General features: G+C 66.3%; 52 protein-coding genes, 5 tRNA genes and 2 pseudogenes (2 of these 59 only partly in view). 24 read left to right on the top strand and 35 right to left on the bottom strand.

The features are described 5' to 3' along the window. A protein-coding gene (locus ACZ6YI_RS05685) for a hypothetical protein (protein WP_465777804.1) crosses the window boundary here: on the bottom strand, positions 1-24 show its start. The gene continues 207 nt to the left of window position 1, outside the view; 24 of the gene's 231 nt are visible here — the first part of the coding sequence; it begins with the start codon at positions 22-24; its stop codon lies beyond the left edge, outside the window. Positions 25-99: 75 nt separating this feature from the next. Between ACZ6YI_RS05685 and ACZ6YI_RS05690 the strand changes: the two genes are divergently transcribed. Both ACZ6YI_RS05690 and ACZ6YI_RS05695 read left to right on the top strand, forming a co-directional pair. Beyond that, positions 100-312, top strand: a complete 213-nt coding sequence (locus ACZ6YI_RS05690) for a hypothetical protein (RefSeq protein ID WP_465777805.1) — start codon at positions 100-102, stop codon at positions 310-312. Continuing rightward, a complete protein-coding gene (locus ACZ6YI_RS05695; RefSeq protein WP_465777806.1) occupies positions 313-1,452 on the top strand; it encodes a site-specific integrase in 1,140 nt (379 codons plus the stop codon). It begins immediately after the preceding gene. A 68-nt stretch (positions 1,453-1,520) separates the two neighbouring features. On the opposite strand, the gene ACZ6YI_RS05700 is transcribed toward ACZ6YI_RS05695, so the two are convergent. From ACZ6YI_RS05700 to ACZ6YI_RS05750, 11 genes are all read right to left on the bottom strand, one after another. Continuing rightward, positions 1,521-1,607, bottom strand: a tRNA-Leu gene (locus ACZ6YI_RS05700). 50 nt (positions 1,608-1,657) lie between these two features. Then, a tRNA-Cys gene (locus ACZ6YI_RS05705) sits at positions 1,658-1,731 on the bottom strand. A gap of 77 nt (positions 1,732-1,808) precedes the next feature. Further along, a tRNA-Gly gene (locus ACZ6YI_RS05710) sits at positions 1,809-1,884 on the bottom strand. 38 nt (positions 1,885-1,922) lie between these two features. Then, positions 1,923-2,537: a CDP-diacylglycerol--glycerol-3-phosphate 3-phosphatidyltransferase gene (gene pgsA, locus ACZ6YI_RS05715; RefSeq protein WP_465777807.1), complete on the bottom strand. Its 615-nt coding sequence runs from the start codon at positions 2,535-2,537 to the stop codon at positions 1,923-1,925. Positions 2,538-2,587: 50 nt separating this feature from the next. Beyond that, on the bottom strand, positions 2,588-4,411 hold the full coding sequence (gene uvrC / locus ACZ6YI_RS05720; protein WP_465777808.1) for an excinuclease ABC subunit UvrC: 1,824 nt from the start codon (positions 4,409-4,411) through the stop codon (positions 2,588-2,590). 214 nt (positions 4,412-4,625) lie between these two features. Continuing rightward, positions 4,626-5,414, bottom strand: a complete 789-nt coding sequence (gene kdsB / locus ACZ6YI_RS05725; RefSeq protein ID WP_465777809.1) for a 3-deoxy-manno-octulosonate cytidylyltransferase — start codon at positions 5,412-5,414, stop codon at positions 4,626-4,628. 178 nt (positions 5,415-5,592) lie between these two features. Continuing rightward, on the bottom strand, positions 5,593-6,900 hold the full coding sequence (aroA, locus tag ACZ6YI_RS05730; protein WP_465777810.1) for a 3-phosphoshikimate 1-carboxyvinyltransferase: 1,308 nt from the start codon (positions 6,898-6,900) through the stop codon (positions 5,593-5,595). Next, on the bottom strand, positions 6,897-8,009 hold the full coding sequence (gene hisC / locus ACZ6YI_RS05735) for a histidinol-phosphate transaminase (protein WP_465777811.1): 1,113 nt from the start codon (positions 8,007-8,009) through the stop codon (positions 6,897-6,899). The genes aroA and hisC (ACZ6YI_RS05735) overlap by 4 nt, the downstream gene beginning before the upstream one ends. After that, positions 8,006-9,109 carry a prephenate dehydratase gene (gene pheA / locus ACZ6YI_RS05740; RefSeq protein ID WP_440326056.1) on the bottom strand — a complete coding sequence of 368 codons (1,104 nt, stop codon included), beginning with the start codon at positions 9,107-9,109 and terminating at the stop codon, positions 8,006-8,008. Before pheA ends, hisC (ACZ6YI_RS05735) begins: the two co-directional genes overlap by 4 nt. 80 nt (positions 9,110-9,189) lie before the next feature. After that, the gene (gene serC, locus ACZ6YI_RS05745; RefSeq protein WP_440326058.1) at positions 9,190-10,275 is read right to left on the bottom strand and encodes a 3-phosphoserine/phosphohydroxythreonine transaminase; all 1,086 of its coding nucleotides are present in this window, start codon (positions 10,273-10,275) and stop codon (positions 9,190-9,192) included. A 61-nt stretch (positions 10,276-10,336) separates the two neighbouring features. Further along, entirely contained in the window at positions 10,337-11,104 is a 768-nt protein-coding gene (locus ACZ6YI_RS05750) for an FHA domain-containing protein (RefSeq protein WP_465777812.1), read from the bottom strand. Positions 11,105-11,232: 128 nt separating this feature from the next. On the opposite strand from ACZ6YI_RS05750, the gene ACZ6YI_RS05755 reads away from it, so the two are divergent. Further along, positions 11,233-11,508, top strand: a complete 276-nt coding sequence (locus ACZ6YI_RS05755; RefSeq protein ID WP_440326061.1) for a polyhydroxyalkanoic acid system family protein — start codon at positions 11,233-11,235, stop codon at positions 11,506-11,508. A gap of 103 nt (positions 11,509-11,611) precedes the next feature. Next, a complete protein-coding gene (gene infA / locus ACZ6YI_RS05760) occupies positions 11,612-11,830 on the top strand; it encodes a translation initiation factor IF-1 (protein WP_019466733.1) in 219 nt (72 codons plus the stop codon). Between the two features lie 206 nt (positions 11,831-12,036). Here the strand turns inward: infA and clpA are convergent, their stop codons facing one another. Both clpA and clpS read right to left on the bottom strand, forming a co-directional pair. Beyond that, positions 12,037-14,304, bottom strand: coding sequence for an ATP-dependent Clp protease ATP-binding subunit ClpA (clpA, locus tag ACZ6YI_RS05765; protein WP_465777813.1), 2,268 nt, complete (start codon positions 14,302-14,304; stop codon positions 12,037-12,039). 78 nt (positions 14,305-14,382) lie between these two features. Beyond that, positions 14,383-14,715: an ATP-dependent Clp protease adapter ClpS gene (clpS, locus tag ACZ6YI_RS05770; protein WP_139980993.1), complete on the bottom strand. Its 333-nt coding sequence runs from the start codon at positions 14,713-14,715 to the stop codon at positions 14,383-14,385. 124 nt (positions 14,716-14,839) lie between these two features. On the opposite strand from clpS, the gene ACZ6YI_RS05775 reads away from it, so the two are divergent. The 3 genes from ACZ6YI_RS05775 (at position 14,840) to hflD (ending at position 17,145) form a co-directional block, all read left to right on the top strand. Then, positions 14,840-15,328, top strand: coding sequence for an NUDIX hydrolase (locus ACZ6YI_RS05775; RefSeq protein ID WP_465777814.1), 489 nt, complete (start codon positions 14,840-14,842; stop codon positions 15,326-15,328). Then, positions 15,325-16,419 carry a tRNA 2-thiouridine(34) synthase MnmA gene (mnmA, locus tag ACZ6YI_RS05780; protein ID WP_465777815.1) on the top strand — a complete coding sequence of 365 codons (1,095 nt, stop codon included), beginning with the start codon at positions 15,325-15,327 and terminating at the stop codon, positions 16,417-16,419. The genes ACZ6YI_RS05775 and mnmA overlap by 4 nt, the downstream gene beginning before the upstream one ends. 99 nt (positions 16,420-16,518) lie before the next feature. Further along, positions 16,519-17,145 carry a high frequency lysogenization protein HflD gene (hflD, locus tag ACZ6YI_RS05785; RefSeq protein WP_465777816.1) on the top strand — a complete coding sequence of 209 codons (627 nt, stop codon included), beginning with the start codon at positions 16,519-16,521 and terminating at the stop codon, positions 17,143-17,145. A gap of 10 nt (positions 17,146-17,155) precedes the next feature. On the opposite strand, the gene ACZ6YI_RS05790 is transcribed toward hflD, so the two are convergent. Beyond that, positions 17,156-18,082, bottom strand: coding sequence for a LysR family transcriptional regulator (locus ACZ6YI_RS05790; protein ID WP_465777817.1), 927 nt, complete (start codon positions 18,080-18,082; stop codon positions 17,156-17,158). A gap of 227 nt (positions 18,083-18,309) precedes the next feature. Between ACZ6YI_RS05790 and acnA the strand changes: the two genes are divergently transcribed. Further along, positions 18,310-21,054, top strand: coding sequence for an aconitate hydratase AcnA (gene acnA / locus ACZ6YI_RS05795; RefSeq protein ID WP_465777818.1), 2,745 nt, complete (start codon positions 18,310-18,312; stop codon positions 21,052-21,054). A gap of 39 nt (positions 21,055-21,093) precedes the next feature. Here acnA and ACZ6YI_RS05800 read toward each other — a convergent pair whose 3' ends face one another. Continuing rightward, the gene (locus ACZ6YI_RS05800; RefSeq protein ID WP_465777819.1) at positions 21,094-21,531 is read right to left on the bottom strand and encodes a hypothetical protein; all 438 of its coding nucleotides are present in this window, start codon (positions 21,529-21,531) and stop codon (positions 21,094-21,096) included. A 94-nt stretch (positions 21,532-21,625) separates the two neighbouring features. Here ACZ6YI_RS05800 and ACZ6YI_RS05805 point away from each other — a divergent pair, with 94 nt between their 5' ends. Further along, positions 21,626-23,323, top strand: a complete 1,698-nt coding sequence (locus ACZ6YI_RS05805; RefSeq protein ID WP_465777820.1) for an AMP-binding protein — start codon at positions 21,626-21,628, stop codon at positions 23,321-23,323. Positions 23,324-23,425: 102 nt separating this feature from the next. Here the strand turns inward: ACZ6YI_RS05805 and ACZ6YI_RS05810 are convergent, their stop codons facing one another. Then, positions 23,426-23,779, bottom strand: coding sequence for a PilZ domain-containing protein (locus tag ACZ6YI_RS05810; protein WP_465777821.1), 354 nt, complete (start codon positions 23,777-23,779; stop codon positions 23,426-23,428). Between the two features lie 110 nt (positions 23,780-23,889). Continuing rightward, the gene (dinB, locus tag ACZ6YI_RS05815) at positions 23,890-25,077 is read right to left on the bottom strand and encodes a DNA polymerase IV (protein WP_465777822.1); all 1,188 of its coding nucleotides are present in this window, start codon (positions 25,075-25,077) and stop codon (positions 23,890-23,892) included. Positions 25,078-25,476: 399 nt separating this feature from the next. Here dinB and ACZ6YI_RS05820 point away from each other — a divergent pair, with 399 nt between their 5' ends. The 4 genes from ACZ6YI_RS05820 to arsC all read left to right on the top strand — a co-directional run bounded on the left by ACZ6YI_RS05820 (position 25,477) and on the right by arsC (position 29,051). After that, positions 25,477-26,280 carry a segregation and condensation protein A gene (locus tag ACZ6YI_RS05820; protein ID WP_440325942.1) on the top strand — a complete coding sequence of 268 codons (804 nt, stop codon included), beginning with the start codon at positions 25,477-25,479 and terminating at the stop codon, positions 26,278-26,280. 97 nt (positions 26,281-26,377) lie between these two features. Continuing rightward, the gene (gene scpB, locus ACZ6YI_RS05825; protein WP_465777823.1) at positions 26,378-27,160 is read left to right on the top strand and encodes an SMC-Scp complex subunit ScpB; all 783 of its coding nucleotides are present in this window, start codon (positions 26,378-26,380) and stop codon (positions 27,158-27,160) included. After that, the gene (locus ACZ6YI_RS05830; protein WP_465777824.1) at positions 27,157-28,710 is read left to right on the top strand and encodes a pseudouridine synthase; all 1,554 of its coding nucleotides are present in this window, start codon (positions 27,157-27,159) and stop codon (positions 28,708-28,710) included. The genes scpB and ACZ6YI_RS05830 overlap by 4 nt, the downstream gene beginning before the upstream one ends. Before the next feature lie 2 nt (positions 28,711-28,712). Continuing rightward, the gene (arsC, locus tag ACZ6YI_RS05835; protein WP_465777825.1) at positions 28,713-29,051 is read left to right on the top strand and encodes an arsenate reductase (glutaredoxin); all 339 of its coding nucleotides are present in this window, start codon (positions 28,713-28,715) and stop codon (positions 29,049-29,051) included. Between the two features lie 121 nt (positions 29,052-29,172). Here arsC and hisIE read toward each other — a convergent pair whose 3' ends face one another. The 9 genes from hisIE to ACZ6YI_RS05880 are packed head-to-tail and all read right to left on the bottom strand — an operon-like array spanning position 29,173 to position 36,499. Beyond that, positions 29,173-29,766: a bifunctional phosphoribosyl-AMP cyclohydrolase/phosphoribosyl-ATP diphosphatase HisIE gene (hisIE, locus tag ACZ6YI_RS05840; RefSeq protein WP_465777826.1), complete on the bottom strand. Its 594-nt coding sequence runs from the start codon at positions 29,764-29,766 to the stop codon at positions 29,173-29,175. Continuing rightward, positions 29,763-30,533 (bottom strand): imidazole glycerol phosphate synthase subunit HisF, encoded by a 771-nt coding sequence (gene hisF / locus ACZ6YI_RS05845; RefSeq protein ID WP_465777827.1) that lies wholly within the window; start codon positions 30,531-30,533, stop codon positions 29,763-29,765. The genes hisIE and hisF overlap by 4 nt, the downstream gene beginning before the upstream one ends. After that, positions 30,527-31,279: a 1-(5-phosphoribosyl)-5-[(5-phosphoribosylamino)methylideneamino]imidazole-4-carboxamide isomerase gene (gene hisA / locus ACZ6YI_RS05850; protein ID WP_465777828.1), complete on the bottom strand. Its 753-nt coding sequence runs from the start codon at positions 31,277-31,279 to the stop codon at positions 30,527-30,529. Before hisA ends, hisF begins: the two co-directional genes overlap by 7 nt. Then, the gene (hisH, locus tag ACZ6YI_RS05855) at positions 31,276-31,866 is read right to left on the bottom strand and encodes an imidazole glycerol phosphate synthase subunit HisH (protein WP_465777829.1); all 591 of its coding nucleotides are present in this window, start codon (positions 31,864-31,866) and stop codon (positions 31,276-31,278) included. Before hisH ends, hisA begins: the two co-directional genes overlap by 4 nt. Continuing rightward, positions 31,866-32,930 carry a bifunctional histidinol-phosphatase/imidazoleglycerol-phosphate dehydratase HisB gene (gene hisB, locus ACZ6YI_RS05860; RefSeq protein ID WP_465777830.1) on the bottom strand — a complete coding sequence of 355 codons (1,065 nt, stop codon included), beginning with the start codon at positions 32,928-32,930 and terminating at the stop codon, positions 31,866-31,868. The genes hisH and hisB overlap by 1 nt, the downstream gene beginning before the upstream one ends. After that, positions 32,927-33,991: a histidinol-phosphate transaminase gene (gene hisC / locus ACZ6YI_RS05865; RefSeq protein ID WP_465777831.1), complete on the bottom strand. Its 1,065-nt coding sequence runs from the start codon at positions 33,989-33,991 to the stop codon at positions 32,927-32,929. Before hisC (ACZ6YI_RS05865) ends, hisB begins: the two co-directional genes overlap by 4 nt. Then, entirely contained in the window at positions 33,988-35,295 is a 1,308-nt protein-coding gene (gene hisD, locus ACZ6YI_RS05870; RefSeq protein WP_465777832.1) for a histidinol dehydrogenase, read from the bottom strand. Before hisD ends, hisC (ACZ6YI_RS05865) begins: the two co-directional genes overlap by 4 nt. Continuing rightward, positions 35,292-36,185: an ATP phosphoribosyltransferase gene (hisG, locus tag ACZ6YI_RS05875; protein ID WP_465777833.1), complete on the bottom strand. Its 894-nt coding sequence runs from the start codon at positions 36,183-36,185 to the stop codon at positions 35,292-35,294. The genes hisD and hisG overlap by 4 nt, the downstream gene beginning before the upstream one ends. Next, on the bottom strand, positions 36,182-36,499 hold the full coding sequence (locus ACZ6YI_RS05880) for a YerC/YecD family TrpR-related protein (RefSeq protein WP_440329645.1): 318 nt from the start codon (positions 36,497-36,499) through the stop codon (positions 36,182-36,184). Before ACZ6YI_RS05880 ends, hisG begins: the two co-directional genes overlap by 4 nt. A 164-nt stretch (positions 36,500-36,663) precedes the next feature. Between ACZ6YI_RS05880 and ACZ6YI_RS05885 the strand changes: the two genes are divergently transcribed. Next, the gene (locus ACZ6YI_RS05885) at positions 36,664-37,467 is read left to right on the top strand and encodes a response regulator (RefSeq protein ID WP_465777834.1); all 804 of its coding nucleotides are present in this window, start codon (positions 36,664-36,666) and stop codon (positions 37,465-37,467) included. On the opposite strand, the gene ACZ6YI_RS05890 is transcribed toward ACZ6YI_RS05885, so the two are convergent. Further along, positions 37,464-39,362 carry an HAL/PAL/TAL family ammonia-lyase gene (locus tag ACZ6YI_RS05890; protein WP_465777835.1) on the bottom strand — a complete coding sequence of 633 codons (1,899 nt, stop codon included), beginning with the start codon at positions 39,360-39,362 and terminating at the stop codon, positions 37,464-37,466. The two genes, ACZ6YI_RS05885 and ACZ6YI_RS05890, sit on opposite strands and share 4 nt — an antisense overlap. A gap of 116 nt (positions 39,363-39,478) precedes the next feature. After that, positions 39,479-40,879 carry a histidine--tRNA ligase gene (gene hisS, locus ACZ6YI_RS05895; protein WP_465777836.1) on the bottom strand — a complete coding sequence of 467 codons (1,401 nt, stop codon included), beginning with the start codon at positions 40,877-40,879 and terminating at the stop codon, positions 39,479-39,481. A 150-nt stretch (positions 40,880-41,029) separates the two neighbouring features. Between hisS and ACZ6YI_RS05900 the strand changes: the two genes are divergently transcribed. Next, a tRNA-Pro gene (locus ACZ6YI_RS05900) sits at positions 41,030-41,106 on the top strand. Between the two features lie 236 nt (positions 41,107-41,342). Here the strand turns inward: ACZ6YI_RS05900 and ACZ6YI_RS05905 are convergent. The 6 genes from ACZ6YI_RS05905 to ACZ6YI_RS05930 form a co-directional block, all read right to left on the bottom strand. Continuing rightward, positions 41,343-41,435 (bottom strand) — tRNA-Ser (locus tag ACZ6YI_RS05905). 75 nt (positions 41,436-41,510) lie between these two features. After that, complete coding sequence (gene csrA / locus ACZ6YI_RS05910) at positions 41,511-41,714, bottom strand: carbon storage regulator CsrA (RefSeq protein ID WP_247334906.1); 204 nt, start codon at positions 41,712-41,714, stop codon at positions 41,511-41,513. Between the two features lie 301 nt (positions 41,715-42,015). Next, complete coding sequence (gene alaS / locus ACZ6YI_RS05915; protein WP_465777837.1) at positions 42,016-44,649, bottom strand: alanine--tRNA ligase; 2,634 nt, start codon at positions 44,647-44,649, stop codon at positions 42,016-42,018. A 69-nt stretch (positions 44,650-44,718) separates the two neighbouring features. Next, positions 44,719-45,237 carry a regulatory protein RecX gene (locus ACZ6YI_RS05920; protein ID WP_465777838.1) on the bottom strand — a complete coding sequence of 173 codons (519 nt, stop codon included), beginning with the start codon at positions 45,235-45,237 and terminating at the stop codon, positions 44,719-44,721. Then, positions 45,215-46,255 (bottom strand): recombinase RecA, encoded by a 1,041-nt coding sequence (gene recA, locus ACZ6YI_RS05925; protein ID WP_440324914.1) that lies wholly within the window; start codon positions 46,253-46,255, stop codon positions 45,215-45,217. The genes ACZ6YI_RS05920 and recA overlap by 23 nt, the downstream gene beginning before the upstream one ends. A gap of 100 nt (positions 46,256-46,355) precedes the next feature. Further along, positions 46,356-46,865 (bottom strand): CinA family protein, encoded by a 510-nt coding sequence (locus ACZ6YI_RS05930; RefSeq protein ID WP_440324912.1) that lies wholly within the window; start codon positions 46,863-46,865, stop codon positions 46,356-46,358. A 993-nt stretch (positions 46,866-47,858) separates the two neighbouring features. Here ACZ6YI_RS05930 and ACZ6YI_RS05935 point away from each other — a divergent pair. The 9 genes and pseudogenes from ACZ6YI_RS05935 to ACZ6YI_RS05975 all read left to right on the top strand — a co-directional run. Beyond that, a pseudogene (locus tag ACZ6YI_RS05935) lies at positions 47,859-48,230 on the top strand (hypothetical protein); the annotation flags it as partial. 159 nt (positions 48,231-48,389) lie between these two features. After that, a complete protein-coding gene (locus ACZ6YI_RS05940; protein ID WP_465777839.1) occupies positions 48,390-49,478 on the top strand; it encodes a VirB8 family type IV secretion system protein in 1,089 nt (362 codons plus the stop codon). A 17-nt stretch (positions 49,479-49,495) separates the two neighbouring features. Further along, a complete protein-coding gene (locus ACZ6YI_RS05945) occupies positions 49,496-50,290 on the top strand; it encodes a TrbG/VirB9 family P-type conjugative transfer protein (protein WP_465777916.1) in 795 nt (264 codons plus the stop codon). Continuing rightward, the gene (locus tag ACZ6YI_RS05950; RefSeq protein WP_465777840.1) at positions 50,287-51,591 is read left to right on the top strand and encodes a TrbI/VirB10 family protein; all 1,305 of its coding nucleotides are present in this window, start codon (positions 50,287-50,289) and stop codon (positions 51,589-51,591) included. The genes ACZ6YI_RS05945 and ACZ6YI_RS05950 overlap by 4 nt, the downstream gene beginning before the upstream one ends. A gap of 7 nt (positions 51,592-51,598) precedes the next feature. Further along, positions 51,599-52,636 (top strand): P-type DNA transfer ATPase VirB11, encoded by a 1,038-nt coding sequence (gene virB11, locus ACZ6YI_RS05955; protein ID WP_465777841.1) that lies wholly within the window; start codon positions 51,599-51,601, stop codon positions 52,634-52,636. A 38-nt stretch (positions 52,637-52,674) separates the two neighbouring features. Further along, positions 52,675-53,430, top strand: a pseudogene (locus ACZ6YI_RS05960) (lytic transglycosylase domain-containing protein); the annotation flags it as partial. 478 nt (positions 53,431-53,908) lie between these two features. Next, on the top strand, positions 53,909-54,343 hold the full coding sequence (locus tag ACZ6YI_RS05965) for a TrbC/VirB2 family protein (RefSeq protein ID WP_465777842.1): 435 nt from the start codon (positions 53,909-53,911) through the stop codon (positions 54,341-54,343). Beyond that, on the top strand, positions 54,336-54,647 hold the full coding sequence (locus ACZ6YI_RS05970; protein WP_465777843.1) for a VirB3 family type IV secretion system protein: 312 nt from the start codon (positions 54,336-54,338) through the stop codon (positions 54,645-54,647). Before ACZ6YI_RS05965 ends, ACZ6YI_RS05970 begins: the two co-directional genes overlap by 8 nt. Positions 54,648-54,709: 62 nt before the next feature. Then, a protein-coding gene (locus tag ACZ6YI_RS05975; RefSeq protein WP_465777844.1) for a VirB4 family type IV secretion/conjugal transfer ATPase crosses the window boundary here: on the top strand, positions 54,710-55,956 show its 5' portion. 1,219 nt of this gene lie beyond the right edge of the window; 1,247 of the gene's 2,466 nt are visible here — the first part of the coding sequence; the start codon lies at positions 54,710-54,712; the stop codon falls past the right edge of the window.

Raw genomic sequence — 55,956 nt, forward strand, 5'->3', positions numbered from 1 at the left:
CCCCTTATACGAGACCACCGTCATGCGTGAGCTCCCCCTGTTGATGTCAGCGCCGATGGTGCGCGCCATCCTCGAAGGCCGCAAGGAGGGCTGACGCACGTGAGCATGAATCACCACATCATCGACGCGGCGGAGCTTCGCCGGCAGTCCGGGCTGACCCAGCCGGCCGCGGTGAAGCGGTGGGCCAGCGCCCAGGGCATCCGAGTTTTCGACGGGGCCGACGGCCCGTGGACGACCATCGAAGCGGTCAATAAGGCCTTGGGGGTATCCTCGGCCTCTAACGATCACGCCTACTCACCGGATATCGTGTAAATGCCACGAGGACGCCCACGGAGGCCGGACGCCTCCATCCCGGACCACATCGACCAGGCGAAGCTTCCGAAGGGCTGCTACTGGGATAAGCGCGACCGCGTCTGGTACACGATCCTGCCAGGCGCCAAGGCGTCGCGCCGAAAAGTGGCCGACGCATCCGCGCTGATGTCGGACCTGCATCGCGTCATGGAGCAGCTCGCCGGCGTGGATCGTAACTCGCTCGACTTCGTCATGGCCCAATTCGCAGCCAGCGAGAAGTTCAAGGACCTCGCGCCAGCTACGCAGGACGGCTACGAGAAGTACCGCAAAGTAGCGAGCACGTTTCCCACTGCCGCCGGCACGCTCGGTTCTCTCGCCGTTCGCGGGCTGACAGCGCCGCTAATGCAGAAGGTGATCGACAAGATTGCCGCCCAAGGCACGCCGACGAAGGCAAATGCCCTGCTCCGCTACCTGCGGCGGATGTTTCGGTGGGCGAAGAACCGGGGCTTCTGTGAGACGAACCCGTGCGCCGGGCTTGAGCAAGCGAAGGAGCGCCAGCAGCGCCGCCTTCCAGACGATCGCGCGATGGTCGGCATCGTGACGTTCGCGAAGGCGCGCGGCGAGTACACGGCGCACCGCGAAGGCGCGCTTGCGCCCTATCTCTGGCAGATGGTGGAGATCATGTACCTCTGCCGCCTGCGCGGGATCGAGGCGCTCACGCTCGCCGACGACGCCGAGCTCCCCGAAGGCTTGATGACTAACCGTGTGAAGGGCTCGCGCGACAACATCGTCGCCTGGACGCCACGGTTGCGCGCCGCTTGGGATGCGGCGAAGGCCAGGCGCGACGAGATCTTCGCGAGGCACCGCCGGCCCGTTCCGCTGCACGCGAAAGACCGGCGCGTGTTCGTGAATCAGACAGGCGGCCCACTCGCGAAGAGCACGTTCGACAGCGCGTTCCAGCGCATGATGAAAATGGCGATCGCTGAAGGCGTGATCGTCGATGCACAGCGATTCGGTCCGCATGACCTGAAGCGCAAAGGCATCACGGATACGAAGGGCACGCGTGGCGAAAAGCAGCAGGCCAGCGGCCACAAGGCGCAGCAAATGCTGGACGTTTACGACTTCGACGTGCCGGTCGTAAACACGCCGGAGAAGCAGTGATTTTTACGGTGATTTTTACGGGTATGAAAGGTGCCGCGAGAATTGCTCTCGTAACCCGTTGATAGACTTGGTGCCCGGACTGGGACTCGAACCCAGATACCCTTTCGGATGAGGGATTTTAAGTCCCTTGCGTCTACCGATTTCGCCATCCGGGCCAAAAGAAAAAAGGCGCACCCGCTTGAAGCGTGTGCGCCTTGGAATGCGATGGAGGCCGAGGTCGGAATCGAACCGGCGTACGCGGATTTGCAGTCCGCTGCATGACCACTCTGCCACCCGGCCATCGCTTGCGCACGCGGAGAGTATCCGCATAGCGCTTAAAAAACAAAACCTCGGTCACCCGAGGCTTTGTGGAAATCTGGAGCGGGAAACGAGACTCGAACTCGCGACCCCGACCTTGGCAAGGTCGTGCTCTACCAACTGAGCTATTCCCGCGTCGTAGTCCGGCTATTTTAGGGATCTGGGCTCATGTGTCAACTGTTTTGCAGCGGATTCTTTTCGCTTTTTTTCACACCCGGCGCATCCCCGCGCAGGGCGGGCCATGCGGCCCGCAGATAATCCAGGCCCGACCAGATCGTGAGGATGCCCGCCACGACCAGCAGTGCCTCGCCAATGTGGTAATAGCGCAGGGTTTCAGCATCGTGCTGCAGCAGCAGGGTCACAAGGGCCACCATCTGCATCATGGTCTTGAGCTTGCCCAGGAAGGCGACCTTCACCTTGGAACGCTCGCCGATCTCAGCCATCCACTCGCGCAGGGCCGAGACGCTGATCTCACGGCCCACGATCACGGCGGCGGTAATCGCCAGCAGGATCCCCGGCCAGCCGGTCGGTGCCGACTGCACCAGCAGGAACAGGGTGATCGCGACCATCAGCTTGTCGGCCACGGGGTCGAGGAAGGCGCCGAAGGCGGAGGTCATGTCGAGGCGGCGGGCCAGGTAGCCATCCAGCCAGTCGGTGAACGCGGCCAGCACGAAGACGACCGCGGCAACGAGGTTCGCCCAGCGGAATGGCAGGTAGAAGACGACCACCATCACCGGCAGCAGCAACACACGGAAAAGGGTAAGCCAGGTTGGCAGGTTGATACGCATGGATTCAGCCGGTTGCGGGAGGCGCCGCGATGGCAGGCGCTTCCGTTCGATCAGGGGTGCAGCATGGCATAGATGCGTTCCGCGAGGCCGCGATCAATACCCTTGACGCTCATGAGTTCCTCGACGCCCGCCGCTTCCACGCCGGACAGGCCGCCGAAGGCCTTCAGCAGGGCCGCGCGCCGACGCGCGCCGACGCCGGCTACGTCCTCGAGGGTACTGCGCTCACGGGCCGCCTCGCGCTTGCGGCGGTGTCCGCTGATCGCGAAACGGTGCGACTCGTCACGAACGGCCGCCACGAGGTGCAGTGCGGGGGACGACGTGCCGGGGTGCAGGGTCTTGCCGCTCTCCGCAAGGATCAGCGTTTCTTCGCCCGCGCGGCGGCCCGGGCCCTTGGCCACGCCGACCACGCGGATGCCCTCGACGCCGAGTTCGCGGAGCACGTCGATGGCCTGGGCCACCTGGCCCAACCCGCCGTCGATCAGGAGGATGTCAGGCTTCACCCCGCCCTCCACGACCTTCTTGAAGCGGCGCGTGAGGGCCTGGTGCATGGCCGCGTAGTCGTCGCCCGGCGTGATGCCGGTGATGTTGAAGCGGCGGTAGTGCGACTTCTCCGGCCCTTCCGGCCCGAACACCACGCACGATGCGACCGTCGCCTCACCGCGGGTGTGGCTGATATCGAAACACTCGATCCGGCGCGGCGGCTCGCTGAGTTCGAGCACCTTCTGCAGGTCGTCGAAGCGGGCGAGCAAGGTATGCCGGCTGGCCAGGCGCGAGGTGAGCGCCGCGCTGGCGTTGCGCTGGGCCATCTCGAGGAAGCGTGCGCGATCGCCGCGCACGCTGGGCTTGAGCTGCACGGCATAGCCCGCGTGCTGGGAGAGCACGTCGGCCAGGATCTCCATGTCCTCCACCGGGTCGCTCAGCACCAGTTCGCGCGGCACCTGGCGCTCCAGGTAGTACTGCGCGATGAACTGGGCGAGCACGTCACCCACCGAGGCGTCGGTGGGCAGGCGCGGGAAGAAGTCGCGCGAGCCCAGGCTGACGCCGTTGCGGAAGAACAGCACGCTGACGCAGGCCATGCCGCCCTCGAGGCAGCAGGCGATGACGTCCATGTCGGCGCTGGCACCCTGCACGAAGTGCTGGGCCTGCAGCTTGCGCAACGCGGCTACCTGGTCACGCAGGTTGGCGGCGCGCTCGAAGTTCAGCGCGGCGCTGGCCTTCTCCATCGATTGCGCCAGTTCGTCGATCACGGCGCTGCTGCGGCCCTCGAGGAACATCTCGGCGTGGCGCACGTCGCTCTTGTAATCCTCGACGTTGATCAGCTGCACGCAGGGCGCGCTGCAGCGACCGATCTGGTGCTGCAGGCACGGGCGCGAGCGGTTCTTGAAGTAGCTGTCCTCGCACTGGCGCACCTTGAACAGCTTCTGCATCAGGCCCAGGCTCTCGCGCACGGCGAAGGTGCTGGGGTACGGGCCGAAGTAACGGCCGACGCCGCTCTTCGCGCCGCGGTGGAACGCCAGGCGCGGGTAGTCCTCCCCGCCCGACAGGTAGATGTAGGGGTAGCTCTTGTCGTCGCGCAGGACGATGTTGTAACGCGGCTTCAGCGATTTGATCAGCTGCGATTCGAGCAGCAGCGCTTCGCCGGCGGTACGGGTCAGCGTGACTTCCGCGCGGTCGATCTGCGACACCATGGAGGCGATGCGCGGATCCATGGGCGGCTTCAGGAAATAATTGCTGACGCGCTTCTTGAGGTTGGCGGCCTTGCCCACGTACAGCAGCTCGCCTTCGGCATCGAAGTACCGATAGACGCCGGGGGACGTGGTCAGGTGGCGAACGAAGGCCTTGCCATCGAACGGGTGCGACTCGGTGTGCTCCATCAGCCTATTTTAGCCGCTGATGGGCAACCGCGAATGAAAAAACGCCGGCATGGAGGGGGACCATGCCGGCGCGGGGCCTTCCTTGGGGGTGTCGCCCTCGTCCGTGAGCAGTTCTTGGCGACAGGGATAGGTTACGGCGGCGCCCGTGTAGGCGCGCCCGGCGGATTCCGGCTCATTCCGTAGGCGGCGCCCGCTGCCCATTGTCAGGCAATGCCTACAACGCTCCGCTTTCTTCCAACCAGCGCTCGGCCCTGGCCAGGTCTTCCGGGGTATCGATGCCGGGCGGGAACGGCTCAGGGGTCAGGCTGACCGAGATGGCATGGCCGTGCTCGAGCGCCCGCAGCTGCTCCAGAGATTCCGCCTGCTCCAGCGGGGTCCGCGGGAGCGCGGCCAGCCGGCGCAGGAAGCCCGCCCGGTACGCATAGATGCCGATATGGCGGAGGAACGGGACCTCGGGCGGGAGCCGATGGCGATCCCGGGCGAACGCATCGCGCGCCCAGGGCGCCGGAGCGCGGGTGAAGTACAGGGCGCGGCCGTTGCCACCGCGGACCACCTTCACGATGTTCGGGTCGAACAGCTCCTCCGCGTCGGTGAGCGGCGTCGCCAGGGTGGCCATGGGGGCCTCATCACCGGCGAGGGTGTCCACTACTGCCCGGATGCCGGCGGCCGGGGCGAACGGCTCGTCGCCTTGCAGGTTCACGACCACGGTGTCCTCGGGCCAGCCGAAGTGGGTGACGACCTCGGCGATGCGGTCGGTGCCGGAGGCGTGGTCCTCGCGGGTCATGCAGACCAGGATGTCGCCCGTGCAGCCGCGCATTTCGGCGGCGACGCGGTCGTCATCCGTGGCCACGACGACCTGGGCCGCACCGGCGGCTGCGGCACGCACGGCCACTCGGCGCACCATCGACACACCGCCGATCGGAAGCAGCGGCTTGCCCGGCAGCCGCGTGGAAGCGTATCGAGCCGGGACGACGACGACGAAGGGGGGTGTCTTGGGGCGCATGCGGTGCGGTCCGGGGCTGGGCGATAGGCCCATTATGGGCGCGGCGCGCGGGGCTGTCGCGGGCGCGGGCCGTTCCGTGCCGGGCTCTGATGCGAAACCGGGGCTATCGCGCGCAAGCGCGCTCCCACGACAGCGCAGCACGAACGAGGCTGTTGTGGGAGCGCGCTTGCGCGCGATGTCAGGGTGCGACGGCCAGGTTGAAACCCACGCCGTTCGCCAACTCGATAAACCCGGGGAACGAGGTCGCCACATTGGCGCAATCACCAATGGTGATGGGCGCCGTCGCGACCAGCCCGGCAATGGCGAAGCTCATGGCGATGCGGTGGTCGCCGTGGCTGTCCACCGTGCCACCGCCGATGGTCCCGCCACGGATCATCGCGCCATCCGGCAGCTCGTCGATCAGCACGCCGCACGCCTTCAGGCCGTGCGCCATGGTGGCGATGCGGTCGGACTCCTTCACCCGCAGTTCGGCCGCGCCGCGGATTGTCGTCATGCCCTCGGCGCATGCCGCTGCGACGAACAACGCCGGGAACTCGTCAATCATGTCCGGCACGATATCGAGCGGCAGCGCCACGCCGTGCAGGGGGCGATGGCGGACGACGAGATCCGCGATGACTTCACCGCCGCTCTCGCGCTCGTTTTCCACGGCGATATCCGCACCCATGAGCTCCAGTGCGGCGAGCAGGCCGGTGCGGCGCGGGTTCAGGCCCACGCCCTTCAGGCGCAGGTGCGAGCCCGGCACGATGCACGCGGCGACGATGAAGAACGCCGCGGAGGAAAAGTCCGCCGGAACGTCGACGTCGACGGCGCGCAGGACGTGCCCGCCACTGACCTTCGCGCGGCCCGGGGAGTATTCGATGGGCCAGCCGAAGGCCTTCAGCATGCTCTCGGTGTAGTCACGCGTCGGGTGCGGCTCGATGACTTCCGTCTCGCCTTCCGCATAGAGGCCGGCGAGCAGCAGCGCCGACTTGATCTGCGCGCTGGCGACCGGCGACTTGTACGTCATGCCCTTGAGCTTGCGGCCGCCGTGGATACGCAGCGGTGGCTTGCCATCGTTCGTATCGATCTGCGCGCCCATCTCGCCGAGCGGATCCGTCACCCGGCGCATCGGCCGGCCGGAGAGCGATGCATCGCCCACCAGGGTCGAATCGAAGCCCTGCCCCGCCAGCAAGCCGGCGAGCAGGCGCATGCCGGTGCCGGCATTACCGCAGTCGAGCGGCTCGCTGCTGCCACGCAAGCCATGCAGGCCCACGCCATGTACCACGCGCTCGCCGGGCGCGGGCGTTTCGAAGCGCACGCCCAGCTTGCCGAGGATCGCCGCCGTGGCTCGCGTGTCTTCACCCTCGAGGAAACCGCGGATGTGGGTGGCGCCTTCGGCAAGCGCACCGAACATCAGCGCGCGGTGGGATACGGATTTGTCACCGGGGACGACGAGTTCGCCGCTGATCGGGCCACCCGAGCGGCTGGTCCAGGCCAGGGAGGTCATGGCAGGTTCTCCAGGAGGCGCTTCAGTTCGGCGCGGCTGCCGATGCTGATGCGCACGGTGTGCGGCAGGCCGTAGCCACCCATGGGGCGGACGATCACGCCAGCTTCGAAGAGGTGCTTCTCGAACTCAGCGGCATCCCGGCCCAGGTCGACGAGCAGGAAGTTGGTTTGCGACGGCAGCACGCGGAGGCCGCGCGCCGTTAGCTCGTCGGCCAGCCATGCGCGGTCGCGATGGTTGGCTTCACGAACGCGCGCGCGATGCTCGTGATCTCCAAGCGCCGCTTCGGCCGCGGCCAGGGCCACGCCGTTGACGTTGAACGATTCACGCAGGCGCTCCGCGACCGCGGCGACCGACGGATGGCTGAGCATGTAGCCAATGCGCAGCCCCGCCAGCGCGTACGCCTTCGAGAACGTGCGCGTCACGATGAGGTTCGGGAACCGGCCCAGCAGGTGCAGCGCCGTGCTGAGGCCAGCCGCATCCACGTACTCGTGATACGCCTCGTCGACGACGACCAGCGTTTCCGCCGGCACCTTCTCGAGGAAGGCCTCCAGCTCGGCATCGGTGAACCATGTGCCAGTCGGATTATTCGGGTTAGCGAGGTAGACGATCCGCGTGTCTGGCGTGACCGCCGCGGCAATCGCCGGCAGATCGTGGCCGTACGGCGCCGACGGATGATCCGCGGGCAACGCCGGCACACGAATCGCAGGGGCACCCGCCGCGGCCGCCGCGATCGGGAACACCGCGAAGCCGTACTGCGAATGCACCACGGGGTGTTCCGCATCGGCGAAACACTGCGCGAGCAGCATCAGCAGTTCGTGGGAACCGTTACCCAGCGTGATTGCGCTGGTGGGCACGCCGAGCTCGCCGGAAAGGCGCTGCTTCAGGGCCGCGCCGAGCGGATCGGGATAACGCCAGATGTCTTCCAGCACGCGGGTGGCGGCGCGCGTTGCCTGCGGGCTCGGGCCGAGCGGGTTCTCGTTGGAACCCAGCTCGGAGAGCACCGCGCCGAAGCGCTTGCGCAATGCGGGAAGGTCGTGACCGGGATCGTAGGCACGCAGGGCCGACGTCGCCCGGTTGGCGAGCGTGGCTGCATCGAACGCGGCGGTCATGGCAGGGCGACGGGGTAGGCGCCAAGCACGCGGACATCGGCGGCGGCGGGTTTCATCTCGTCCAGCGCGGCCTGCAAGGCCGGGTCTTCGACATGGCCGGAGACATCGATGAAGAACGCGTACTGCCACTTGCCCGTGTGCGCGGGTCGCGACTCGATGCGGTTCATGCTGATGCCGTGCTCGGCCAGCGGCTTGAGCACGTCGTACAGCGCGCCGGGCTTGTCGCGCACGGACACGAGCAGCGACGTGCGATCGTTGCCCGACGGCGGGAAGATCGTGCGGCCGATGACGAGGAAGCGCGTCGTGTTATCGCTGCGATCCTCGATCGGGCCAGCGATGATCTTCAGCCCGTAGACGCGCGCCGCGGATTCACCGGCGATCGCGGCGGATTCCGGCGAAAGCTTTGCCATGCGCGCGGCTTCGGCGTTGCTCGAAACCGCGATGCGCTCGACGTTCGGCAGGTTCACGCGCAGCCATGCCTGGCACTGCTGCAGCGATTGCGGGTGCGAGTAGATCCGCTTGATGTCCTTCATCTCGCCCGTGAGCGAAAGCAGGTTCTGGTGGACACGCAGTTCCACTTCGCCGCAGATGGTCGCCTTCGACGTGAGGAACATATCCAGCGTCATCTGGATCATGCCCTGCCCCGAGTTCTCCACCGGCACCACGCCGAAATCGGCGTTGCCAGCGGCGACTTCCTGGAATACCTCCTCGATGCTGCCGAGCGGCAGGCCGTAGGCGGCGTGGCCGAACTGCTTGCGCACGGCCTGTTCGCTGAAGGTGCCTTCGGGACCGAGGTAGCCGATCTTCAACGGCTGCTGCTGCGAAAGGCACGACGACATGATCTCGCGGAACAGGCGTACCAGTTCCGCGTTCGGCAGCGGGCCGTCGTTGCGATCGATGACGCCACGTAGTACCTGGGCTTCCCGTTCGGGTCGGTAATACTCCACCGCCGCCTTCAACGGGCCCTTGGCCCGGCCGACCTGCTGTGCCCAACGGGCGCGCTCACTGATGAGCGATTGCAGTTGCTGGTCGATGCTGTCGATGCGCTGGCGCGCCTCGCCCAGCGTGGCTTGCTTGTCGGTGGGACTACTCTTACTCATGAACGTCCAGGCGGCTAAGTGGTTGCAAATGAAACAGTTATCACCGCAAAAACGATGTTGCAGTGCGGTGATCCCCGACTTTAACCGTGCCGCGCTGCAAAGTCCCGCATGAATTTCACAAGCACCTCGACCGCTTCGATCGGAACCGCGTTGTAGAGCGATGCGCGCATGCCGCCCACGGCCTTGTGGCCCTTGAGCGCGAGCAGGCCAGCGGCCTCGGATTCGCGGAGGAAATCGGCATCAAGCGCGCTATCGTGCAAGGTGAATGGCACGTTCATGCGCGAACGCGACGCCGGATCGACTGGGCTGCGGTAGTAACCACTGGAACCATCGATGGCGTCGTACAACAACGCGGCCTTGGCCTTGTTGCGTTCACCCATCGCAGCGATACCGCCCTGCGCTTCCAGCCACTCGAAGGTCAGGCCGGCGAGGTACCAGCCCCAGGTATTCGGCGTGTTGAGCATCGAATCGTTCTTCGCGTGCTCGGCGTACCGGAAGATGTTGGCCATGGGCCGACCCGCACGCGCCAGCAGGTCGTCACGGATCACCATGACGACAAGACCCGAAGGGCCGATGTTCTTCTGCGCACCGGCGTAGATCAGCCCGAAGCGCGATACATCGACCGGTTCACTGAGGATGTTCGATGACATGTCGGCGACGAGCGGCACGTCGCCCACGTCGGGCACGTCGTGGAATTCCACCCCGTGGATGGTTTCATTCGGCGTGTAATGCACGTAGGCGGCGCCGTCGCTCAGCTGCCACGTATCGCGCGGCGGCAGCTTCAGGTAATTATCGGCCACCGACGTAGCGGCGACGCGCGCATCGAGATATGGCGCGGCTTCGCGCACGGCCTTCTCGCCCCAGTGGCCGGTGACGATGTAATCGGCGTGGTCGCCCGGCCCGGCAAGGTTCATCGGGATCTGCGCGAAGTGCTGCGTGGCACCGCCCTGCAGGAAGAGCACCTTGTAGTTCGCGGGAACGCCCATCAACGAACGCAGGCGCTGCTCGGCGGCCGCGGCCAGCGCCATGAACGGCTTGCCGCGATGCGAGAGCTCCATCACGGAGGCTCCGGAACCATTCCATTCGAGAAGCTCGGCCTGCGCGCGTTTCAGTACCGCTTCCGGCAGCGCAGCGGGTCCGGCGCTGAAATTCCAGGCTCTGCTCACGTCTCGTCCTCTCGCATGGGTGAACCGGCATTATGCCGCCGCCTGCGGGCAAAACGAGGGCCTAGAACGGCGCGAAAAGCACCACGGCAATGCCAGCGGCCAGCAACGCCGCGGTGAGGATCAGCCACCACACATCGCCGCGCGGACCGACGGTCTCCTCCGGCTCGGGCTCCGGCTCGGGTTCTGGCAGGACTACCACGGGCTCGGCTTGCCAGCCGGGCGCTTCCAGGATGAAACGATGCGTAGCTAGGCCGATCTGGTCGCCGGGCTGGAGCGCGGCACGGACGGTGCGAACACCATTCACCCGGACGGCGTGGCGTGCGGGCACGCGCGATGCATCGAGGATGAGTTCGTCATCCGCCCACGCCAGGGTGAGCAGCGCGGCGTCGTTACCCGGCAATTCGAGTGGCAACGCACCGTGAGTGGCACCCAGCTCGAGGCGGTCACCGATGGCGACCAGGCGACCGGAGAGCGGGCCCGCCACGGGCCGCAGCGCCGCCGTGCAACGCGCATCGGTGGGCTCCACCAGCTCGCGGGCCTCGAGGTCGTCATCATCGCGGATCAGCATGCGGCAATCGCCGAGCGACAGGCTGTCGCCGGGGCGCAGCAGCGCCTTCTCGCGTACCGGACGCGCGTTGACGTAGACACGGCCGACACCCGGGGCCACTTCCAGCACCATGCCGCGCCGGTCGCGCTGGATGGAGACGTGGTTGGCGGCGACCTGGGCCTCGGAAACGACGAGGTCGTTCTCCTCGCCCCGGCCGATCGTGAGCACGGGCCGGGACCAGTGGAAATCACCGCGAGCCGAGCTGACGAATTCAATACGCATGGAGGGACCGGCCAGATGACGACGCGACTTTAGCAGAGTGCGGTATCTATTTGAACGCAAAGAGATCGATACGGTTCAGCCGGCCCGGCTGCTAGACTGCCCCACCCTTTTCTCGCGGAGATACCCCCATGGCCAAGATCGATATCCGTCGCGAGCACGGCAAGAGCGCTGCGGAAGCCCGCGCCGTGGTGGAAAAGGTCGCGGCCCGCATGGCCGAGAAATTCGGCACGAAGGGTGGCTGGGACGGCAATGCCTACGCCTTCTCGGGCTCGGGCGTGAAGGGCGCGATCGCCGTGTCGGACACCGATGTGCACGTGACCGCCGAGCTCGGCATGCTGCTGTCGGCGTTCAAGGGCAAGATCGAAGACGAGATCCGCGGCAAGTTGAACGAATACTTCGCCTGACCTTCCCGCGGGGGCTGAGACCCCGGGTGGCCTTGGTGGGGTGGGCATGGCATAATAGGGGACTTATGCCGGCCGAGCCGGCCCCTACTCCGACCCGGAACACATGGCAAAAGACGACGTCATCGAAATGGAAGGCACGGTCCAGGAGACCCTGCCCAACACCATGTTCCGCGTGCAGCTCGAGAACGGGCACGTCATCACTGCCCATATCTCCGGCCGTATGCGCAAGCATTACATCCGTATCCTCACCGGTGACAAGGTGAAGGTCGAGATGACCCCGTACGACCTGACCAAGGGCCGTATCACGTACCGCATGAAGTAAGCGCGCGCCTGGCGCCGCCCGCTTCGCGGAAGAAAAAGCCGTGGCTCGCGCCACGGCTTTTTTGTTGGCGGCTCTTGTGGGAGCGGGGGGGGGGGGGGGGGGGGGGTGCCCCCCCCCCCCCCCCCCCCCACCCCCGCTCCCACAAAAAACGGCCGCAAAAAAAGGCCGCCCGAGTGGGCGGCCTTTTTCTATCACTACCTTGAGTCTTACGCTTCCGCCGTCGCCGGCTCGGCCGACTCGGTTTCCACATGCAGCTCGTCGCCGTCCACCGAGAGGGTGACCTTGCCGCCGTCGGCGAGCTTGCCGAAGAGCAGCTCGTCGGCCAGGGCACGCTTCACCTTGTCCTGGATGACGCGGGCCATCGGGCGTGCGCCCATCTGCGGGTCGAAGCCGTGCTCGGCCAACCAGCGACGGGCCTCCGGCGTCACGTCGACGCTGACCTTCTTCTCGGCCAGCTGCGATTCCAGCTCGATCAGGAACTTGTCCACCACGCGCAGGATGTGGTCGAAGTCCAGCGCATTGAACTGGATGACAGCATCGAGACGGTTGCGGAACTCCGGCGTGAACATGCGGCGGATCGTCTCCATCGCATCCGGCGAGTGGTTCTGCTTCACGAAGCCGATGCCGCGGCGCGAAGCCAGCTGCGCGCCGGCATTCGTCGTCATCACCACGATGACGTTCTTGAAGTTCGCCTCGCGACCGTTGGTATCGGTGAGCACGCCGCGATCCATCACCTGCAGCAGGATGTTGTACACATCCGGATGCGCCTTCTCGATCTCATCCAGCAGCAGCACGCAGTGCGGGTGCTTGGTAATCTGCTCGGTGAGCAGGCCACCCTGGTCGAAGCCTACGTAGCCCGGGGGCGCACCGACCAGGCGCGACACCGAGTGCGCTTCCATGTACTCGGACATGTCGAAGCGGACCATCTCGATACCGAGCTGCATGGCGAGCTGGCGGGTGACTTCCGTCTTGCCGACGCCCGTGGGGCCGGCGAGCAGGAAGCTGCCGATCGGCTTGGACGGATCGCCCAGGCCCGAACGCGCCATCTTGATCGACGAGGACAGGGCCTCGATCGCCGCATCCTGGCCGAACACGACCATCTTCAGGTTGCGCTCGAGGTTACGCAGCACGTCGCGGTCGGAAGCCGAGACTTGCTTGGCCGGGATGCGCGCCATCTTGGCCACGATGTATTCGATTTCGGCCACGTCGACCTTGCCGGTGCGCTCTTCTTCCGGCAGCAGGCGCTGGCGGGCGCCGGCCTCATCGATCACGTCGATGGCCTTGTCCGGGAGCAGGCGATCCGGGATGTGCTTCACCGAGAGATCCACCGCCGCACGCAGGGCCTCACCGGTGTACTCCACCGAGTGGTGCTCTTCGAAGCGGGTCTTCAGGCCCTTCAGGATCTCGATGGAGTCGGCCACGGTGGGCTCGACCACGTCGATCTTCTGGAAGCGGCGGGCCAGGGCGCGATCCTTCTCGAAGATGCCGCGGAATTCCTGGAACGTGGTGGAACCGATGCAGCGCAGCTCACCCGAAGCCAGCATCGGCTTGATCAGGTTCGAGGCATCCATGGTGCCGCCCGACGCCGAACCCGCACCGATGATGGTGTGGATCTCATCGATGAACAGGATAGCGTTCGGCTGCTTCTTGAGCTGGCCGATGACCGCCTTCAGGCGCTTCTCGAAATCGCCACGGTACTTGGTGCCCGCGACCAGCGCGCCGAGGTCCAGCGACCAGATGGTGCAGTCTTCCAGCACCTCGGGCACCTGGCCTTCGACGATGCGCTTGGCCAGGCCCTCGGCCAGCGCGGTCTTGCCCACGCCGGCTTCGCCGACGTAGAGCGGGTTGTTCTTGCGACGGCGGCAGAGCACCTGGATGGTGCGCTCCACCTCGTCCTGGCGGCCGATCAGCGGATCGATCTTGCCCTGCAGGGCCAGCTCGTTGAGGTTGGAGGCGTACTCGCTGAGCGGGTTGCCCTTGCCCTCGCCGCCTTCCTCGCCATCGCGATCGGCGCTGGACGGAGCAGCCGCGGACTCATCGCTGATCTTGGCGATGCCGTGGGAGATGTAATTGACCACGTCGAGGCGCGTAATTTCCTGCTGGTGGAGGAAATAGACGGCGTGGCTGTCCTTTTCGCCGAAGATCGCGACAAGAACGTTGGCGCCGGTCACTTCCTTCCGGCCCGAGGACTGGACGTGGTAGACCGCACGCTGGAGGACGCGCTGGAAGCCCAGCGTGGGCTGGGTGTCGCGCTCGTCGCCGGCGGGGAGGACCGGGACGGTTTCAGCGATGATCCGCTGGAGATCGGCCGCGAGGCGCGGCAGATCGACGCCACAGGCACGCAGGGCGGCCAGGGCGGAGGTGTTTTCGGTGAGGGCGAGCAGGAGATGCTCCACGGTCATGAACTCGTGGCGCTGCTCCCGGGCCTGCTTATAGCAGTGCCCAATGGTGACTTCGAGATCCTTGCTGAACATACGGACCGTCTCCGATAGCTGTGGGCGGCGGGTTCTTAGCCCTTGTGAGTGCCGCATGAACTCCAGATGGGGGATCTGCTACATCTTTTCCATAGTGCACAACAGCGGGTGCTGGTGGGACCGTGAATACTCGTTGACCTGGGTCACCTTCGTTTCTGCCACCTCGCGGGTGAATACGCCGCACACGCCCTTCCCCCTGGTGTGTACGTGGAGCATCACCTGGACCGCCCGCTCCTGGTCCATGCCAAAAAAGCTACGTAGCACCTCGACCACGAAATCCATCGGCGTGAAGTCGTCGTTCAGCAGGACGACCTGGAACAGCGGCGGTTTCGCCGTCTCGGGGCGAGCGGTTTCGATGGCCAGGCCGTGTCCGCGCTCGCTTTCCTGATCGTGTTCGTGTTCCTGGGACATTAATTGAGAACCTTCGGTACGCGATTCGATTATATACACCGGATTTCGAGCCCTTTCGGGGTCGATTTCCACAGGTGATGGCACAATATGTCTTTTTCCAGAGCCACCCCCTCCCATTCGTCAGATGACCCAGACCGTTGCCCCGGCCGAAAACGTGTGGTGCCCCCGTGTGACGGTCGCTTGCGTCGTCGCGCAGGGTGACCGCTACCTGATCGTCGAAGAGGAGATCTTCGGCGAGCTGGCGTACAACCAGCCCGCGGGCCACCTGGACCCGGGCGAAACCCTGCAGGCCGCCGCCGTCCGCGAGGCGCTGGAGGAAACCGGGCACACGGTCGAGCTGGACGCCTTCCTGGGAGTCTGGCAGTGGCTGAGCCCCGAGCACGGCGAACAGGTGCTCCGCTTCGGCTTCAGCGGCCGTTCGGTGGCCCACGACCCCACCCGCCAGCTCGATACCGGCATCCGCCGGGCCCTGTGGCTGCGCCGCGACGAGATCGAGGCCCTGGGCGCGCGCCTGCGCAGCCCGTTGATCCTGGAAACCATCGACGCGTGGCTAGACGGCCGCCGCCTGCCCCTGGATACCGTGGCCAGCCTCCTTCCGGGGTCGCGTCCGTGAAAGTGATCCTAGGCGTCTCCGGCGGCGTGGACTCCTCGGTCGCCGCCATCCTCCTGCAGCAGGCCGGCCACGACGTGGAAGGCATGTTCATGCAGAACTGGGAGGAGGACGACCGCTCCGGCCCCTGCACCACCGACGACGACCGCCGCGACGCGGTGGCCGTTTGTGGGCGCCTCGGCATCCCCTTCCACGCCCGCAATTTCGCGGGTGAATACTGGGACGGCGTGTTCGAGCACTTCCTTGCCGAGTACGCCGCGGGGCGAACCCCGAATCCGGACGTGCTGTGCAACCGCGAGATCAAGTTCAAGACCTTCCTGGAGCACGCCCAGGCCCTCGGCGCGGAGAAGATCGCGACGGGCCACTATGCGCGCGTGGATTTCCATGAGGGCCGCTACCGCCTGCTGCGTGCCGTGGATGCCGCGAAGGACCAGACGTACTTCCTCCACGCGCTGGGCCAGCGCCAGCTTTCGGCGACGCTGTTCCCGGTCGGCGAGATCGAGAAGCCGGTGGTGCGTGAGATGGCCCGCGAGGCCAGCCTGCCGACCGCGGCCAAGAAGGATTCCACCGGCATCTGCTTCATCGGCGAGCGTGACTTCCGCGCGTTCCTTGCGCAGTACCTGCCCGCGAAGCCTGGTGCGATGGTCGGCCCGGACGGCCGCAAGGTCGGCGAGCACCAGGGCGTCATGTATTACACGCTGGGCCAGCGCAACGGACTCGGCATCGGCGGCCGCGCGGATGCGCCCAACGAGCCGTGGTATGTCGTCGGCAAGGACGTCGCAGCGAATACGCTGATCGTGGCGCAGGGTGGCGAGAACCGCTGGCTGCAATCCACGCGGTTGTTCGCGACGGATGCCACCTGGGTCGCTGGCGAGCCACCTGCCCTTTCCTTCCGCTGCACCGCCAAGACCCGCTACCGCCAGGCCGACCAGGCCTGCACGGTGGATGTGCGCGGCGATACGCTGCACGTCACCTTCGACGAGCCCCAGCGCGCGGTCACCCCCGGCCAGTCGGTCGTGTTGTACGACGGCGACGCGTGCCTCGGCGGTGCGGTGATCGCAAGCACCGATGCTGCCTATGGTGGCCTCGAATGAACATCACCCCTGTGGGAGCGCGCTCGCGCGCGATTCGCCCTACCGCACACCGCATCGCGCGCAAGCGCGCTCCCACATTAATTCGCAAAGATCGTCGTCATGAATGAAGAACGCGTCCTGGCCCTGGCCGGCGTCTTCCAGGGCGTCGCCCTGGCCCATCAGCTGGCAAACGAGGGCCGCTGCGACGAGGTGGCTTACGAGGCCAGCCTGGGCAGCGTGTTCCGCATCGATTCGGACACGGTCGCGGGCGTCTACGGCAACGTGGCCGGCGTGCGCCGCGGCTTGCGTACGCTGGTGAACCAGTTCGAAGAACAGACCCGCGACGTCGCGGTGATGCGCATGGGCGTGACCGTGCTGCGCCTGGAGCGTTCGCTCTCGCGCAACCGCGCCCTGCTCGATCGCCTGCACGAGGGCATCGTTGCCGCGCAACGCCAGGTCGAGCATTTCGGCATCACCCATCCGAACGTGTCGGCGCGTCTGGCCGAGTTGTATGCGACCACGCTGTCGACGCTGAAGCCGCGGGTCATGGTCACGGGTAATCCGAGCCACCTGCAGCAGAAGGCCAATGTCGATCGCGTCCGCGCCTCGCTGCTTGCCGCCGTGCGTTCCGCGGTGCTGTGGCACCAGCTCGGCGGCCGCCAGTGGCACATGCTGTTCCAGGGCAAGCAGACCGCCATGCTGGCGCGCGGGCTGCTGACGGGCTCGACCCTCGATAACGGGTTCTGACCTGATCCGCTCAGCTCGCGGCGTCGAGGCCGGGGATCGTGCCGGCCAGCGTGCGCAGCAGCTCGGCGAAGCCGGCCAGATCATCCCGCCAGGGCGAGGCGCTGCGCCAATACAGCGCGATGTGCCGGCCGGGCCGGGCACCGGCGACGCCGGCGAGCACCACGTTAGGGATGGAGCGGAGGCGCTCGTGGGCGAGGATCGGCACGAGGGTGTAGCCGCCGCGCAGCGCCACCAGGGTGGCCAGGCTTTCGATGGAAAGATCCTGGATACGCTCCGGCCGCGCCGCCCCGGGCATGCCGAGGTCGGACACCCCGTTGCCGTGGCTCTCCGCCATCAGCGTCGCATCCGACGCATCCAGGTCGGTCAGCGCCACCTGGGCCTCCCCGGCGAGCGGGTGGCCCTTGTGCAGCATCAGTTCGTACGGCTCGAAGAACAGGGCCGTGGATTCCAGCCCGGTCGCGGTCGCGCTCGGCGGCGCCAGCACGGCATCCAGCTCGCCTTCCGCCAGCCGGCGTAGCAGCCCGCGCGGCTTGCCTTCCGAAATCGTGAGCCGCGCCCCGGGGAAGCGCTGCGGGAACGGTTCGATGACGTGCGGCAGGAGGTACGGGCCCAGCGTGGACGGCACGCCGAGGCGCAGTTCGCCGCCAAAGGCGACGTCGCCGGCCCGGGCGGCATGCTCCAGGTGCTCGGCCGCGGCCAGCACGCCCTCGATATAACCCAACAGACGCTGACCGGCGGTCGTCGGCACGACGCGCCGCCCACCCCGCTCGAACAGGGGCATGCCGAGCGCCTGCTCCACCTTCTGCACCTGGTGGGAAAGCCCCGAAGCGCTGATGTACATGGCCCTGGCGGCGCTGTTGAAGCTGCCTTCACGGGCCACGGCCTGGACCAGGGCGAGGTCGCGCAGGGACACCGATGACAGGGCCATCGAAATCATCGAACGCTGCGTGCCATCAAATGCGTTTGCGCCCATCCGCCGCCACCCTCATCCTTTTGCCGCCGATTTTCGCGCGGCGTGTGCCACGGACGGGCCATTCTAGCGGACCCAAGGTCTCACGGCGGTCGCATACGCACCGCAGACTGCGCGATAATCAACGCCTTTGGCACGCCCCGCAGGGGGCTGCCCGGCCTCCCCAGCTAAGCAAGCCACGCCAGGAGTACAGCATGAAAGACTCGTTCTCAGTCGCAGACAAAATCGAAGTCAACGGCAAGAGCCACAAGATCGCCAGCCTGGCCAAGCTGGGCCAGAAGTTCGACCTGAAGCGCCTGCCCTTCTCGATGAAGATCCTGCTCGAGAACCTGCTCCGCCAGGAAGACGGCGTGAACGTGACCTCGAAGGAAATCGAGGCCGTCGCCAAGTGGGACGCCAAGGCCGAGCCGGACACCGAGATCTCGTTCATGCCGGCCCGCGTGGTGCTGCAGGATTTCACCGGCGTGCCCTGCGTGGTCGACCTGGCCGCCATGCGCGATGCCGTGAAGAAGCTCGGCGGCGACCCGAACCGCATCAACCCGCTGGCCCCGGCTGAGCTGGTCATCGACCACTCGGTGCAGGTGGACGCGTTCGGTTCGGAGAGCGCCCTCGAGCAGAACGTCGAGATCGAGTTCGAGCGTAACCAGGAGCGTTACTCGTTCCTGCGCTGGGGCCAGAAGGCCTTCAACAACTTCAAGGTCGTGCCGCCGCGCACCGGCATCGTGCACCAGGTGAACCTCGAGAACCTGGCCCGCGTGGTGTTCACCAACGAAGTGGACGGTGAGTCGTTCGCCTACCCGGATACCGTGTTCGGTACCGACTCGCACACCACCATGATCAACGGCATCGGCGTGCTGGGCTGGGGCGTGGGCGGTATCGAAGCCGAAGCTGCCATGCTCGGCCAGCCGTCGTCCATGCTGATCCCGCAGGTCGTCGGCTTCCGCCTGACCGGCAAGCTGCCGGAAGGCGTGACCGCCACCGACCTCGTGCTCACCGTGACCCAGATGCTGCGCAAGCTCGGCGTCGTCGGCAAGTTCGTCGAGTTCTTCGGCAACGGCCTGCAGAACCTGCCGCTGGCCGACCGCGCCACCATCGCCAACATGGCCCCGGAATACGGCGCCACCTGCGGCATCTTCCCGATCGACCAGGAAGCGCTGAACTACCTGCGCCTCTCGGGCCGCGATGAAGGCCAGATCGCCCTCGTGGAAACCTATGCCAAGGCCCAGGGCCTCTGGCACGACGCCAACACGCCGGAAGCCGAGTTCACCACCGTGCTCGAGCTGGACATGGCGACCGTCAAGCCGTCGCTCGCGGGCCCGAAGCGCCCGCAGGATCGCGTGCTGCTCGAAGGCGTGAAGCAGAGCTTCCTCGACGTGGTCGGCCCGCTGACCGCCAACCGCAAGACCAAGAACGGCGACACCTCGCGCTTCAGCAATGAAGGTGGCGGCACCGCCATCGGCAACGAAGCCAACGGCATCAACGAGGAAGGCGTGCTGGTCAGCAAGGATGGCCAGAACTTCCGCATCAACGACGGCTCGGTCGTGATCGCCGCGATCACCTCGTGCACGAACACCTCGAACCCCGCCGTCATGCTCGCCGCCGGCCTCGTGGCGAAGAAGGCTGCCGCTCGTGGCCTCACCAGCAAGCCGTGGGTCAAGCCGTCGCTCGGCCCGGGCTCGCTCGTCGTCACCGAATACCTGAAGAAGACCGGCCTGCTCGAAGAGCTCGAGAAGGTGAACTTCTACGTGGTCGGCTACGGCTGCACCACATGCATCGGCAACTCGGGTCCGCTGCCGGCTGAAATCAGCAAGGGCATCGCCGAGGGCGACCTGGCCGTGGCGTCGGTGCTCTCGGGCAACCGCAACTTCGAAGGCCGCGTGCATCCGGAAGTGAAGATGAACTACCTGGCCTCGCCGCCGCTGGTGGTCGCCTACGCCCTGGCCGGTACGCTCAACATCGACCTGACCACCGACGCGATCGGCACGGGCAGCGATGGCCAGCCGGTGTACCTGAAGGACATCTGGCCGAGCAACCAGGAAATCTCCGACCTCATCGCCGGCGCCATCAGCCCGGAGATGTTCAAGGACAGCTACGCCGACGTCTTCAAGGGCGACAGCCGCTGGAACCAGATCGCCTCGCCGGATGGCCAGACCTACGCGTGGGACGATTCGACCTACATCAAGAACCCGCCCTACTTCGACGGCATGTCGAAGGAAGCCGGCACCATCGAAGACATCCACGGTGCGCGCGCCATGGGCATCTTCGGTGACTCGATCACCACCGACCACATCTCGCCGGCCGGCTCGATCAAGAAGGACAGCCCGGCGGGCCGCTTCCTGATCTCGAAGGGCGTGGAGCCGAAGGATTTCAACTCCTACGGTTCGCGTCGCGGCAACGATGACGTGATGGTGCGTGGCACCTTCGCCAACATCCGCATCAAGAACCTGATGCTCGATGGCGTGGAAGGCGGCTACACCAAGTACATCCCGACCGGCGAACAGATGGCCATCTACGATGCGGCCATGAAGTACAAGGCCGACGGCACCCCGCTGGTCGTGCTGGCCGGCAAGGAATACGGCACCGGTTCGTCGCGTGACTGGGCGGCCAAGGGCACGCTGCTGCTGGGCGTCAAGGCCGTGATCACCGAGAGCTTCGAGCGCATCCACCGCTCCAACCTGGTCGGCATGGGCGTGCTGCCCTGCCAGTTCCAGGATGGCGAGAACGCGCAGACGCTCGGCCTGAAGGGCGATGAAGTGTTCGATATCACCGGCCTGAATGGCGGCGAGTCGAAGACCGCGCAGGTGAAGGCGACGCGTCCGGATGGCTCGGTGAAGGAGTTCACCGTGAAGGTGCTGCTCCTGACCCCGAAGGAGCGCGAGTTCTTCCGCCACGGCGGCATCCTGCAGTACGTGCTGCGCCAGCTCGCCAAGGCGGCGTAACAAGAAAAAAGCCCGGGAAACCGGGCTTTTTTTTTGCCCCTACAGTGCGCGGGTCCAGGTGGCGGTGATGCAGTGCCATGCGTCGCCGTCTTTCCGCCAGCCGGTCTCCACGCGGTACGCGCCCGCGTTGTCCGGGAGCACGCCGGAGCCTGCGGTCAGCGTGACGGTGAACGTCGCCACCATGCGCTCGCCGCGCGCCTCGACCGAGACCGGGCCGAGGAGCGCGTGGACTTTCTCGCCGCGCAGGGCGAACACCCGTACGAGGTTGGCCAGATCGCGCTTGCTGAGCTGCCCGGCATTGCCATCGAAGTCGTCCGAAAGGGCCGCCACCGTCGCCGTGCTGCTGCCCTTCTCGGCGGAAGCCGCTGCCGCGGCAATCGCTTTGCGAATTTGCTCATCGTCCGGCGTGCGGTGGCACGCGGCGAGCACGGCGAGGCTCATCAGGAGTAAGGTGGCCAAAAGCGTACGTAGCTGCATGATTTTCCTTTTTTGTGCCTCGCTGCGATGCGGCTTGCCGCTATACGCGCGCGTATGCTCCAATCCGTCCCACATTCAGGAGTCCGTCCCGTACATGAGCAACGAGCGCCCGTGGCTTGCCCACTATCCGGCCGGCGTACCCGCCGACATCGATGTCAACGCGTACCGCTCCGTTGCGGCGGTCTTCGAGGAATCGTTTCAGAAATTTCGTGACCGCCCTGCGTACAAGAATTTCGGGAAGGTACTGACCTACGGGCAGATCGACCAGCTTTCGGCCGCCTTCGCCGGCTTCCTCTCCGGGGAACTCGGCCTGAAGAAGGGCGACCGCGTGGCGATCATGCTGCCGAACCTGCTGCAGTATCCAGTGGTCCTGTTCGGCGCCTTGCGCCTCGGCCTCACGGTGGTCAACACCAACCCGCTGTACACCACCCGCGAGCTGCACCACCAGCTCGAGGATTCCGGCGCGAAGGCGCTGGTCGTCCTGGATAACTTCGCGCACACCGTGCAGGAGGCCCTGCCGGGCACCCGCGTGGAGCACGTCGTCACCACCGGCGTCGGCGACCTGGTCGGCTTCCCCAAGGGCAGCATCATCAACTTCGTGGTCAAGCACGTCCGCAAGGAAGTGCCGCCGTTCAAGCTGCCGAAGCAGACCCGATTCAACGATGCCATCAGCCGTGGCAAGGCGCACCCCCTGCCCCCGGTCGATGTCAGCCACGACGATATCGCGTTCCTGCAGTACACCGGCGGCACCACGGGCGTCGCGAAGGGCGCCATGCTGACCCACCGCAACATGATCGCCAACATGCTGCAGGCCGATGCATGGATCAGCGGCGCCGCCACCGCCGGTGAGGAGATCATCGTCACCGCGCTGCCGCTGTACCACATCTTCTCGCTGACGGCGAACGGCCTGGTCTTCACCCGCATGGGTGCCATGAACCTGCTGATCACCAACCCTCGCGACATGAAGGGCTTCGTCAAGGAGCTGGGCAAGGAGAAGTTCACGGCGATCACCGGCGTCAACACGCTCTTCAATGGCCTGCTGAACACCCCGGGCTTCGCCGAACTCGACTTCTCGCGCCTGCACCTGTCGCTCGGCGGCGGCATGGCCGTGCAGCGCGCCGTGGCGGAACGCTGGAAGAAGACCACCGGGGTGACGCTGGCCGAGGCGTACGGCCTCACCGAGACCTCGCCGGCCGCGTGCATCAACCCGCTCGACCTGAAGGAATACAACGGCTCGATCGGCCTGCCGATCCCTTCGACCTACGTGCAGATCTGGGCCGATGACGGCACGGTGCTGCCCATCGGCGAAGTCGGCGAGCTCTGCATCAAGGGCCCGCAGGTGATGAAGGGTTACTGGAACCGCCCGGACGAGACGGCCAAGGTGCTCGATGCCAACGGCTGGCTGCGCACCGGCGACATCGCGAAGATGGACGCCAACGGCTACCTGTATATCGTCGACCGCAAGAAGGACATGATCCTGGTCTCGGGCTTCAACGTGTACCCGAACGAGATCGAAGACATCGTCATGAGCCACCCCGGCGTGGCCGAAGTCGCCGCGGTGGGTGTCGACGACGAGCATTCCGGCGAAGTCGTGAAGATCTTCGTCGTCCGCAAGGATCCGTCGCTGACCGAGGAAGCGCTCCGCGAGTTCTGCCGCGAGAAGCTCACCGGCTACAAGCGGCCCAAGCAGATCGAGTTCCGCGATTCGCTGCCTAAGACGAACGTGGGCAAGATCCTCCGCCGCGAATTGCGGGATGAGGATCGCGCGAAGCAGAAGGCCGCCAAGGCCTGATCAGAGAGCATCGCGCGCAAGCGCGCTCCCACAAGGAACTCGATAACCCCCAACGGTATCGATGACCCTGTGGGAGCGCGCTTGCGCGCGATAGGCGTCCGGCTATTCGTCAGTCCACGCTTCGAGGGTGTCGGCGTAGCCGCCCAGCAGCTCCCACAGCGGGGCCTGCTTGTCCTCGGGGATCAGTGAGTATTCCATGCCGATCTGGCGGGCGCCGGCGCGTACGACGCGGGCTTCCACGTTGATGTGCAGGTCGTGCCCGAACACCATGTCCAGGATCCAGGTCTGGCCGGCCTCGCCGCGCCAGCCGGAAGGGCGGCGCAACAAGGCGCCGGTGGCGGAGATGTCGATCAGTTCGGTGGGGTGCGCTTCCCCGCCGCGGCTCATCAGCACCGCGGTCTGTACCTTCATCCTTGCGTGGCGATAGCGCACGTTGGGATCTTCCTTGTCAGCCATCAGCTGTTCTACCCATCCTGCCTTTTGTCGGTTGACGATAACGGGCGGCATGGCCGCACCCCGCGAAACTTACCTTCCGTGTCACAAACGGACACATTAGCGCAGTAGGGTCACTCCCGGCCACGCGTCTTCAGCACGCCCGCCCTCACCAGCGCCCCGGCTCCGAAGCGCTCATTGATGCGGTCCTGCACGCCATCGGAGCGTTTTTCGCCGGATGGTGCAGCGAACATGTCCTGTTGTTCGTCGCCATGCCGCGCGTCAAAGCCCGAAAGCGTGACACCGAGCAGGCGCAACTTAGGCCGCGGATGCTGGTGCCACCAGACGTTTAGCAAGCGCCGTGCCACGGCGTAGATATCCGGGGTCGCGTTCCCCGGCACCGGCAGCTGCGCCTGCCGGCTGTGCGTGACAAACGGCGGCTCGCGCAGTTTCACCGACACGGTGCGCGCTTTCACCTCGCGCCCGCGGGCGCGTGCACCGACCCGCTCGCACTGGCGCAGGAGCCAGGCCTCGGCGGTCGGCAGGTCCTCCACGTCCACGTCAAAAGTCCACTCTGCGCCGATCGAGACCTCCGGCGCGTCGGTGACCACCGGGCGGTTGTCCTCGCCCAGGCAGAGCTGGCGAAGCGTGGCGGCGTGGCGTTCGCCCACCGCCTTGTTCAGGCGCCAGGCATCCGCGCGCAGCAGGTCGCCGATGGTCCGGATCCCCACCTTGTGCAGGGCCTCCTCCGCCACCTTGCCCACCGTCCACATCCGCCCGATCGGCAGGGGGTCCAGGTAGCCGCGTACCTCGTCGGCATGGATGTGCAGGAAGCCGTTCGGCTTGGAAAGCTCGCTGCCGAGCTTCGCCAGCAGCTTGTTGTGGGCCATGCCGACGGACGCGTTCAGGCCGGTGCGCTCGCGGATGGTCTCCTTCACCCTGCGACCGATCGCCTCGATGGATGAGAAAAGCCGCAAGCTGCCCGTGACGTCGAGGAAGGCCTCGTCCAGCGACAGGCCCTCGATCATCGGCGTGACCTCGGCGAACACGTCGAAGACCACCGCCGAAATGGCCGCGTAGCGGTCGTGCCGGGGATGGATGTAGACGGCCTGCGGGCAGCGCCGGCGGGCTTCGGAGGTGGGCATGGCCGAGCGGACGCCGTATTTCCGGGCCTCGTAGTTGCAGGTGGAAACCACCCCTCGCCGGCCCAGCCCGCCCACGATCACGGGCTTCCCAACCAGCGTGGGATCGTCCAGCTCCTCCACGGACGCATAGAAAGCGTCCATGTCGACATGGATGATGGCGCGCGGGTCGTGGGGCATGGGTGCTATTTTGCCGTAATGGCGGGCCCGGCACAGGGCTCCCCGCTGGACTTGCGCGGGCACACGCTATACCCTGTATGTCAATCGGGTGAACTTATTCGGGCGTACCGCCCTCCCGGCCTGCAGTCAGGGCCGGCGGTGGTCTATGTTCCCGGCGATATCTCACAGACGGTGACCCTCCTGGGTATCCAGCGGCCATGCCTTCCGCTCGTCGGCGACGATGCGCGGCTTGCCCGGTGAGTTGGCGGTTAACCGCCGGACGGCATCGATTTGTTGCTTGCGTTCCCGGTCGCTTGAATGCGGCCCTTCTGACGTGTGCCGATGACTAACGAGACAACCGAAGTCCAGGTGGTCGAACAAACGCGGAATGCCTTTGCCGGCGTTCCCCAGCAGCAGGAAATGCCACTCGCGCTGGTACGCGGGCAGCCCGTGCTGCAGATGCCGCAGGATCTGTACATCCCGCCGGATGCGCTGGAAGTCATCCTCGAATCGTTCGAAGGCCCGCTGGACCTGCTGCTTTACCTGATCCGCAGGCAAAACCTGGACATCCTCGACATCCCTGTCGCCGAGATCACCCGGCAGTACATGGATTACATCGAGATGATGCGCGAGGTGATGCGGCTGGAGCTCGCGGCGGAATACCTGCTGATGGCCGCCATCCTGGCGGAGATCAAGTCCAGGCTGCTGCTGCCCCGCCCACCGGCCGAGGAAGGCCTCGAGGAAGACCCGCGCGCGGAGCTGGTACGCCGCCTGCAGGAGTACGAACGCTTCAAGAGGGCTGCGCAGGACATCGAAGACCTGCCGCGCCTGGAACGCGATACCACCGTGGTGCATGCCTTCGTCGGCGAACACAACGTGGTGCGCGTGCCGCCCCCGCTCGATCTCAGGGAGATGCTGCTCGCGCTCAAGGATGTGCTCAAGCGTGCCGATCTGTTTACGCACCATGCGATCCAGCGCGAGCCGCTCAGCGTCCGCCAGCGCATGGGCGACCTGCTCAACTCGCTGGGCACGGGTGGGTTCCACCGTTTTGAAACGCTGTTCGACGTCAGCGAAGGCCGGCTCGGGGTCGTGGTCACGTTCCTGGCCATGCTCGAACTCGCGAAGGAAATGCTCGTCGAGATCGTCCAGGAACAAGCCCTGGGCCCGATCTACCTGAAGACCAAGGTACAGACGGAGGCCGAGCCCGAAGAAGCGCTCGCCTGACGGCCCAGCCGGGCCACGAACAGGGGGCACCGCCCAGGCGGCCGCCCCTGTGCACGAACCGAACCGCGCCCCGAGGGCACGGCACACCCCAAGGCCTATGCAACCCGAACAGCTCAAACCCATCGTGGAAGCGGCGCTGCTGGCGTCGACCCAGCCGATGACGATCGTGCAGCTCAAGGCGATCTTCGGCGAGGAAGAGGAAGTCGGCACGGACGAGCTCAAGGCGGCGCTCGACCTGCTGGCCGCGGATTGCGAAGGCCGCGGCGTGGAGCTGCTGGAAGTCGCCTCCGGCTGGCGCTACCAGGTCCGCCGCGAAGTCCATGGCTGGGTATCGCGGATGTGGGCGGAGAAGCCCAGCCGCTATTCCCGCGCCCTGCTGGAAACCCTGGCGCTCATCGCGTACCGCCAGCCCATCACCCGCCCGGAGATCGAACAGATCCGTGGCGTGGTGGTCTCCTCGAACATCATCAAGACGCTCGAGGAACGCGAATGGATCCGCGTCGTGGGTTATCGCGACGTACCGGGCCGCCCGGCCCTGTTCGGCACCACCCGCATGTTCCTGGATTACTTCAACCTCAAGTCGCTGGACAACCTGCCGCCACTGTCGGAGATCCGCGACCTCGAAGAGCTCAACCCGCAGATGCGCCTTGAAGGCGATGCGGATGGCGTACCGGCCCGTGCCGCCCTGCCCAATCCGGACCTCGAGATCGATCCCGAGGCCAGCGAAGGCGACGAGGGCAACGAGCCCGCCAACGAACCGCCCGCCGGCGATGACGACATCGCCGCGGCTTCCCACACTGCCGACGAGGCAGAGAACCCCGACGGCGCCGCCGAAGAAGACGAAGGCGCCGGGCAGAACCCCGAGGAGTCACGCGCATGAATGCGCCACAACGTTCCGTACTTAGCCTGAAGCGCGCCGATGCCCCCACGGGCGAGGCTGCCCAGCTCGAAGAGCGCCTGCACAAGGTGCTCGCCAACGCCGGCCTCGGCTCGCGCCGGATGCTCGAACAGCGCATCCAGGCTGGCGAGGTCGAGGTCAACGGCACCGTCGCCAGCATTGGCGCCAGCGTCCACGCCGGCGACCGCGTCGGGCTCGACGGCAAGCAGTTCGTCGTCGCCACCGATAACCGCAGCGATGCCGAAGTGCTGGTCTACCACAAGCCGGAAGGCGTGGTGACCACCCGCGAAGACACCGAAGGCCGCCCCACCGTGTTCGAGCAGCTGCCGCGCCTGAAGGGTGCGCGCTGGGTCGCCGTGGGTCGCCTCGATATCAACACGACCGGCCTGCTCCTGCTCACGACGGATGGCGAACTCGCCAACGCGCTGATGCACCCGAAGAGCGGCCTGGAGCGTGAATACCTCTGCCGCGTGCACGGCGAAGTGCCCGATGAAATCATCGAGCGCCTCAAGGCCGGCGTGGAGCTGGAAGACGGCCCCGCCCGCTTCGACGAAATCGCCATCATCAGCCGCGGCGGCAGCCACAGCTGGTTCCGCGTCACGATCCGCGAAGGCCGCAACCGCGAAGTGCGCCGGCTGTGGGATTCGCAGGGCTTCCTCGTGAGCCGCCTGAAGCGCATCCGCTACGGCACGGTCGAACTCCCGCGCGCCCTGCGCCGCGGCGATTGCGAAAACCTCGACGAGACCGCCATCAAGGCCCTGCGCGAGCGCGCTGGCCTGGGTGCACCGGCACCGGTCCTGACCCTGAGCGCCGTGGTGCACCAGCGCCGCGCCCCGCGCCACGTCACCGAGTACCGCCCGGACAAGGCGTCCACGGGCGCCTGGAGCTCGGCGCGCCACGATGAAGCCCGCGAACTCACCGCCTTCGATCGCCTGCGTGACGACACACCGGGCCGTGGCGGCCGCGGTGGTCGCGGCGGCAGGCCGGGTGGCGGCGGTGGCCGCGAAGTGAACGGCAATGTCGCTCGCCCGGACCGCGCCTCCAAGCCGCGCAAGCCCTCCTCGCGCCGCGTGGCGCCGGGCCAGGAGCTGCCGGCGATGCGCACCTGGTTCGCCGGCGATAGCCGCACCGGTGGCGGTGGCGGCAATGCCAACGGCAATGTTGCAGGCGGCCCGTCGGGCAATCGCGGCGGCAGCCGTGGCCCGCGTGGTGGCCAGGGTGGCCAGGGCGGCGGTAATCGCGCCCAGGGTGGCGGCCAGGGCGGTGGTAACCGTTCCTACGGCGGCGGCCAGGGCGGTGGCGGCTACGGCGGCCAGGGCGGCGGTAATCGCGCTGCCGGCGGCCAGGGCGGCCCGAGCCGTTCCGGTGGCAACCGCGCCTCCGGTGGCGGCGCAGGCGGCAACCGTGGCCCGCGTGGTCCCGGTGGCGGTAACCGCGGCGGCCAGGGTGGCGCCGGCGGTGGCAACCGTGGCCCGCGCGGCGGCAACCGCGGCGGTGGCGGCGGTGGTGGTAACCGCGGCGGCAACTTCTAAGCGTGCCCGCCACGCTTTGGCATAACCCGCGGTGCTCTAAATCGCGGGAGACGCTGGCGCTCCTCCAGGAGCACGGCGTCGAGCCGGTGATCGTCGAATACCTGAAGGTTCCGCCCACCGCGGCGGAACTGGATCGCGTGCTCAAGCTGCTTGGCCTCGAGCCACGCGCGCTGATGCGCAAGGGCGAGGATGAGTACGCCGGCGCGCCTGCCGAAGGCAGCCGCGCGGAACTCATCGCCTACATGGTGGAACACCCGAAGCTCATCGAGCGGCCGGTGTTCATCAACGGGAAGAAGGCCGCCGTCGGACGGCCGCCGGAAGCGGTCCTCGCGATCCTCTGATCCGCAAAACCGCTCCTGTTGTGGGAGTGAGCTTGCGAACGATGGCTCCGCGAAAGAGCATCGTTCGCAAGCTCACTCCCACAAATCATGCTCTAAAGTGCACCTGCCACGGCGCTAGCCGTCACTTGTGGCGTGAAGCCAGTTTTGCGGCGACCTGGCCGAACCCAATCCCCCGCGCACGCAGCACCACCATCAGGTGGAATACCAGGTCGGCAGCCTCGCCGATCAGTGCGTCGTCGTCTTCGGCGACGGCGGCGAGCGCCGTCTCGACGCCCTCCTCGCCCACCTTCTGTGCCATGCGACGGATGCCGCCTTCAAACAGCCGGGTCGTGTAGCTGCCGTCCGGCCGCTCGGCGTGGCGTGAGGCCACCAGCGCATCGAGTTCGGCGAGGAAGCCGAGCGACGGAACCACGTCGTTTCCGAAGCAACTCGTCGTGCCGGTGTGGCAGGTCGGGCCGGCCGGAATGGCGCGCACCAGTAGCGTGTCGTTGTCGCAATCGATCTTCAGATCGACCAGTGCCAGCGTGTCGCCGGAGGTCTCGCCCTTCGTCCACAGGCGCTGTTTGCTGCGGCTGAAGAACGTCACGAGGCCGGTGTCACGGGTCTTCGCGAGCGCCGCCTCGTCCATGTAGCCAAGCATCAGCACCTCGCCCGTGCGGACGTGCTGGACGATCGCAGGTATCAGGCCATCGCCCTTGGCGAAATCGGGGGTCATACGCGTACCTCGATGCCCTGCGCGCGCAGCTCGCGCTTCAGGGCGGGAATGGCGATATCGCCGGAATGGAACACACTGGCCGCGAGCGCGGCATCGACATCCGCATCGCGGAAGACGTCGACAAAGTGCGCCGGCGTACCGGCGCCACCGGATGCGACCAGCGGCACCTGCGCCAGCGCGCGTGCGGCGCGCAACTGTTCCAGGTCGTACCCACGGCGCACGCCATCGGTGCCCATGCAGTTCAACACGATTTCGCCGGCACCCAGGGCCTGCACTTCCTCGATCCAGTCGAGCGTGCGCTTGCGCAGCGCCTTGGTGCGCGTGGGATCGCCGGTGTACTGGCGCACCCGCCATTCGCCGTCCTCGTCACGCAGGCTGTCGACACCGACGACCACGCACTGCACGCCGAACGCATCGGCGATCTCGCGCACCAGTGCCGGACGTTCCAGTGCGGGCGAGTTGATCGACACCTTGTCCGCACCGGCATGCAACACCTCGCGCGCATCATCGACCGAACGGATGCCGCCGGCGACGCAGAACGGAATATCGATTTCGCGGGCGACGCGCTCGACCCAGTCGCGGTCGACGCGGCGGCCCTCGGGGCTCGCCGTGATGTCGTAAAACACGAGCTCGTCGGCGCCTTCGTCGCGATAGCGCAGCGCGAGCTCCACGATCTCACCGACCACCACGTGGTCGCGGAAACGCACGCCTTTCACGACCTGGCCGTCGCGCACATCCAGGCAGGGAATGATCCGGCGGCTCAGCATGCGGCGTCCGCCCTGGCGGTCACGGCGAGCGCGTCGGCCATCGTGAATTCACCCTGCAGCAGTGCGCGGCCGAGGATCACGCCCGCCACCCCCTGCAAGGCCAGGCCGGTGACGTCAGCCAGCGAGCGCACACCGCCCGAAGCCTGCACGCGCAGCGTCGGCGCGATGGCCGCCACGTGGCGATACAAGGCGGTGTTCGGGCCGGTCATGGTGCCGTCGCGGTCGATGTCGGTGCACAGCAGGTGCCGCGCACCGGCTTCCATGTAGAACGGCAGCAGGTCGTCCAGCGTGCGCGGCTCCTCCGCCGTCCAGCCGGCACTCGGCAGGCGCCACGCGCCATCGCGAAAGCGCGTATCGAGCGCCAGCACGATGCGCTCCGCGCCATAGCGTCCGATCCACGCCGCCACTGCCTCCGGCTCGCGAATCGCGATGCTGCCGACCACGACACGCGCCACGCCCGCATCGAGCAGGCGGCGCACGCCCTCCTCATCGCGGATGCCACCACCCGCCTGCACGGCGAGCCCGGCGGATGCCGCGATCGCCATCAGCGTGGGCAGGTTCTCGAACTGGCCGGAACGCGCGCCATCCAGGTCCACCACATGCAACCACGTGGCACCGTCGGCAGCGTAGCGCCGGGCCAGCTCCACGGGCTCAAAGGCGAAGGTGGTCTGCTGCTCGTAGTCGCCCTTGAACAGGCGGACGACCTTGCCGTCGCGCAGGTCGATCGCGGGAATGGGGAGGGTCATAGCGAAAGGAAATTCCGGAGAAGCTGGGCACCCACCCGGGCGGAGCGCTCGGGGTGGAACTGCATGCCCATGAAGTTATCGGCGGCGACCACGGCGGAGAACGGCGTGCCGTGCTCGCTCGCGACGAGCGTGTAATCGCCGACGGGTACGGCGTAGCTGTGCACGAAGTACGCCGTATCGCCTTCGCGCAGGCCGGCGGTGAGCGGATGTGAGCCGTGGGCTGCCAGATGGTTCCAGCCCATGTGCGGCACACGGAGGCCGGGCGCGACGGGGATGTGGCGCACGTTCGCAGGCACGACACCCAGGCATTCCGTATCGCCCTCGTCGGAGCGCTCGCAAAGCAGCTGCATGCCGAGGCAGACGCCGAGCACTGGCTGCTTCAGTCCGCGCAGTACATCGACCAGGCCCGCTTCGCGCAGGCGGCGCATGCCGGGCCCAGCCGCACCGACGCCCGGCAGGATAACGTGCGTGGCCGAGCGGATCCGCGCTGGGTCCGCGGTGAGTTCGGCATCGGTGCCAAGCCGCTGCAAGGCGTAACGCACGGAGCCGATATTGGTGCCGCCGGCATCGACGAGGACCACGCGCATCACAGGCTGCCCTTCGTGCTGGGCAACTCGGCACCTTCGCGACGGATCGCCTGGCGCAGGGTGCGTGCGACCACCTTGAAGCAGCCCTCCACCATGTGGTGCGCGTTTTCGCCGTGCACGGTGAGGTGCAGGTTCGCCCCGAGCGTTTCGCAGAGCGAGCGGAAGAAATGCGGCACCAGTTCGGTCGGCACATCGCCCACGCGTTCGCGCGGGAACGTGCCTTCAAAGACGAAGTACGGGCGCCCGGAGAGATCCAGTTCCGCGCGCGCGGCGCTTTCATCCATGGGCAATGCGAAGCCGTAACGGCCGATGCCGCGCTTGTCGCCCAGGGCGACACGCAGGGCCTGGCCGAGCGCCAGCGCGCAGTCCTCGATCGTGTGGTGTTCGTCGATGTGGGTGTCGCCGTCGCAACGCAGGCTCAGGGCGAAACCGCCGTGCTTCCCGATCTGCTCGAGCATGTGGTCGAAGAAGCCCAGGCCCGTGCTGACGACCGGCTCGGCCACCCGATCCAGGTCCACCTGGACGCGGATGGCGGTCTCCTTCGTCTTGCGGGTGATCTCGGCGACGCGTGGCGCATCGAGCACCGCGTGGGCGATCTCCGCCCAACCCTGGCCGCTCGCGCCGACAAGAAAGCCACGCACGCCCATGTTCGCCGCGAAGGCTGTATCCGTCTCGCGGTCGCCGACCATGGCGGACTGGCCGCGGCTCCAGCTGTCGTCGGCGAGCCAGTGCCGTGCCAGGCCCGTGTTCGGCTTGCGCGTGTCACGGTTCTCGTGGGGAAAGCTTCGATCGATCAGCTGTTCGCGGAAGGTGATGCCCTGCGAGCCGAGGATCCGCAGCAGGAGATTGTGCGGGCCATCGAAGGCTTCCTGCGGGAACGCGGGCGTGCCCAGGCCGTCCTGGTTGGTCACCATCACCAGCTCGTAGCCTGCACCCACGAAGCGTTGCAGCGCGGCCACGACGCCGGGCATGAGCGCGAGCTTTTCGAAGCTGTCGATCTGCTCGTCGGCAGGCTCCTCGATCAGGCAGCCATCGCGGTCCACGAAGAGGATCTTGCGGCTCATGCGCTGGCCCCCGCTCGCAGCACGGCAAGCACGCGGTCGTTCTCGTTGCCGGTGCCGATGGTGATGCGCAACGCATCGCCGAGGCCGGGATACTTCGTGATATCGCGCACGACGACGCCCGCGGCGAGCAGGCGCCGGTAGGTGCCGGCGGCATCGTCGAAACGGACGGCCAGGAAGTTGGCATGCGACGGGAGTACTTCGCGCACACTCGGTGCCTTTGCCAGTGCGACGGCCATGCGTGCGCGCTCATTCAGCAGTTCGTGCACGTGGTGGCGCTGCACGCGCCGGCCCTCGTAGGAGAGCGCGGCCAGCGCCGCATCCACGCACGGGGAAGGCAGCGGGTACGGTGCGATGATCCGGCGCAGCAGGCCGATCACCTCCGCGCGGGCGACCAGTGCACCGACCCGCGCGCCCGCCAGCGACCAGGCTTTCGAGAGCGTGCGAAGGACGGCGATGTGCTCGAAGGTATCGAGCAGCCGCGTCGCGCTCGGCGTGCCGGAGAATTCGGCATAGGCTTCGTCGACGACCAGCAGCGCCCTGCCCTGCAAGGCCTCGGCGAGATCGCGTAGCGCCTCGAGCGGCACGAGGTTGCCGGTCGGGTTGTTGGGCGTGCAGACGTAGACCAGCTTCGTTGCCGGGGTGACTGCGGCGAGCAGCTTGCCGGTGTCGAGCGAGCCATCCGCTTCGAGGGGCGCCTCGACCACGGCCGCGCCCTGGATACGCGCGGAGACCGCGTACATGCCGAAGGTGGGCGGCGAGATGACGATGCCGTCCTGGCCCGCGCGGCAGAACGCGCGGGTGAGCAGGTCGATCGCTTCGTCGCTGCCACGCGTGACGAGCACGCGATCCGGCGTGGTGCCATACAGCTCGGCCAGGGTGTCGACGAGGCCACGCGGCTGGGGATCCGGGTAGCGGTTCAGTCCATCGCCACCGGGAAAACTCGGCGCGCGTGCGGACTCGTTCGCGTTGAGCAGCACGGTACCGCCGGAGGCTTCCATGCGTGCGCTCGAATACGGCGCCAGCGCGCGGATATCGGGACGGGCAAGGTCGAGCACGCTCATGCTTCGGCCCCCATCGCCTCGAGGCGCAGGGTGACCGCACGACGGTGCGCCTCGAGCTGTTCCGCCGCGGCGAGCGTCGCGGCGCATGGGCCGATCGCGCGCAAGCCGGCGGCGCTGGCTTCCTGCACCGTCACCTGCTTCTGGAAGCTGGCGACCGAGACGCCGCTGTAGCTGCGCGCGTAGCCGTAGGTGGGCAGCACGTGGTTGCTCCCGCTGCAGTAATCGCCGAGCGATTCGGGCGTCCATTCACCGAGGAAGACTGAGCCCGCGGATTCGACACCATCGAGGAGGTCGCGCGGTTGGGCGGTCTGGATGATCAGGTGTTCCGGTGCGTAGCGGTTGCTCACGGAGAGCGCCTGGCCGAGGTCACGGACATGGACGAGGCGGCTCTCGGCGAGCGCGCTGGCTGCGGTGTCCGCGCGGGGCAATTCGAGCCGCTGGCGTTCGACTTCCGCTTCGACCTTGTCGAGCAGTTCTGCCGACGGGCTGACCAGGAGCACCTGCGAATCCGGCCCATGCTCCGCCTGCGAGAGCAGGTCGGCGGCGATGAAGCGCGGCTCCGCATCGGCATCCGCGATAACGAGCACCTCGGAAGGACCCGCGGGCATGTCGATCGCCGCCCCATCGGGGTCGCCCGAGACCTGCAGCTTTGCCTCGGTCACCCAGGCGTTACCCGGGCCGAACAGCTTGTCACAGCGCGGGACCGATGCGGTGCCATAGGCCACCGCGGCGATCGCCTGCGCGCCGCCGAGCTTGAAGACCTTGTGCACGCCGGTTGCCCTTGCGGCAAACAGCACCGCATCGTCGCAGCGTCCGTTCGCCTGCACCGGCGTGCACAGCACGACCTCCTGGCAGCCGGCGATGCCCGCGGGCACGCCAAGCATGATGGCCGTGGAGGGCAGCGGCGCGCCGCCGGCGGGGACGTACAGGCCCACCCGGCGGATGGGCCGCAGCACGCGCTCCACACGCACACCCGGCGCCGTCTCGACGCTGACCGCGGTCGGTGCGGCGGCACGGTGGAAGCGCTCGATGCGTTCGGCGGCTTCGCGAACGGCAGCCTTCAGGGCCGGGTCGAGGCGCGCTTCGGCGGCGGCGAATTCCTCATCGGTCACTTCGAGCGCCGCGAGCGTCACCCCGTCGTAGCGCGCGGTCAGCTCCCGCAACGCTTCGTCGCCACGCGCCCGCACATCGGCGACGATCGCTTCGACGCCTTCGCGCAGCGCCTTCGAACGCGACTGCGCGGGCCGTGCCAGCGCGGCATCTCGCCCTGCTTCGTCAAGCGTGTTCCAGTCGATCCGCTTCATGCCAGCATCTTCTCCACCGGCAGTACCAGCATGTCGCGCGCACCCGCACGCTTCATGTCTTCGAGCTGGCGCCAGCTCACGCTGCCCGCGCAGAGCGCCTGCAGCACCACTTGGTCCGGCGCGCCATCCACCGCGGTGAGCGTGGGGATCGGCAGGCCGGGCAGCAGGCGGGTGATCGCGGGCAACGCCTCGCGCGAGGCCTGCATGAGGATCAGGCGCGAGTCGCGCACCTGGATCACGCCATCCAGCCGCCGGAGTAGCAATTCAGCGATCTCGCCGCGCTCATCGCTGGGCAGTACGCGGTGGCCCGCAAGCACGGCTTCGCTCTCGACGATGACCGCCGCCTCGCGCAGCTGGTTGGCCACGAGGGTGGCGCCGCTGGAAACCAGGTCACAGATGGCATCGGCCGTGCCGAGGCGCGGCGCGATTTCCACGGAGCCGGCAAGGAAGACGACTTTGGCGTCTACGTTGTGCGTGCGCAGCCAGTCGCCGAGCAGGCCCGGATACGAAGTCGCGATGCGCTGGCCGTGCAGCTGCGCCGGGTTATCGTACGGTTCGTCGTGCGGCAGCGCGATCGAAAGCCGGCAGCTACCGAAGCCCAGCGGGCGCAGTTCATCGAGGCCGCTGCCCGCTTCCGGGTTGGAGAGCTGGAATTCGCGCAGCACGTTGCGGCCGACGATGCCGAGGTCGCAGACGCCTTCGGCGATCAGGCCGGGGATATCGTCATCGCGCACGAGCAGCAGGTCGACGGGTTCACCTTCGCCGAAGCAGAACAGCTTGTCGCGGCTCTGGCGGAATTTTAGGCCACAGCGCGCCAGCAGCTCCTGGGCCGGCTCGGTCAGGCGGCCGGACTTCTGCATGGCGATGCGCAGGCGATCACGTGGCTTCATGCGCCCGTCCCCTGGTTGCGGCGGGCGGCGGCGGCCATGTAGCCCCCTGCCCCCTGGTTGAGGTAGCGGGCGACGCGCCCGATGGTGGTGATGCTGACCGCGGTCCGCTCGTGGATCTCCCGGTACGAGCGGCCGTCGAGCAGGTAGGGCACCACCCGCCAGCGATCCACCATGACCTCGATCTCGGCCGGGGTGCACAGGTCGTGGAGGAAGGCCCGCATCTCATCGACCGTTGAGAGGCCGAGCAGCGCCTCGCACAGGCTGGTTTCCGCCGAGTCTGACGGGGTCTCGGGATCGAGGGAGCGTCGCTTCATAATGTACTAACGCGTTAATACGGTAGCTCATTGTAGGCCGACAACTACACAGTGGCAACTAATCAGAGAAATCGCCGACAGAAGATTGCGCTTTTGTTCCATATACCGCGGGTCGGGCGGTCGCCAAGATGACGGCTGAATCCCCTGGAGCCATGAGCCGCCGCATGACGATCCCCGTTGTCATCGCCGACGACCAGCCTGTCGTCGCCGCCGGAGTCGAAACCGTCCTCAAGAAGCACAGCTACCGCGTGGTCGCCTGCGTCAACGACACCGACACCCTTGTCGAGACCCTCGCCGATGTCGATGTCGAGGTCGTCGTCGCCGACCCCAACATGCCCGTGGGCCGGCACCCGGACGGCGTCAGCCTGGTCCGGCGGATCCGGACCATCCGCCCCGATGTGGGGATCGTCGTCATGAGCCGCCTCGATAACGTCGCCAACCTGCGCCTCATGCTCGACCTGGGTGTGGCCGCCCTGCTCGACAAACGCACCGCCCTGCGTGGCATCCCGGCGGCGGTGCACGCGGCGAGCATCGGGCGCAGGTTCCTCAGCCCCGCCGTGCGCAGGGCCTTCCGTGAAGTGGACGAGGCAAACGCGCGCCGCGACGCGCATGAACGCCTTACCCAGCGCGAGATCGCCGTGCTTCGCGCCTACGCGCGGGGGCTGTCGCTGGCCGAGGTGGCGCGCCTGATGACCCGCAGCATCAAGACGATCAGCCGGCAGAAGCGCTCGGCCATGCTGAAGCTGGGGCTGCGGAACGACGCGCAGCTCTACCAGTACCTGGTGAACGTGCGCTCAGGCCTGGTCGAGAGCTTCCTGCTGGGCGAGGAACACGAGGCCGTGCTTGCCGCGGCCTGCGATCCCTGGGCGGATGAGGACGAGGCCTACGTCGAGACTCGGCAGCAAGCGGCCGCGGTGCAGGAGGACGCCGCGGTGCCCGAGGACGCCGCGGCCAACGATGAGGCTTAGGCGTCGCCCGCGACAAGGCGGCCAGAGGCCACCAGCTCGCAGACAGCCCGCACGTCGCCATCCATCGCGCGGTCGCGCTGCATGAAGGCGATGTGCTCGCGAAGCGCCGCCAGGGCCTTGCGCACGGCAACGCCGCCGTGGAAGTCCTCGGCGCCCGCGAGCGCGCCCATCAGCGCGCGCACTTCCTTCTCGAACTGCGCGTAGTGCGGCGAATCCGTACGCGGCGCGCCGTTGATCTTCGACGCCAGCGCCTGCCAGTCGCCGCGCTTGGAGAGCGCGCGGGCCGCATTGAGCATGTCCTGACGGTATTCGAGCGCCTGCGCCGCCGTGTACAGCTCCATGGCCAGCACATGGCCGAGGTCTTCGGTCATTTCCAGCACGTGGCGCGCTTCGTTGGCGCCCATGGATACGTGGTCCTCGGCATTCGCACTCGTCGGCACCGAATACACCGATGCCGGATGCGCGCGGGTCGCGAGGTCGTTGACCAGCGCCGCGGCGGTGTACTGCACGATCATGAAGCCCGAATCGGTGGCGTCTTCGTTGCCGATGAGGAACGCCGGCAGGCCGTCGTTGTTCGCGGGATCCACGAGCTTCGCCGTGCGGCGCTCGGAGATCGACGCGAGCACGGGGATCGCCGCCTTGACGTAGCTCATCGCCAGCGCGAGCGGCATGCCATGGAAGTGGCCGGCGGAGATCACCTGGTCTTCGATGACCTCGGCGTTCTCGGCATCCGGGAACACCAGCGGGTTATCGGTAACGGCGTTGAGTTCCACATCGAAGACGCGGCAGGCCTGCTCCCACGCATCACGGACAGCGCCATGTACCTGCGGCGCGCAGCGCAGGCAGTAGGCATCCTGCGGCTGGTGCTTCTTGCCGCCCTTGAACGGCAGGAAGCGCGAATAGAACGCCTCCTTGCCATGGCGCTGCGTCGCCGGGACCCAGTCCCAGCCGATGTCGAAACGGTAGGCCTGTTCGGCCGGCTCCGACCACGAATCCGACAGCCACGGGCGGAAGCGCGGCACCAGGTGGTAGGCGATGTCGGCGAGCGTGGAACCTTCGAGCAGGCGGCGGAACTCATTGGCCGCGGCGACCTGGCCCGGGTGCGGACGCAGCGCATGCACTTCTTCCGCGTACGCGCCGGTGCGGCCAGCGAACGCATCGAGGGTCATCGCCAGTGCGAGGTCGGCGGTCTTGATCAGGGTTTCGATCGAAGCCAGCGCCAGCACACCCGTCGCGAGCATCTGGGTAGTGCCGTTGTTGAGCGCCAGGCCTTCCTTGAAGGAAAGACGCACGGGCTCGAGGCCGGCACGCTTCAGCGCCTCGGCGCCCGAGATGCGCTCGCCTTCGTAGAACGCTTCGCCGCCGCCGAGCAGCACGATGGCGAGGTGCGAAAGCGGTGCGAGGTCGCCGCTGGCGCCCACCGAACCCTTCTCCGGGATCACCGGGATGACGTTGCGGTTGAGCAGCTCGGCCAGCGCACGGAGGGTCTCGACGCGGATGCCCGAATGACCGCGCATCAGCGTGTTCACGCGGATGGCGAGCATGGCGCGGACCACATCCACCGAGAACGGCTTACCCACGCACACGGCGTGGGTGATGATCAGATTGTGCTGCAGCTCTTCCATCAGCGTGCCATCGCGCGCCTCGGGGTTGCCGCCCGGCAGCTCGTCACGCACGCGGTGCGCGCCGAGCAGCTTGTCGGCGTTGCTGCCGAAACCGGTCGTGACGCCGTAGATCGGCTCGCCGCCACCCACCTTTTCCGCGAGGAAGTCGGCAGCGCGCTTCACCTTCAGCAGCTGCTTCTCATCGAGCGTGATGGACGCGCCCTGGCGGGCGATGGCGACAACCTGGCCGCGCGTAAGGCTGCGGCCGTCGAGGAGGATGCTGCTGGTCATGGCGAACTACCGTTCTGAGTACTGCAGTGTCGTGGGAGCGCGCTTGCGCGCGATGGGTGTGCCGCTAGTCCGATCGCGCGCAAGCGCGCTCCCACAGGGGTTGGGGTTGGGATGGGTCAGGGTTTCGCCAGCGCGCCGATCTCGGCCTGGGCCAGCTCGACGCGCAGGGTCTTCACCAGGTCCGCGCGCGATACCTCGAACTGGTCTTCGCGGCGCAGGTCCTTCACCGTGACCACGCCCTTGGCGATTTCATCCTCGCCCAGCACGATCACGAAGCGGATGCCGGCGCGGTCGGCGTACTTGAACTGCTTGCCGAGCTTGCCACCCTCCAGCACGACCTCGGTGGCGATGCCGGCGGTGCGCAGCTCGTTGGCCACGGCAAGGTACGCGGGCATCTGCGCCGCATCCATCTGGGTGACCAGCACGTCGACGGTGCTCTGCGCCGTGGAAATCAGGCCGGCATCGCGCAGCTGCCAGTACAGGCGGGTCAGGCCGATGGAAATGCCGACGCCCGGCAGGTGCGACTTGGTGTACTGGCCAGCCAGGTTCTCGTAACGGCCGCCCGAGCAGATGGAGCCGATGCCGAGGTGGTCGTTGAGCGTCGTCTCATAGACGGTGCCCGTGTAGTAATCGAGGCCGCGGGCGATCGAGAGGTTCAGCGCGAAATGCGTTTCGGGCACGCCGAAGTCGCGGATCAGGCCCAGCACTTCCTTCAGTTCCGCCCTGCCCTGTTCGAAGGCTTCCGAACCGGTACCGAGCGCGTCGAGTTTGGCGAACGCATCGTCCACGCCGGTCGAGCGCACCTGGACGAAGGCGAGGATCTTGTCGGCGACATCCGCAGAGAGACCGAAGGCTTCGCCCGTGAGGGTTTCACGCACGTAGTCCGGGCCCCGCTTGTCGAGCTTGTCGACTTCGCGCAGCACGAGCATCTGCTGTTCCGCGTCGGCCACGCCCAGGTTCTCGAGATAGCCGCGCATGAGCTTGCGGTTATTGAGCTGGATGGTGAATGCGCCGATGTTGAGTTCGCGGAACACGCTGTAGATGACCGCCGGGATCTCGGCGTCGTAACGCACCGACAGCGAATCCTTGCCGATGACATCGATATCGCACTGGTAGAACTCGCGGAAGCGGCCGCGCTGGGCGCGCTCGCCGCGGTACACGCGCTGCATCTGGTAGCGGCGGAACGGGAAGCTGAGATCGTGCTCATGCTCGGCCACGTAACGGGCCAGCGGCACGGTCAGGTCGAAGCGCAGCGCCAGTTCCGGCACGGCACCCTGCTCCTTGTCGGCCGCGTTGAGCGAGCCGGTGGACTGCACGAAGTACACCTGGCGCTCGGTCTCGCCGCCGGTCTTGGTCAGCAGGACGTCGCTATGCTCGATCACCGGCGTTTCGATGGGCAGGAAACCGAACCGCTCGTAGTTACGGCGGATGGTATCCAGCATGCGCTGGAACGCGATCTGGTCGAGCGGCAGGAGCTCGAGGACACCAGGCATCGTGCGGGCCGGGGTGAGTGCCATGCAAATCCTCTTCGGGCAGTACGTGGGGCGCCAAGCGGCAGCCCCATAGAGTATCAGATGGCCGCGGACGGCCCTGCGGGCACTTTGTAAAAAAAGTGAGACGAAGTGTTGCAAGGGGGCCCGGTCATGGCTAATATACGCGGCTCCCGTCGGGGTGTAGCTCAGCCTGGTAGAGCGCTACGTTCGGGACGTAGAAGTCGCAGGTTCGAATCCTGTCTCCCCGACCAATCGTTTCATCGAAAACACCGGCCACTGGCCGGTGTTTTTGTTTGTGCGCCCGGCAAAACCAGCTGTTGTGGGAGCGCGCCTGTGGGAGCGTGCTTGCACGCGATGGGTGCTCGCGGCAGCGTCCATCGCGCGCAAGCGCGCTCCCACAGGAAAAAAACAAAAACGCGATTGGCGCAGCAACGAAAACAACGGACGCAGAAACGCAAAACGCCCCTTGCGGGGCGTCTTGCGTAACTGGCGGAGAGTGAGGGATTCGAACCCTCGATAAGGCTTTTGACCCTATACTCCCTTAGCAGGGGAGCCCCTTCGGCCTCTCGGGCAACTCTCCATTTTGATCGTTCGTTAGGCAGGTGCCCGAACGAGCCAGCAAGGATACTGATCCTTGCGTCGGCCGTAAAGCTTTTTACTGGTCGTGGTCGTCGCCCGAATGGCCGGCGGGATCGTTCTCGTTCTTGATGCGCTGGTAAATCTCTTCGCGATGGACCGCGACATTTTTCGGTGCGTTGATACCAATGCGCACCTGGTTACCTTTGACACCCAGAACAGTGACGGTCACCTCGTCGCCGATCATCAGGGTTTCACCGACCCGGCGGGTCAGAATCAGCATGATTGATACTCCATAAAATCAGGTATTGGCTTCCCCACCTACGACAACTCACCCCGAGTCTTGCCGCCGGTGGATTGACTTCTCGACCATCGAAGGCCGATCTGCCTTCCCCGGCTTGTTGTGTGCGTGTCGCTGACCAGCTGTCCTGCCTATATCGACCCGACTCATCGATGCCGAAAAACGCGCGCCGACATCAGATCATACTAGCTGAGCCAAACACGGTGGTGCAACGCACGGGCGGCCGAATCCGATGACCGGGGCGCCTTTACGGCACCCCGTTGAGGGGCCAGCCGGGGTTCGTTCAGCGAAGCTTGCCTTCCACCCAGGCCGGGATGTCGGCCAGGATGCCTGGCAGCGCCGGGCTGTCGATGCCACCGCCCTGCGCCATGTCCGGGCGGCCGCCGCCCTTGCCCTCGATCTTTGAGGCAACCTCGGCCACCAGATCGCCTGCCTTGACCCGGCTCAGCGCCGCGCCGCCGACGCCCGCGACCAGCGAAACGCGGCCGTCGGCCGCACCAGCCAGGATCACCGCGCAGTCGCCCAGCTTCTGCTTGAGGGCATCGAGGCTGTCGCGCAGCGACTTGGCATCCAGCCCTTCGAGGCGCGCGGCGACCACCTTGATACCTGCCACGTCAGTAGCGGACTCGGCGAGGTCGGCCGAGGCCGAGTTGGCCGCCTTGGCCTTGAAGGATTCGATCTCTTTTTCGAGTTTCTTCTGCTTGTCGAAGAGCTGGCGCAGCTTGTCGACCACCTCGTCGCCGGTAGCGGCGAGCAGGCCGGAGACTTCGCCCAGGATCCGCTCTTCATCCGCCACGCGCGCCATCGCGCCCGCGCCGGTCACGGCCTCAATGCGACGCACGCCAGCGGCGACGCCCGACTCCGACACGATCTTGAACAGGCCGATGTCACCGGTGCGGGTCACGTGGGTGCCGCCGCACAACTCGGTGGAGAAATCGCCCATCTTCAACACGCGCACTTCGGCGCCGTACTTCTCGCCGAACAGGGCCATGGCCCCGAACTCGATGGCTTCGTCGTAGCCCATGTGATGGACATCCGCCGAGGCATTACGACGCACTTCGTCATTCACCATGCGCTCGATCTCGGCCAGCTCCTCGCCGGTCACCGGCTTGAAGTGCGAGAAGTCGAAACGCAGGCGCTCCGGCGCGACCAACGAGCCCTTCTGGCTCACGTGGTCGCCGAGCACGGTGCGCAGCGCGGCGTGCAGAAGGTGGGTCGCCGAATGGTTGAGGACCGTGGCCTGGCGCTGGGCGCCATCGACCGACGCACCCACGACCGCGCCCTTCAGCAGCGGAGCGGAACCTTGCCAGGTGCCGAAGTGCGCGAAAAACGCGCCGCCGACCTTCTGCGTATCCGCCACGGCGAGCGCGCCCGACGGGTTGCGGATCATGCCGGTATCACCGACCTGGCCGCCGGATTCCGCATAGAACGGCGTGCGGTCGAGCAGCAGGAAACCCTCTTCGCCATCGGCGAGCTGATCCACGGCCTTGCCATCACGGACGATCGCGACAACCTTCGCATCGGCGAGGTCGAGCGATTCGTAGCCGGTGAAGATCGTCGGCTGCAATGCGCTGGCGACTTCCGCCGGCAGCTGCGCCTTGGTGGAGAAATTGCTGGCGGCGCGCGCGCGGGCGCGCTGCTCGCCCATGGCACGCTCGAAGCCTTCCATGTCCACCGTCATCTCGCGCTCGCGCGCGATGTCGGCGGTCAGGTCGACCGGGAAGCCGTAGGTGTCGTACAGGCGGAACGCGTCCGCACCCGGAATGATCTTGCCGGACTTCGACGCGATATCGTCGAACAGGCGCATGCCGTGCTCGAGCGTTTCGCCGAAGCGCTCTTCTTCCACCTTGAGCGCCTGCTCCACGAACGCACGCTTCGCGGCGATCTCAGGGTAGGCCTCGCCCATTTCCTCGACCAGCGGCGCGACCATCTTCCAGAAGAAGTCGCCACGCACGCCAAGCATCCAGCCATGGCGCAGGGCACGGCGGATGATGCGGCGGAGCACGTAGCCGCGGCCCTCGTTCGACGGCAGCACGCCATCGACGATAAGGAACGAGGCGGCGCGGATGTGATCGGCGATGACGCGCAACGACTTGTTGCCGAGGTCGGCCGTGTTCGTGAGGCGCGACGCCTCGCGGATCAGGTGCGCGAACAGGTCGATTTCATAGTTGGAATGCACGTGCTGCAGCACGGCCGCCAGGCGCTCCAGACCCATGCCGGTATCGACGCAAGGCGCCGGCAGCGGGCTGAGCGTGCCATCGGGCGCGCGGTCGAACTGCATGAACACGAGGTTCCAGATCTCGATGTAGCGGTCGCCATCTTCATCCGGCGAGCCCGGCGGGCCACCGGCCACGTCCGGGCCGTGGTCGTAGAAGATTTCCGTGCACGGACCGCAGGGGCCGGTGTCGGCCATCTGCCAGAAGTTGTCGGAAGCGAACGGCGCGCCCTTGTTGTCACCGATGCGCACGATGCGATCGGCCGGGACGCCCATTTCCTTGTTCCAGATGTCGTAGGCCTCGTCATCCGTGTGGTACACGGTGACCCAGAGGCGCTCGGCGGGCAGCTTATAGACGCTGGTCAGCAGCTCCCAGGCGTAGCGGATGGCATCGCGCTTGAAGTAGTCGCCGAACGACCAGTTGCCCAGCATCTCGAAGAACGTGTGGTGGCGGGCGGTGTAGCCCACCTGGTCCAGGTCGTTGTGCTTGCCGCCGGCGCGCAGGCAGCGCTGCACGTCGGCCGCGCGGACGTAACCCGGCTTTTCGCTGCCGAGGAACACGTTCTTGAAGGGGACCATGCCCGAGTTGGTGAACAGCAGGGTCGGGTCGTTCGAAGGCACCAGCGATGCCGACGGCACGATGGTGTGATCCTTGGTACGGAAGTATTCCAGGAAGGTCGAACGAATTTCGGCGGTTTTCATGAGCGATCGTGGCTTGGGGCTGCGAGGATCGCGAAAGGCGCCCAGTCACGGAATCAAGGCTCGCTGCCTTCAGTCGTCGTCGGGGTCTTCCGCATCGGCGTGGGTTAGAACACGTACTGTGGCGGCGGCGAAGCCGCGACGCAAGAGGAATTGCGCCCGTTTCTGCCTCTCTGCCGGATCGGCGGAGGGCGAACCGTAGCGCCGGCGGAGCTGGCTGGCGGCCAGATCGTCCCAATCGACGTCGGCGGATTCGATGAGGGAACGGACCGTGGCGTCCGGGATGCCCTGGCTGCGCAACTCGGCGCGGATGCGGGCGGGACCGTAGCCCTGCCCCACGCGGCTGCGCAGCAGGGACTCGGCGAAACGGCTGTCGTCCTGGTAGCCCTGGTCACCCAGGCGCTCCACGGCTGTGGCCGTTTCGTCACGCGAAAACCCGCCGCGCCCCAGCTTTTGCTGGAGTTCGCGGCGGGAGTGTTCGCGCCGGGCCAGGAGGCCCAGCGCCTTGTCGTAGGCCGTACGGGTGGGGCGGGAGACCTTATCGGTGCCCTCCCCGCCCACACCGGGCTCACGCCTCTTCTTCAACCTCATCCTGCTCGGCCTTCGCCGCGGACGGGCCCGGCTTCACGAGCAGGCGGGCGCGGAGCTCGGCATCGACTTCGTTGGCGATAGCCGGGTTGTCACGCAGGAACTGGCGGACGTTTTCCTTGCCCTGGCCGATGCGATCACCCTTGTAGCTGTACCAGGCGCCCGACTTGTCGATCAGGTTCTCGCGCACGCCCAGCTCGATGATCTCGCCTTCGCGCGAGGTGCCCTCGCCGTAGAGGATCTCGAACTCGGTCTGGCGGAACGGCGGCGCCACCTTGTTCTTGACGACCTTGACGCGGGTCTCCGAACCGATGACTTCCTCGCCCTTCTTCACCGCGCCGATGCGGCGGATGTCGAGGCGGACCGAGGCATAGAACTTCAGCGCGTTACCACCGGTGGTGGTTTCCGGGCTGCCGAACATCACGCCGATCTTCATGCGGATCTGGTTGATGAAGATGACCAGGCAGTTCGACTTCTTGATGTTGGCCGTAAGCTTGCGCAGCGCCTGGCTCATGAGGCGGGCGTGCAGGCCGACGTGGGAGTCGCCCATTTCGCCTTCGATTTCGGCCTTGGGCGTAAGCGCCGCGACCGAGTCGACCACCACCATGTCCACGGCGCCCGAGCGCACCAGCATGTCGGCGATTTCGAGGGCCTGCTCACCGGTATCCGGCTGGCTGACCAGCAGGTCGGCCACGTTCACGCCGAGCTTTTCGGCGTAGGTCGGGTCGAGCGCGTGCTCGGCGTCGACGAACGCGGCGGTGCCGCCGTTACGCTGGCACGAGGCGATCGCCTGCAGGGTGAGCGTGGTCTTGCCGGACGATTCCGGACCGTAGATCTCGACGATACGGCCGCGCGGCAGGCCGCCGATGCCGAGGGCGATATCCAGGCCCAGGGAGCCGGTGGAGACCGTGTCGATCTGGTCGTCCACGCGGTCGCCAAGACGCATGACAGCACCCTTGCCGAACTGCTTTTCGATCTGGCCGAGGGCACTCGCCAGCGCCTTGCGCTTATTGTCGTCCATCGTAGTTTCCGGTGTGCTTATGTGTAGGTAGGTATCTTGCCGGAGCGGGGTCTCAGGGACTGCGATCCGTCAGCGATTGATTTTGCCACAGCTGGGCGGGTTACCCGTTCAGCTCGGTAACTATTCCAGCCAAAGCCGCGGCCACGGTCTGTCGGCGAACTGCCTCGCGATCGCCGGAGAAATGGAAGACTTTCGCGTGGGCGTAGCCCCCGCGGCGCTTCCAGCCGATCCAGACGGTACCGACCGGCTTCTCCGGTGTGCCGCCTGAGGGCCCCGCGATGCCGGTCACCGCCACCGCCACGCCGGCGCCATACCGGGCCAACGCGCCCGACACCATCTCGAGCACGGTTTCCTCGCTTACCGCGCCGGTCCGCTCCAGCGTCCGGGGGTTCACCCCAAGCAGGGCCTCCTTGGCGCTGTAGCTATAGGTCACGACGCCCGCTTCGAACCAGGCCGAGCTGCCAGCCAGGTCGGTCAGGGCCTTGGAGATCCAGCCACCGGTGCAGGACTCGGCCGTCGCCACCATCACCCGCTTCTCGAGGGCCGCGGCGGCCACCTGCTGCGCCAGCGCGTTCAGCGCGGCGTCGTTATAGGAGGAGTGGGAGTCCATCGGGGTTCCAGGCGTTGAACAAGACGACGGTTCTACCTTGTAGGGGTTCCCTTACGCAACGGCGTGGGCGCCGCCCAATTGCGCAACTCCGGCTCGCCCTTCACAGTTTCGTTTCGCACGTTGTGCTCGACAAGTCGGGCCGGCGGTGCTTCGCAGGGAAAAACGTGCCCAGGGCACGGATCTTCTATAAGGAGCAGTACCCCATGGATGGCGACTTCGCCTCAGCCACGACAGCATCAGCATGCTCGGCCGTTGCGTCGCACGATCAGTTCGGTGCGTGTCGCGTCGCGCACATCAGCCGCGAACGATGCAACGCGAACGACACGAAGCGGCACACACGAGCGCGCTCGTGTGTTGGTCAAACATTGATCAATCAACACGCTTCATCGGCAGCAACGTCGACTGTCAACTTCCCGTCTTGGATTTTGTGGTCTAATAAACGTACGCAGCCGCATGGTTGCGTGTGCAACCATGTTCTTCGTGTTTTTTCCGTGAAACGAGTCACTTTATTGCGCATCGAATGTGCTCGCCATTTGCACGTTCATGAGCTATTTTTTTGACGCGGATCTCAGGTTCGCACGATGAAGGGGGAATACCTGTAACGCCCAAGGGCGACGTTGATGTCGATGACATCACTGTGCGCGGCGTATGCGGGTGCCACTTCGCAACATCGATTGGCAGGGCGGCAGTCTCGCCCGGAACAGGAAGTTTGAATGGATAGCTTGCACGAACCGCGGGGAGCCGTTGTCCCCCGCATGTACGGACAACCAGGGGCCAGCCTCGACTCGCCACCCCCTCAGACCGGAGCCATGCCCGTGGGCGCCTGCACGTTTTCGTGCGCGCCACGGCATTTCCTTGCCGATTACGCATAACTGAACTTGCCAGGTCTCGTGCCTGACGCAGGCGGATCACCGCGTCCGCTTTCCGACTCATTGTTATTGCTTTTCAACAAGTTATGAGCGCAACGTGAAAATAGGCCAGACCAACCTTGCCCTGATTGGCATCATAGTGGTGTTTTCGTCAGCCCTTACAGGTTGCGGAACCACGCCTGCCCGCGACTTCGGCGGCTCCTGGAAGCCAGTCAACCACTTCGAAGAAAAGACCACCGAGATTCCACTCGCGGTTCCGTATACGTACTACGCGGCGCCGATGGACGGCACGCTGAAGACGATGCTGACCCGCTGGACCACCGACAACGGCATGAAGCTGCAGTACAAGCTGCGCTCCGACTTCACGCTGACGAAGTCGGCTTCGGCGATCCATACGTCGGAGTTGCGGGATGCGGCTTCGCAGTTGAGTTCGATTTACTCAGCGCAAGGTGTGGCTATCACCGTCGATGGCCCGGATCTCGTCGTCGACGAAGTCAGCGCGATCACCGCACCGCCCACTTCCGCGCCAGCACCCTCTGCACCGCCGGTGCAGAAGCCAACCGCTGCCGCGCCCGCAACGGATGCAGCACCGGCCGCCGCGCCGGAGCATGTCGCCGTGACCGACAACAAGTAAGCGATCACGCAGACGCATCCCATGCTCAAGAAAAAGAACTCCCCCAGGATCGACGAAGCCGTGCAGCACGGCGTGGCTTTCGAAGTCACCCTCGCTGATAACGCGCGCCGCAACGAAAAGCGCGCGTGGATCGTCGCCATCTGTGCATGCATCGTGTCGGTGATCCTCGCGGCGGGCTACTTCGTCATGCTTCCGCTGAAGCAGAAGGAACCGTTCATCGTGATGGCGGACCCGTACTCGGGCACGGCGTCGCTTGCGCGGCTCACCGACGACGTGATCAACCGCCAGATCACGGCCAGCGAGGCGGTGAACCGAAGCAACATCGCGCACTTCATCATTGCGCGCGAGTCGTACGACCTGGCCATCAGCAACCTGCGCGACTGGCCCACGGTGCTGACCATGTCGTCCTCCGACGTCGCACAGCCATACATGGACCTGCACTCGCCGGCCAATCCGGATGCACCTTACAAGGTCTACGGCAAGTCGCGTGCGATCCGGGTCAAGATCCTCAGCATCCAGCTGAATGGCGCCGGCCCGGGCCAGACGCCCACCGGCGCCACCGTGCGCTTCCAGCGCAGCGTGTACGACAAGACGAATGGGGCCACCTTCCCGCTCGACAGCAAGATCGCCACGATGGCGTTCACCTATAAGCCCAACCTGCGCATGGATGAGCAGAACCGCGTGGAGAATCCGCTCGGCTTCCAGGTGACGAGCTATCGCGTGGATAACGACTACGGCAACGCGCCGCCGCCGGAAGTGCCGGTCGACGCACCGGCCGGTGCTGGCCAGACTGCAGTACCGGGCCAGGCCGCCGCCCCCGGTCAGGTACCCGCCGCTGGCCAGGTGCCACAGGCTGGCGCTGGCGTCCCGCAGGCCGGGGCGGTTCCGCCGCCGGGCGTCACACCGGTGCCGGGCGCACAAGGCTACGCGCCGCAACCCGGTGTCGCCGCTGGGCAGGCCTACCCGCAGCAAGCCATTCCTCTGGCCCCGGCCAACGGCGTGCCGCCGTCGACCATCCCGAGCGAAGCCGCCTACTCCTCCGCACAGCAACCCGCCGCACCCGCGGCCACACCCGCACCCCGAAGCGCCGCCAATGGAGGGCGCCGTTGATGAACCTTTCCAGCAAGCTGAGCCTGGCCTGCTCGTTCGGCCTCGTCCTGGCCGTGGCCCTACCGGCCGCGCATGCCGAGACGGGTGCCGAGAGCCTGCCGACGCAGTCCGTGACGTCGGCACCCGCCGTCCAGACGTATGAGTACCAGCCCGATCGCATCTTCACGATCCGTACCGGCCTGGGCATTACCACCCAGATCGAACTGAGCCCGAACGAGAAGATCCTCGACTACAGCACCGGCTTCAGCAGTGGCTGGGACCTGACGCGTCGCGACAACGTCTTCTACATCAAGCCGAAGAACGTCGACGTCGATACGAACATGATGATTCGTACGGCGACCCACTCGTACATTTTCGAACTGAAGGTCGTCGCCACGGACTGGCGCACGCTCGACCAGGCCCGCCGCGCCGGCGTGCAGTACAAGGTCGTCTTCACCTACCCCTCCGATACGAGCTTCATGAGCGAATCGAAGAAGGTGGAAGAAGCACCCATGCTCGATACGGAGCTGGTGAAGGGTCGCGACTACAACTTCGACTACGACTTCTCGAAGACCCGCCGCACCGCCCAGTGGCTCGTGCCGATCAACGTTTACGACGATGGTCGCTTTACCTACATCAAGATGCCGGACCTCAAGCAGTTCCCGACGGGCAACTTCCCGACGGTGTACATGCGTGAAAAGGAACACGGAGAGGACTCGGTGGTGAACACGACCGTGGAGGGCAACACCATCGTTGTCCACGGCACGTACCCCTACCTGGTTATTCGTCACGACAACAACGTCGTGGGTCTGCGAAGGAACACCAAGAAGTGAGCCCGAACACTCCTTACACCCCGGACGACGAGTCCAACCGCGGCGACGTGCCGCACGAACATCGCGACCAGCAGCACGAGCCGCTGGCGGGTAATCCGTATGCGAACCAGCAGCGCCAGGCACCGCAGCCGGATCTGGATACCGCCGCCCCGCGCCTGACCCAGAACGACATGCGCCGCATGAACCGCAGCGCGCTCGGCCTGCTTGCGGGCATCGTCGTGCTGCTCGTGGTGGTCGCGTTCTGGCTCTTCACGAGCAGCGGCAACGCGAACAAGCCGGCGCCCAAGCCCAAGGAAGAACTGGTTACGGTGCCAGACGCACCGACCGGTATCCCGCCGCCGCCGAGCCAGCAGCAGGCCCAGCCGATCCAGTTGGCGCCGGCGCTGCCGCCGCCGGAACGGAAAGCCGAGATGCCTCCGATGCCGACACCGCCTCCGGCCCCGGGCCCGCACATTCCGACGCTGCTCGAGCGGCGCCTCGCTGCAGCGAACAACGGCATGGACGGCGGTTTCCAGGCGGTCGGCCAGCAGCCCACCCTCGGTCCCAACCAGCCACCGGGCGGTGGTCTCGGCGGCATGGGCGGCATGGGCGGCATTCCGGGTATGCCCGGCCAACCCGGTCAACCTAGCTATCGCAACCCCTACAGCGCCAACGACAACTTCGCGTACGACGGCAAGGAACTGCCGAACGTATCGAACGCCAGCCCGCTCCAGCATCCGGATACGCTGATGCTCCGTGGCACGTTCATTCGTTGCGTGCTCGAGACCCGCATCATCACCGACATGCCGGGCTTTACCTCGTGCGTCGTGACTGAGCCCGTGTACTCGTTCACCGGCAAGCGCCTGCTCCTGCCCAAGGGCTCGAAGGTGCTTGGCAAGTACGAGATGGAGCCGAGCGGCCCGCGTGTCGCCGTGATCTGGGACCGCATCGTCACGCCGACCGGTATCGACGTGAACATGGCGAGCCCGGGCGTGGATACGTTGGGCGGCGCCGGTCACCCGGGCCAGTACAACGCGCACTGGGGCAGCCGCATCGGGTCCGCACTGCTCATCAGCCTGCTCAGCGATGCGTTCAAGTACGAAGCCGCCGAGCACGGTCCGCGCCAGACCACTATCAGCAATGGCGTAGTCACGACGAGCCCGTTCGAGAGCAACACGGCCGATACGATCCAGCAGCTCGCCAACCAGGCGGTACGTCGGGCAGCCAACCGTCCGGCTACGGTCACGATCAACCAGGGCACCATCCTCGCCATCTACGTGGCCAAGGATGTGGACTTCACTGGCGTCGTGGCGAGGTACTGAGGCACGCATGGAAAGCGCACTCGCCGCCGTCGGTAATGATTTCCTGGACTACCAGTACGAAGTGCTGGGGGTAAAGGATTTCCTTGCCGAGCCGGACGTCACCGAAATCTGCATCAACCGCCCCGGCGAGCTCTACCTCGAGCGCCGCGGCGGCTGGCAGAAAGTGGAAGTGCCCTCGCTCACGTTCGAGCGGGCACGCCAGTTCTGCACGGCAGTGGTGAACGAAAGCAACACCGGCCAGCGCATCACGGATGTGGATCCCGTGGTGTCGCTGACCTTCCCGACCGGCCAGCGCGCGCAGTTCGTGATCCCGCCGGCCTGCGAGGCCGGCCGCGTTTCGATCACGATCCGCCTTCCGTCGAAGCAGACCCGCACCCTCTCGCAGTACCAGGAGGACGGGTTCTTCAACGAGATCCTGGAGGGTGCGAACAGCATCAGCCAGGCCGACCAGGAATTGCTCGAACTGCGCGCCGAGCGCCGCTATGCGGATTTCTTCCGCCACGCGGTACTCAGCAAGAAGAACATCGTGGTCGCCGGCGCCACCGGCAGCGGCAAGACCACGTTCATGAAATCGCTGGTGAACCACATTCCGCAAGATGAGCGGCTGGTCACCATCGAGGACGCCCGCGAGCTGTTCATCGACCAGCCCAACGTCGTCCACCTGCTCTATTCCAAGGGCGGGCAGAGCCAGAGCAATGTCACCGCGAAAAGCTGCATGGAAGCCTGCCTGCGCATGAAGCCGGACAGGATCATCCTCGCGGAGCTTCGTGGCGATGAATCGTTCTACTTCATCCGCAACTGCGCCTCCGGCCACCCGGGCTCCATCACAAGTTGCCATGCCGGCAGCGTGGAGCAGACCTGGGACCAGCTGGCGCTGATGGTCAAGGCATCCACGGAAGGCGCCGGTCTCGAATTCAGCACGATCAAGCGGCTCCTGATGCTCACCATCGACATCGTGGTGCATATCAAGGCGCATGCAGGCCGGCGTTACATCACCGGCATTGATTTCAACCCGGCTCGCGCCCTCGGTGCGGACGGGGGGTAACGAGAAAAAACATCGGTCATGAGACAGGAGTTGTAAAGGTGCTACCAGGACTTGAAATGATGGGCTGCCAGAACCTTGCCGTACCGGCCGAGGTGATGCAGCACGTCGTCAATGTCGAATCGAGCCGCAACCCATACGCCATCGGCGTCGTGGGCGGCCAGCTCGTGCGCCAGCCGCAGAACCTTGGCGAAGCGGTAGCCACCGTCCAGATGCTCGAGCAGAAGGGCTACAACTATTCACTTGGCGTGGCGCAGGTGAACCGCGCCAACCTCGGTAAGTACGGGCTCGATAGCTATGAGAAGGCTTTCGAGTTCTGTCCCAACCTCGAGGCCGGCTCGCGGATCCTCGCGCAGTGTTACGCCAGCGCCAGCAAGGATTGGGGCAAGGCCTTCAGCTGCTACTACTCGGGCAACTTCACCACGGGTTACCGCGATGGCTATGTGCAGCGCATCTATGCCTCGATCGCCAAGAGCACTCTCGCCGGCGCCCGGGCGATTCCGCTGCAAGGTGCGGCGACGCCCGTTCGGGTTGTCAGCGTCGGCAAGGGCGTGACCGCGGTCAAGCCGGATAGCCCCGGCTACCGCGTCGCCATGCGCAGCGTGCTCGACGCCGCCGCCTCGGCGCTCGTCTCGCCAGCCATGGCGGCTGACAGCCCGCCTGCGCAGGTGGTCTCGCCGCAGGATGCAGCGAACGTGCAGAACGCGGTGCCGTACAACTATCCGCAGGGCGTCGCCTACCCAGGCGCCAACCCGGTGCTCGACCAGGCGCCCCCGCCGCCACCCGGCCGGATCCCGACTGACGCGGCGACTGCGGCCGCCATGTCGCTGGTCGGGCCGAACCTGCGCAATACGAACACCAACCCGCAGCCGGGCCGGATCGTCACCGATCCCGCCACCGCTGCGGTCATGTCGCAGATCGGCGTGTCGGCCAATGCAAACGGAAGTGCTCCCGCGCAGCCTGCGCCGCAGCAACAGCAGCCGATCCAACCAGACAACGGCATCTTCGAACCGCAGGTCCGCGGCCCAAACGATCCCCCGCCCGGCTCGGCGCAACAACAGGCCGCCCCCGCGGCGCCAGCGCGGCCGGCGCGCGACCCGGCCGATCTACGCAACGGAGGTGGCGATGGCGCCTTCGTCTTCTGAGCGCACGCGTTGCGCACGCATTAGCACGGCGGGGCACCGCATCCACCGTGCAGGCCCTCGGGCCAACCCTAGCCCGGTGACACCCGATCACCGGAAAACCCTGACCCACCCAGTAGAAAGGAAATACGAGATGGCCCTGCCTGCCCTGTCCAAGGTAATCGCCAACACGAAGAACCCGGTGAAGAAGACGCTGGGCCTCACCGCCCTGTTCTTCGCCCTGATGATCCCCAGCCTCGCGTTCGCCCAGATCGGCGACACGGGCACCAAGGTCTGCGGCTTCTTCCAGAACATCAACTCGCTGCTCAATGCCGCGTCGATCGTCGTCGTGACCATCGCCGTGATCTTCTCGGGCTACCAGATCGCCTTCGCCCACAAGCGCATCGCCGACGTGGCCCCGGCCCTGGTCGGTGGCGTGCTGATCGGCGCGGCGGCCCAGGTCGCCAAGATGGTGGTCGGTGGCAACGGCAGCGGCAACGGCGCGACGGCCTGCACCTCGAGCAGCGGCGGCGCGTTCCTGATGGATGCCATCAACACGGCCGTCCACCTGCTGCAGATCCATGCATAAGAACCCGCTGTTCCGAGGCTGCACCCGCCCGCCCATGTTCCTGGGCGTGCCCTACGTCCCGTTCTTCATGGGCGCGGGCACGGGTCTGCTTCTGGCGATGTACTTCAACATGCTGTTCCTGCTCACCATTCCCGTCGTGATCTTCGTGATGCGCCAGATGGCACGTCGCGACGAGATGATCTTCCGGCTGCTAGGCCTGCGCCTGCAGTTCAAGACCCGCGTACGGAATGTGCCCGAGCACGATGGCATGTGGGTGTTCACGCCTAACAGCTATCGCGATCCCTCGAAGGATAAGCGTAAGTAAGGACAGGCGCCCCGGCGTGTACGCACGCCGGGGCCTCTACAGCTCCAACGGCCCCGATGACCATGTTCACACCCGACGCGCCCATCTCTACCCACATCACGCTCTCCGCGCACGTCTCGCCCTCGGTGGTGAAGACGACGGGTGGCGACTTCCTCCTTACCTGGCGACTGGGCGGCCTGCCCTTCGTCGGCCGCGAGGAGTGGGAACTGGAACATCGCCACAACACTTTCAACCGCATGCTGCAGACGCTGCGTGCGCCCGATTACACCAACGTGGCCTTCTGGGTGCATGACATCCGCCGCCGCCGCGGTATCCGCGACAAATCCAGGTTCGGCCAGGAGTTCAACCAGACCCTGTCCGACCAGTACTACGAGGCCCTCACCTCGCAGAAGCTCATGCAGAACGAGCTGTACCTGACGATGATCTATCGCCCCATCGTCCAGGGTAAGCGCTTCGCCGAGAAAAGCTCGGACGTGCAGCGCCTGGAAGCCGAGCAGGCCCAGGCGATCGCCACTGTGCTCGAGCTCGCCGGCAACATCGAGGCCGTGCTGAAGGACTACGCCCCCACCCGTCTGGGCATGTACGAGGCGTCCAACGGCATCGTCTTCTCTGAGGTACTGGAGCTGTTCGGCTTCATCCTCAACCGCATCGACGAGCCGGTGCCGGTCCTCAAGGCGCCGATCTACGACTACCTGCCGGTAAGCCGCCAGCGCTTTTCGGCCAAGACGGGCGACTTCGTGCTGACGGCCCCCGATGGCAAGAACCACTTCGGCGCCATCCTCAATATCAAGGAATACGTCGACGGAACCTACCCGGGCATCCTCAATGGACTGAAGTTCCTCGATTTCGAATACGTCATCACGCACTCCTTCACCCCGATGGGCCGCCAGGACGCGCTCCGGGCACTGGAACGCACCAAGGGCATGATGGTGAGCTCGGGTGACAAGGCGGTCAGCCAGATCATCGAAATGGACCACGCGATGGATCAGCTCGCGTCGGGCAACTTCGTCCTGGGCGAGTACCACTTCACGATCTCGGTCTACGCGCCCTCGCAGGAGACGCTCTCTCAACAGATCGCGGCCACCCGCGCCGAGCTCTCGAATGCCGGTTTCGTCACCGTCAAGGAAGACCTGGCCGTGACGGCCGCTTTCTATGCGCAGTTCCCCGGCAACTGGAAGTACCGCACCCGCCTGGCCAACGTCAGCTCGCTGAACTTCCTGGGTCTCTCGCCGCTGCACAACTTCGCGACCGGCAAGAAGGAGAACAACCCCTGGGGCACCTGCGTCACCACGCTGCAGACCACCAACGG

The sequence above is a fragment of the Luteibacter sp. NPDC104163 genome, assembly GCF_055584245.1.

Coding starts and splice junctions, on each gene's coding strand:
- ACZ6YI_RS05750 (WP_465777812.1), bottom strand. CDS start 11,104: ATGCGTATTGAATTCGTCAGCTCGGCTCGCGGTGATTTCCACTGGTCC.
- hisC (WP_465777831.1), bottom strand. CDS start 33,991: ATGAGCGTGCTCGACCTTGCCCGTCCCGATATCCGCGCGCTGGCGCCG.
- ACZ6YI_RS05820 (WP_440325942.1), top strand. CDS start 25,477: ATGCCACTCGCGCTGGTACGCGGGCAGCCCGTGCTGCAGATGCCGCAG.
- ACZ6YI_RS05775 (WP_465777814.1), top strand. CDS start 14,840: ATGACCCAGACCGTTGCCCCGGCCGAAAACGTGTGGTGCCCCCGTGTG.
- ACZ6YI_RS05940 (WP_465777839.1), top strand. CDS start 48,390: ATGCTCAAGAAAAAGAACTCCCCCAGGATCGACGAAGCCGTGCAGCAC.
- hisB (WP_465777830.1), bottom strand. CDS start 32,930: ATGAGCCGCAAGATCCTCTTCGTGGACCGCGATGGCTGCCTGATCGAG.
- ACZ6YI_RS05790 (WP_465777817.1), bottom strand. CDS start 18,082: ATGATTTCGATGGCCCTGTCATCGGTGTCCCTGCGCGACCTCGCCCTG.
- virB11 (WP_465777841.1), top strand. CDS start 51,599: ATGGAAAGCGCACTCGCCGCCGTCGGTAATGATTTCCTGGACTACCAG.
- recA (WP_440324914.1), bottom strand. CDS start 46,255: ATGGACGACAATAAGCGCAAGGCGCTGGCGAGTGCCCTCGGCCAGATC.
- aroA (WP_465777810.1), bottom strand. CDS start 6,900: ATGACCTCCCTGGCCTGGACCAGCCGCTCGGGTGGCCCGATCAGCGGC.
- hisC (WP_465777811.1), bottom strand. CDS start 8,009: ATGACCGCCGCGTTCGATGCAGCCACGCTCGCCAACCGGGCGACGTCG.
- clpS (WP_139980993.1), bottom strand. CDS start 14,715: ATGTCCCAGGAACACGAACACGATCAGGAAAGCGAGCGCGGACACGGC.
- ACZ6YI_RS05755 (WP_440326061.1), top strand. CDS start 11,233: ATGGCCAAGATCGATATCCGTCGCGAGCACGGCAAGAGCGCTGCGGAA.
- ACZ6YI_RS05885 (WP_465777834.1), top strand. CDS start 36,664: ATGACGATCCCCGTTGTCATCGCCGACGACCAGCCTGTCGTCGCCGCC.
- ACZ6YI_RS05830 (WP_465777824.1), top strand. CDS start 27,157: ATGAATGCGCCACAACGTTCCGTACTTAGCCTGAAGCGCGCCGATGCC.
- hisG (WP_465777833.1), bottom strand. CDS start 36,185: ATGAAGCCACGTGATCGCCTGCGCATCGCCATGCAGAAGTCCGGCCGC.
- ACZ6YI_RS05930 (WP_440324912.1), bottom strand. CDS start 46,865: ATGGACTCCCACTCCTCCTATAACGACGCCGCGCTGAACGCGCTGGCG.
- ACZ6YI_RS05965 (WP_465777842.1), top strand. CDS start 53,909: ATGGCCCTGCCTGCCCTGTCCAAGGTAATCGCCAACACGAAGAACCCG.
- ACZ6YI_RS05800 (WP_465777819.1), bottom strand. CDS start 21,531: ATGCAGCTACGTACGCTTTTGGCCACCTTACTCCTGATGAGCCTCGCC.
- uvrC (WP_465777808.1), bottom strand. CDS start 4,411: ATGGAGCACACCGAGTCGCACCCGTTCGATGGCAAGGCCTTCGTTCGC.
- acnA (WP_465777818.1), top strand. CDS start 18,310: ATGAAAGACTCGTTCTCAGTCGCAGACAAAATCGAAGTCAACGGCAAG.
- hisH (WP_465777829.1), bottom strand. CDS start 31,866: ATGCGCGTGGTCCTCGTCGATGCCGGCGGCACCAATATCGGCTCCGTG.
- pgsA (WP_465777807.1), bottom strand. CDS start 2,537: ATGCGTATCAACCTGCCAACCTGGCTTACCCTTTTCCGTGTGTTGCTG.
- pheA (WP_440326056.1), bottom strand. CDS start 9,109: ATGAGTAAGAGTAGTCCCACCGACAAGCAAGCCACGCTGGGCGAGGCG.
- ACZ6YI_RS05970 (WP_465777843.1), top strand. CDS start 54,336: ATGCATAAGAACCCGCTGTTCCGAGGCTGCACCCGCCCGCCCATGTTC.
- csrA (WP_247334906.1), bottom strand. CDS start 41,714: ATGCTGATTCTGACCCGCCGGGTCGGTGAAACCCTGATGATCGGCGAC.
- ACZ6YI_RS05810 (WP_465777821.1), bottom strand. CDS start 23,779: ATGGCTGACAAGGAAGATCCCAACGTGCGCTATCGCCACGCAAGGATG.
- hflD (WP_465777816.1), top strand. CDS start 16,519: ATGAATGAAGAACGCGTCCTGGCCCTGGCCGGCGTCTTCCAGGGCGTC.
- ACZ6YI_RS05920 (WP_465777838.1), bottom strand. CDS start 45,237: ATGAGGTTGAAGAAGAGGCGTGAGCCCGGTGTGGGCGGGGAGGGCACC.
- hisA (WP_465777828.1), bottom strand. CDS start 31,279: ATGACCCTCCCCATTCCCGCGATCGACCTGCGCGACGGCAAGGTCGTC.
- alaS (WP_465777837.1), bottom strand. CDS start 44,649: ATGAAAACCGCCGAAATTCGTTCGACCTTCCTGGAATACTTCCGTACC.
- ACZ6YI_RS05805 (WP_465777820.1), top strand. CDS start 21,626: ATGAGCAACGAGCGCCCGTGGCTTGCCCACTATCCGGCCGGCGTACCC.
- hisIE (WP_465777826.1), bottom strand. CDS start 29,766: ATGACCCCCGATTTCGCCAAGGGCGATGGCCTGATACCTGCGATCGTC.
- hisF (WP_465777827.1), bottom strand. CDS start 30,533: ATGCTGAGCCGCCGGATCATTCCCTGCCTGGATGTGCGCGACGGCCAG.
- kdsB (WP_465777809.1), bottom strand. CDS start 5,414: ATGCGCCCCAAGACACCCCCCTTCGTCGTCGTCGTCCCGGCTCGATAC.
- hisS (WP_465777836.1), bottom strand. CDS start 40,879: ATGGCACTCACCCCGGCCCGCACGATGCCTGGTGTCCTCGAGCTCCTG.
- clpA (WP_465777813.1), bottom strand. CDS start 14,304: ATGTTCAGCAAGGATCTCGAAGTCACCATTGGGCACTGCTATAAGCAG.
- ACZ6YI_RS05890 (WP_465777835.1), bottom strand. CDS start 39,362: ATGACCAGCAGCATCCTCCTCGACGGCCGCAGCCTTACGCGCGGCCAG.
- infA (WP_019466733.1), top strand. CDS start 11,612: ATGGCAAAAGACGACGTCATCGAAATGGAAGGCACGGTCCAGGAGACC.
- ACZ6YI_RS05880 (WP_440329645.1), bottom strand. CDS start 36,499: ATGAAGCGACGCTCCCTCGATCCCGAGACCCCGTCAGACTCGGCGGAA.
- dinB (WP_465777822.1), bottom strand. CDS start 25,077: ATGCCCCACGACCCGCGCGCCATCATCCATGTCGACATGGACGCTTTC.
- ACZ6YI_RS05695 (WP_465777806.1), top strand. CDS start 313: ATGCCACGAGGACGCCCACGGAGGCCGGACGCCTCCATCCCGGACCAC.
- hisD (WP_465777832.1), bottom strand. CDS start 35,295: ATGAAGCGGATCGACTGGAACACGCTTGACGAAGCAGGGCGAGATGCC.
- scpB (WP_465777823.1), top strand. CDS start 26,378: ATGCAACCCGAACAGCTCAAACCCATCGTGGAAGCGGCGCTGCTGGCG.